Here is a 55048-nt window from a genome sequence, read left to right on the forward strand (position 1 = left end):
CTCCGGCGGTGGCGGTGTGCGACAGGTCCAAGGTGTAGTGGCGGAAGCCGGTGTCGGTCGGGTCGTAGGAGGGGCTGAAGGCGGTGACCGCCGGGCCGGGACCGCCACGGCGCTCCAACCGTTTCACCGCGCCTTCGCGCCGGCCGAACAGCGTGTCGGCCCGCATCGGGAACATGTTCTCCACGGCCACGATCACCGGGCTGTTCTCCTCCAGCTCGGCCACCTGCGCGGCGAACCCCGCCGCGTAGCGGCGCTGCCAGCGGAACGGTGGATGCACGACCACCGTGCTCGCGCCCAGCGCCTCGGCGGTGTGCACACTGCGCTCCAGCTTGGCCACCGGGTCCGACCCCCACACGCGCTGCGAGATCAACAGGCACGGCGCGTGCAACGCGAGCACTGGAACGTCGTATTTGCGCGCGTAGGCCTGCACGGTGGCGATGCTCTGGCTGGCGGGCTCGGCCCACACCATCAGCTCGACGCCGTCGTAGCCCAGCTCGGCGGCGTACCGGAACGCGGCCTCCGTATTCTGCGGGTACACCGAGGCGGTCGAGAGCCCCACCCGGATCGGACGCGGCCGGGCCGCACTCTCGTCTTCTCCCGGCGGCCCGGCGTCCGTACGCGTCCCCGCCCCGGTCTCGTTCGCTTGTCCGATATTCGCCACGACTGCTCCCTGCTCAGTTCGTGCTGAGAAGAAAGGCCAGTGGCCCCAGCGTCACGAAGATGCCCACGACGACGGCGATCACAGTGCTGAGGATGTCGTCGGTCCTGCGCAGAATCCGCACGAGGGCCACCAGGCCGAGAATCACGATCATCGCCAGCGCGAGCGCCACCCAGGGAAGCATCTCCCACATGCGCTCGAAGCCCTTGAACAGCAGCATGCCCGCGACGGCGGCGCCGGTGCTCTGGCCGCCGAGGATCATCCATTGGCGCCGGTTGTCGTCGTCCTCCGTCTTCTTGGCCGTCCGGGACCGGCGCGACGCGGCCCGGGTGGCGGCGCGGGGTTCGCCGGGGAGATCGTCCTCGTCGTCCTCGTCCAGCTCGATCGGCTCGTAGACGTCGGTGACGCCGTCCATTTCCGCGACGTCGACGGCGGCGCGCCCACCGCGCCCGCGCCGTTGCGCCGCCCCGCGCTCGGCCCGGTCGACGCCATCGCGCAGCAGGTCGCCCGCGACCGTCTGGCCGGAGAGCAGCTGCTGGTCCTGGCTGGCCAGCGACCACGCGGCGGTCGAAAGGCCGCCGGATTCCGGCGCGGGATCGGGCTGTGGCTTGTGCCGCCGGGCCGACCAGGCCGGGAGACCGTTCTCGCCGACGCCCTCGCGACGGGCCGATCTGCGATGCCCGTCCGGCTGCGGCTCGGGAGGAGCGGGTCTGCTCGGCTTCGGTCTCGGATCGGGCGGCGGCGGGAGCGGCAGCGGTTCCGACTCGGGGGCGAATCCGCCGGTGGACGGTGACCACGCCGCGGTGGACGGGCCGAGATCCTCGGCCGCTTCCGCCGCCTCCGCCGCTCTGCGCCTGGCCGCGCGACCGCCCCTGGCGCCATTGCGCTCGGGAAGGGCTGAGCGGCCGAACGCGGGCTCGTCGAGTTCGACGTGGCTGTTGCGCCCCGGTTCGCCGATACCGCGATCGGGCAGCGCTCCCCCGCCGAACGGCTCGGGCGAGACATCGTGCCAGGAGCGGACCTCGGTGGCCTGCTCGTCGGGTTCCTCCCGCCTGCGCCTGCGCCCCGAACGCGGCGGCGTCTCGGGCAGCGGGTCGGGGACGTACGGAACGGGGGCGGCCGAGAACAGCTCGGACACCGGGGTATCGGGCGACAGCGGGTCGAACGACGAGCCGTGCCGCGCGGAAGGCATCTCCCGCCCTGGCATGACCCGGCTGGATCTACCGGGCGGCGGATCGGACTGCGGCGGGTCGGGCTGCGCGTAACCGGCCAGCGGGTCGTACATCGAGATCGGGCCCGACATGGGTGAATACGACGACAGGTCGGGCTGCGGCTCGGGCGAGTAGGACACCGGCTCCGGCGCGGGCGGATCGAACGAGGGCGGCGCGTAGGCCTGCTCGTCCGCGCCGGCATCGGGCGCCGCGTGCGCGGAGTGACCGCCGCCTTCCCGGATGACCGGCAGGTCGCCGGTGAGTTCGGCGACGGAGATGCCGCGCCCACTGCGGCGGCGCCTGCCACCGCCGGACGAGGCGCCGCTCTGCTGGCCGTTGCGCGCCAGCAGTTCCGCGACCGACAACTGTTTGGAGTCCTCACTCATGACGACACCGTCCCGATCGAGCCCGGCGCCGGGGCGCCGCTGCCGGACGCCGGCCGACCGTCTCCGGTCGCCGAGCCCGCTGAGTACGTTGCTTCGGGTCCACCATTCATATCGGTATCCAGTTTGCGCAGGATGAGCCCTTCACGCAGCGCCCACGGACAAATCTCCAAGGAATCCAGCGAAAGTGCCCGCATACTCGCCTCCGCGACCAACGCACCGGCCACCAATTGCTGTGACCGATCGGAACTTACGCCTTCCAATTCTGCACGGTCCGCCGCGGTCATCCGCGAGATGAACGCAATCAGTTGGCGCAGGCCCGAGCTCGTGAGTGTACGACGCACCCGCGGGCCCGCCGCCGAGGGCGCCGCTCCGGTCAGGCGGGCCAGGGACCGGAACGTCTTCGACGTGCCGACCGCGAGATCGGGCTTACCCGGCTCGAGCAGCTTCTTCGCCGGTACCACCAGCTCGGCGTCGAGCCAGTCGCGCAGCACCGCCACCCGGCGCTTGCCGGGCGGATCCTCGCGCAGCCATTCCCTGGTCAACCGGCCGGCGCCGAGCTGTAAAGAGAGCGCGACATCGGGTTCCTCGTCGCCGCCGTTGGTCATTTCCAGCGAGCCGCCGCCGATGTCCAGGTTGAGGATGCGCCCGGCGCTCCAGCCGTACCAGCGGCGTACCGCGAGAAAGGTCAGCCGCGCCTCGTCGACGCCGGTCAGCACCCGCAGATCGACGCCGGTCTCCGCGCGCACGCGGCCGAGGACCTCGTCGGAATTGGCCGCTTCCCGCAGCGCGGAGGTGGCGAACGGCATCAGTTCGACGCATCTGGAGGTCTCGGCGATGCTGGCGAATTCGGCCACGGTGTCGATCAGCCGCCGCGCGCCCGCCTCGGTGATGCACCCGGCGTCGTCGATGTTCTCCGCCAGCCGCAAGGTGGCTTTCGTCGAGCTCATCGGCAGGGGGTGACCGCCACGGTGCGCGTCCACCACGAGCAGGTGAACGGTATTGCTTCCGACATCGAGTACCCCAAGCCGCACATGAACACGGTACTGGGTGATGCGGCACTTCAACCCAGGCGACCGAACTGTTAGCGTCCTATTTCGTGACGGTAGGCGCATCCCCGAGCAGCCCGACCCGGCCCCGACCAGCGGGGAAGATCGACCCAGCCCCCGAAGTCGACCCCGACTTTCCCCGTGAGTGGATCGAGTTCGTAGACCCGGCAAACGACGAGCACGTGATCGTCGCCGACCTGACCTGGCTGCTGTCGAGGTGGACGTGCGTCTTCGGCACCCCGGCTTGTCAGGGGATCCTGTCCGACCGGCCGGACGACGGCTGCTGCTCGCACGGCGCGTTCCTCTCCGACGAGGACGACCGGAAGAGGCTGGCTCGCGCCGTGAAGATGCTCACACCCCAGGACTGGCAACTGCGGGACGAGGCGACCAACCCGCAGGGCAAGATCACCAAGGGCGGCTATCTGGAACTCGACGAACTGGACGACGAGCCCGCCCTGCGCACCCGGCGGTTCGAGGGCGCGTGCATCTTCCTCAACCGTCCCGGCTTCGCCGGCGGGGTCGGCTGCGCCCTGCACACCATGGCGCTGCGGCGCGGCATCGAGCCGCTGGAGGTCAAGCCGGACGTGTGCTGGCAGCTGCCGATCCGCCGCACCCAGGACTGGGTGGACCGGCCCGACGGCGTGCAGATCCTGCGCACGGTGATCACGGAGTACGACCGCCGTGGTTGGGGGCCGGGCGGAGCCGATCTGGACTGGTACTGCTCGGGTTCGCCCGACGCCCATGTCGGCAGCAAGCCGGTGTGGCAGTCCTACGCTCCCGAGCTGACCGAACTGATCGGCGCGCCCGCGTACGCCGAGCTGGCCCGGCACTGCAAGCGCCGCGAGGGCTTGGGCTTGATCGCCGTCCACCCGGCGACGGTGCACGCCGATCGCATGCGCGATTCGGCGGATCCGTTCGCCTGAGCGTTTGCCGATCGAGCGCTCGGTTGGGAGCCGTGGGCGGTCCGGTTCGGCGGGTGGTTCACCCCGTCGCCATGCGAGCTTTACCCGGATCGGGTTTGATGTGCCGTTATGTCCAAGAAAGTTCTCACCGTGGCGACCATCGCCCTGGGCGCCGCCCTCTCGCTGACCGGAGTAGCCCACGCCGAGCCGAACGGCGATCCGCACAAGTTCTACGACTTCACCACGGAGTTCGTGGCGGCCACCGACCCGGCGGCGGTCAACGCCAAGGCCGCGGGCAAGCTCCTGATCGCGAGCCCGTACGGCACCTCGCACACCATCGCCTGCCGTGGCACCAACACCGCGGACCTCTACGACTGCATGCAGGAAGACGATCTGGGCTGGATCACTCTGCAGAAGACCGAGACCCCGCTGGGCACCACCTGGATCTACTTGCCGTAGCCGCCTCTCCGCGTCTTCAGGCCGTACTGGTCGGGAGCGCGAAATTTGCGTTCAGGTCCTGCGTTGGATGCCCACGCGCGTTCTGGGCGTCCCCGGCGAGTTACCCATGTGCTCACGAAATCAGTTGTTGCGTTTCGTGAGCACATGGGGCGTCGGCGTGGATCGAGGCCGGAACTGACCTCGCTTCGGGGGTCTACGCTTCGAGTTTGTAACCGAGGCCGCGCACGGTGACCAGGTGTTCCGGCTTGGCCGGATCCGCCTCGATCTTCGAGCGCAACCGCTTGACGTGCACGTCCAGGGTCTTGGTGTCACCGACGTAGTCGGCGCCCCACACGCGGTCGATCAGCTGGCCGCGGGTGAGCACCCGTCCGGAATTGCGCAGCAGGTATTCGAGCAGATCGAACTCCTTGAGCGGCAGCGTGACCGGCTTGCCGTTCACCATCACGGTGTGCCGGTCGACGTCCATCCGGACCGGACCGGCTTCCAGCACGCCGCTCTCGTTGGAGCCCTCCAGCTCGTCGCCCGCGCCGCGGCGCAGCACGGCGCGGATGCGCGCGATGAGTTCACGCGCGGAATACGGCTTGGTCACGTAGTCGTCGGCGCCCAGTTCCAGGCCGACCACCTTGTCGATCTCGCTGTCGCGCGCGGTGACCATGATCACCGGGACGCCGCTGCGGGTGCGCAACTGCTTGCACACGTCGGTGCCGCTCATGCCGGGCAGCATGAGGTCGAGTAGGACGATGTCCGCACCGGACCGGTCGAACTCGGCGAGCGCGGATGGCCCGTCACCCACCACGGTGACCTCGAAACCCTCCTTGCGCAGCAGGAACGCGAGCGGATCGGCCAGCGACTCCTCATCCTCGACGATCAGAACACTCGTCATCTGCGTGCCTCCACACCATTCGGTCGGCCCGGCCCGGTGGGACGCGGGCTTGTTTCTTTCGTGCCCACCACGGCGCCGTCGTGGTCGTCGTCGGCGCCTGCTTCGTGGTGGGCGGGTATGCGCAAGGTGAACGTCGATCCGGTGCCCAACTTGCTCCACAGGGTGATTTCCCCGTTGTGGTTGGCGGCCACGTGTTTGACGATAGCCAGGCCGAGACCGGTGCCGCCGGTGGCGCGGGAACGCGCCTTGTCGGACCGGAAGAAGCGCTCGAACACCCGCTCCTGGTCTTCCTTGGCGATGCCGATGCCGCGGTCGGTGACCGCCATCGCCACGTGATCGCCGCGCAGCGAGCGGCTCACCGAGACATGGGAGCCGGCCGGTGAGTAGGCGATCGCGTTCTCCACCAGGTTGGACAGGGCGGTGACCAGCAGTGTTTCGTCGCCGAGCACCTCGAGGCCGCTCGGGCGGTCGGTGCTGACGGTGATCCCGGCGGCTTCGGCGGCGGTGCGGGAACGATCCACGGCCTGCATCACCACGGTGTCCACGTCCACCACCTCGAGTTCGGGCAGTTTCTCCGCGCCTTGCAGGCGAGAGAGCGCTATGAGTTCGGTCACCATCTTGCCGAGGCGACGCGATTCGCCGAGCACACGCTGACCGAAGTGTCGCACGGCCTCCGGGTCTTCGGCGGATTCCAGGAGAGCTTCGGCGAGCAGGCTCATCGCGCCGACCGGGGTCTTGAGCTCGTGACTGACGTTCGCGACGAAGTCGCGACGGGTGGCCTCCATGCGGGCCTGCTCGGAATCATCGTCGGCGAACAGCACGGTGAAGGTGGTCTCCTCGCGCGACAGCTGCCGGGCGACGCCGCGCACCGCGATGCGGCCGCGGCCGGGGACCGGATTCTTCGCGGTCAGGTCGAACTCGGCGGATTCGCCGGTGGCCAGCACCTTCTCCACCGCGGCCCAGGCGCGCTCGTCGAGCAGGCGATTGCGGACCAGCCCGAGTTCCTCCGCACGCGGATTGACCAGAACCACGTCGCGGTACTCGTCGACGACGGCGATCCCGCTCTCGGAGGCGAGCACGATCAGGTCGAGGACCTGGGACATGGTGAGACCGGACTCGGCCTGCCTGCGCGCGGCCTGCCTGGCATTCACATACGGGATCAATAGCCCGCCGACTGCCAGGCCGACGACAGCCGCCAAGATGGCCAGCAGCACGGCCTGGGGAACACTCACACTTGAATCGTACGGTCGCCGACCGGTCGGCCAACGCGGGGTACACGAAGTTTCGCGCAGGTCATGGCCCCTTCCGGCCCCGTTAGCCGCATGTTTACGCACTGTTCGACGTTGCGTACCCGCAGCGTATTCACCGACCGGTCAGTCCGCTTGGTTGTCGGCTCCGGCGAGCGCCTCGTTCACCGCGCGGCCGTGTTTGTCCACCCAGTCGCCGAGGGCGTAGATCGGCACGAGCAGATCCGCGCCCGCGGCCGTCAGCTCGTACTCGACGCGCGGCGGCGCCTCGGCGTAGCGGCGGCGGCGCACCAGCGTCATCCGTTCCATCCGGCGCAGCGTCTGCGTCAGCATCTTCTGGCTGATCCCGCCGATGGCCGTGCGCAGCTCACCGGGACGCATGGGGCCATCGCGCAGCAGGTAGACGATCACCGGCAACCAGGAGTTGCCGAAGATGTCCACCCCCATCCGGGCCGGGCAGTCGGATTCGAAGTCGCCGTAGGGCGCGAATTCCACCCGTTCGGCGGTGACCGGTTCGATCGGTACTGCGCTCACGGTTCCAGCTTGCCAGCGCCGTTGCGCACCCCGGAGTGCGTATCGGGGTTCCTAGCCTCGTCGGCGGAAACCTTTCGAGTGAGGAGTTCGGATGCGAATCGGAATCATCGGCGCGGGCGCGATGGCGCGGGCGCTCGGCGGCGGCTGGCGCGCGGCGGGTCACGAGGTGCTGGTCGGCGCCCGGAACGCCGAGGCCGCGGCGGAACTGGCGGCCGCGATCGGCGCGCGGGCCGGAACGATCGGCGACGCCGCGGTTTTCGGGGATGTGGTGCTGCTCGCGTTGCCGGTGCCCGCGTTGCCGGAAGTGCTGCGCGCCGTCGGAGAGCTGCTGACCGGCCGCACGGTGATCGACTGCACGAATGCCTTCGCCCCGGACGCCGCCGCGCCCGAGGGGGCCACCGCGTTCGTCCTCGCGGAGGACGCTGTCGCCGAACGGATCACGGCGCAGGCGCCAGGGGCGAAGGTGGTGAAAGCGTTCAACCTCTGTGCCGCCGAGGTGTGGCAGGCGACCGCGCGGGTCTTCGACGAGCGTCGCTTGGCGGTGCCGCTCTGCGGCGACGACGCGGCCGCGGTGCGAGCGGTCGCGACGCTGGCCGAAGACCTCGGCACACAACCTTTTCCGGCGGGCGGGCTGCACCGGGCCCGGTACCTGGAGGCGACGTCGGTGTTCGCCGTCGGTCTCTGGTTCGCCGGGCACGACGTCCGCGCGATGTTCCCGCCCTTGGCGGCCGCGTTCGCCGTCGCGGACTGACCGCGGGCCGCTCAGGCCGGATCGGCCGCGTCGAGGCCCGCGAGCTTGCGCTCCAGCACCACCCGCTCGCGCTGGTTGCCGCACAGCCCGAGGGCGCGCTCCAGTTCGGTGCGCGCCTCCTGCGTGCGTCCCAGCCGGACGAGCAGTTCCCCGCGAACGCTCGGCAGCAGGTGTGACCGCGCGAGCGCCTCGGTGGCCGCAAGCTCGTCCACGATCGGCAGCGCCGCGGCCGGTCCCTGCGCCATAGCGACCGCCACCGCCCGGTTGAGGTCGACCACCGGCGACGGCGCGAGCCGGCCGAGCGCCTCGTAGACGAGCACGATGCGCTCCCAGTTCGTCTCCTCGACCGACGGGGCGACGGCATGGCATTCGGCGATCGCCGCCTGCAGGCCGTAGGCGCCCAGCCCCCGGCCGGCCTGCTCGGCGCGGGCCAGGGCGGCTCGGCCCCGGCCGATCGCCGCCCGGTCCCAGCGGCGGCGGTCCTGGTCTTCCAGCAGCACCGGCTCGCCGTCCGGCCCGGTACGGGCGGGGAAACGCGCCGCGGTCAGCTCGAGCAGCGCCAGCAGGCCGTGCACCTCGGGCTCGTCCGGCATCAGCCGGGCCAGCACCCGGGCCAGGCGTAGCGCCCCGCTCGCGAGGTCGAGCCGGATCAGATCCGCACCGGAGCTGGCCGAGGACCCCTCGGTGAAGATCAGGTAGACGACACTGAGCACCGAGCCGAGGCGCTCGGCCCGTTCGTCGGCCGCGGGCACGGCGAACGGCACCCGGGCCGCCGCGAGGGTCTTCTTGGCGCGCGTGATCCGCGCCTGCACGGTGGCGGCCGGAACGAGGAACGCCTTGGCGATCTCGTCGCTGGTCAGACCGCCGACCACCCGCAAGGTGAGCGCCACCCGCGCCTCCCGCGACAGCACGGGATGGCAGGAGACGAACATCAGGGCGAGCAGGTCGTCATCGATCCGGTCCGGATCCCAGAGCACATCGTGGGCGTCCCGGACGGGATCGGCCGGTGGGCCACCCGAGACGGCGCCGCCTTCGCCCAGGTCCCGGGCGAAGGCGGCGTACCTCTCGTCGAGGGCGGAGCGCCGGCGGAACGCGTCGATCGCGCGACGGCGGCCGACGGTGAGCAACCACCCGGCGGGATTGCGCGGCACCCCCTCCCTCGGCCAGGTCACCAGCGCTTCGGCCAGCGCCTCCTGCGCCAGGTCTTCGGCCAGCGCGAAGTCGCCGGTGTAGCGGGCGAGCGCGCCGACGATCCGGGCCGACTCGATCCGCCAGACGGCGGCGACGGCCGCACGGCCGGTGTGGTCACCCATCGCCCCTCGATCCGTTCAGAGCTGACCGGTGGCCTCGCGCCACGCCCGCTCCTTCTGGATCCACACGTTGTCCTGCGGGAACTCGTCGATCGTGGGAACCCGGCGGATCTCGGTCTTGAAGCCGGGGCCGGTGACCGGCATCCGCTTGGCCCACTCGATCGCCTCCTCCTTCGACGCCACGTTGAGGAGGTAGAACCCGCCGAACAACTCCTTCGTCTCGCCGTACGGGCCGTCGGTGACGACGGGGGTCTCGGCGGAGTAGTCGACGACCACACCCTCGGCGGCATCCTCCAACCCCTCCGCCGCGAGCAGCACGCCCGCCCGGATCAGCTCGTCGTTGAATTTGCCCATGGTGTCGATCATCTGGTTGAAGTCGGTGTTCACCATGCTGGCGTAGGCCTCGTCGGTGGCGCGCATGATCAGCATGAATTTCATCGTTGTCTCCCTGGCTGTCCGGGTCCCTTACTGGACCCTCTCACCCATAGGTCGAACGGAAGATCCAGACGATCGACACACGCGCGGAAATTTTTTTCCGGCCTGTTCCACAGACCCGGTCGGAGCGTGCACCCTCACCCATACCCCGCGGCGTCAACCTTGATGCGCGAGGGAGCACGCCCCGGTCTACCAGCCCGGATTCCCCCGGACCGGGATGTTGACGAAGCTCGGACGAGCGGGATCCAGTTCCAGATGCTGGGGCCGCAGGCCGGTGTCGATCAGCATCGGCAGAATCGGCAGGCCCTTGGGGAAGTTGCCCGCGTACACGTCGACGCGCAGGCGATGGCCCGGCTGCAGGAGCGCCTCGGTGGCGGGCAGCGCGATGTCCAGCGTGGTCACTTCGCCCGGGACCGTCGGCTGCCGCTGCTCGAGCGAGGTGTACGGCCGCGGGTCGGTGTAGTCGCCGTTGGCCGACTTGCTGCTGTTCGCCTCGTCGATCGCGCGCAGCGAGGCCATGAGCTGCCCCGACGACAGCACGCTGGACTGCCCGTCCGGCGCGACGTCGTTCACGGTGACCACCCAGTAGCCGTCGGCCGCGTCCTGGACGGTGTTGAGCCGCACCGCGATCCGCCCGGAGATCGAGGTCGGCTCGGCGACCGGGGCGCTGGTGAAGGTCAGCCCGTTGAGTTCCTCGACCCTGGAGTCCTTGGCGCAACCGTCGATGACCGACAGCACACCGGCGGTGCCCTGGGCCGCGTCGTTGGAGCACAAGCTGGTCAGGCCGGGTGCGACCGTCAGGCGGGCGGGCTCGCCGCTGCCCTCGGGGCTGAGCGAACCGTCGTAGACGCTGGCGGCGGTGCCGCTGGGCGCGGCAGACAGATACATCCTGCGGTGCACCGCCTGTGCCGGATCCGCCGTAGCGGTCGGCGCGGCGAACGAATCGGTGGTGATCCAGCCGCCGCCCTGCTGGCGCAAGGTGATCGGGCCGTATTGGTCGATGCCGTTGTCGACATCCTTGAGCCACTTGTCGAACCACGCGCGCTGCAGCACGTCCAGCCGCGGCGGCAGGCCCGGCTTGCCGTACTCGTTGCCCGAGTTGAGGTGGTAGGTGTTGCCCATCAGCAACTGCTTCTGGCCCGGCGGCAGCGGAATCTCGTTGTAGATCTTGGATTCCGAGTAGGTGAACAGGTCGTGCCAGCCGCCGGTGACGAAGGTCGGCGTCCGGATGCCGCCCGGATCACCGAGCCAGTCCTGCCGCGGCCCGGAGCCGTCGGTCAGCAATTCCTTGGCGCGCGGGTCGAGATCCTCCAGACGCGCGGTGGTGTAGACGTTCAGCAGGACGTCCATGAACGTCAACGGGTCGCGGGCGCGGTCGGCCAGCCACGTGGTGTCCAGTTGACCGTTGAGCACCGAGGCCAGGTCCGGGATCAGCTTGAGGCCGTTGATCGCGGTCAGCCACAGCGGAATGAAGTTGAAGCCGAAGCCGCCGCCCGGCGCCAGCACGTCGTTGACCAGGTCGCTGCCCGGCACCACGGGGAAGATCGCCTGCAAGGCGGGCGGCCGCTGCTCGGCGGCCTGCACCTGGTTGATCCCGGAGTAGGAGATGCCGTTCATGCCGACGCGCCCGTTGGACCACGGCTGCCGGGAGGCCCAGTCGATCACCTCGACCGTGTCCTGCTGTTCGCGCCCGCGCAGCATGTCCCAGACACCCTGGGAGAACCCGGTACCGCGCACGTCGACGACCACCTGGGTGTAACCGCTCTTGATCAGCTGCCGGTCGACGGTGAAGTTGCGCAATTCGCCACCGCCGAACGCCTTCGTCAGATCGGTGACGCCGGACAGCGGAGTGCCGCTCATGTCGATCTGCCGGAAGAACTCGATCAGCGCGTCGGACAGGCCGGGTATCGACTGCGCGTGATCGGCCAGGTTCGAGACCAGCTTGGTGTACGGCGTGAGGTTGACGATCGTCGGCGTGGGCGCGTCGACCGGGCGGCCGGAGGCGTCGGCGGGGCGGTAGACATTGCCCTTCAGGACGGTCCCGTCACTCATCGTGATGGGAACGTCCCACTGGATGTGGATGTTGGGGTACTGCTGAGGGCCGTCCTGGGTCGCCGCCCAGGCCGCTCCCGCGGCGCCGCCGTCCGGACCGGTAGGCGGCGCGACGGCATCGGCGCCGCCGGCGAGGAAGGGAACGAGCATCGTGACGGCAACTGCCGCCACCGTGGCCCGCAACGCGTGCTTCATCGGACGTGATCCACCTCTCGGCTGGTCGAACGACCAGAGTGTACCTATCTACTTGCCGGTAAAAACAGTGGGTAACTTAATCCGGCGCAGCCGCGTCGCAGGTCGATGTCAGCGCACCGGCGTGTCGCCCGGCAACGCTGTCGCCCGCGGGAAAAACGACAACGCGCCGCCACCCCGGCGGGGCGACGGCGCGTCGCAGGTTCGCGCTGTGCGGGCTATTTGCCGCCCTGCCCGGCGACAGCGGCGGCTCCCGCGGCGGCCGCCTCGGGATCCAGGTACTCGTGCGGGCGCACCGGGCGGAGGTTCTCGTCCAGCTCGTAGCGCAGCGGGATGCCGGTGGGGATGTTCAGGCCCGCGATGTCGTCGTCGGAGATCCGATCGAGGTGCTTGACCAGCGCGCGCAGCGAGTTGCCGTGCGCGGCGACCAGCACGGTCTTGCCGGACAGCAGGTCCTTGGAGATGGTCGACTCCCAGTAGGGCACCATCCGGTTGACCACGTCCAGCAGGCATTCGGTCTTCGGGACGTCGATGCCCGCGTAGCGCGGGTCGCCTTCCTGGCTGTACTCGTTGGCCGGGTCGATCGGCGGCGGCGGGGTGTCGTAGCTGCGGCGCCACAGCATGAACTGCTCGTCGCCGTACTTCTCCCGGATCTGCGCCTTGTTCTTGCCCTGCAGCTCGCCGTAGTGCCGCTCGTTGAGCCGCCAGTCCCGGATCACCGGGATCCAGTGCCGGTCGGCGGCGTCCAGCGCGATGTTCGCGGTGGAGATCGCGCGGCGCAGCAGCGAGGTGTAGACGACATCCGGCAGGATGCCGTGCTCGGCCAGCAGTTCCCCGGCGCGCTTGCCCTCGGCGATGCCCTTGTCGGTCAGATGCACGTCCACCCAGCCGGTGAACAGGTTCATGGCATTCCATTCGCTCTCGCCGTGGCGCAGCAGCACGAGGGTGTACGTCATGCGGTCATCCTCCCATGCGCGCTCGACCCGGTCGCATCGGTTCCCGCCACGCCGCCCCGGCCCGCGCGGGAAAGCGCGAAGTCAGACCGGTTCCTCGACGGCGAGCACCCCCGCGCCCGCCAAGGTGGCGCCGTGGGTGATCTCGGAGAGTTCCACTCGCAGCCCGCGCAGGAACTTCAGCCCGGCGTGCGCGTCCAGCGCGGCGCGCAGCGGATCCCACAGCGGCGCACCGGATTGCGCGAATCCGCCGCCGATCACCACCCGGTCGACGTCCAGCAGGGCCGCGGCCGACGCGATGGCCGTGCCGAGCGCGGTGCCCGCCCGGCGCAGCGCGGCGACGGCGAGTTCGTCGCCCGCGTGCGCGTCCGCGGCCAGTTGCGCGCCCGTCGCGCCGGACCAGCCCTGCTCGCGCGCCCAGCGCACCGACGACATGCCGCTCGCGACCGCTTCGACGCAGCCGCGGCCACCGCAGCCGCAGGGTGTGTTCCAGCCGGGCACGACGATGTGGCCCACGTGCCCGGCGTTACCGGTGCGCCCCAGCAGTACCTTCCCGTCCGCGACGATCCCGCCGCCGATCCCCGACGACACCGTCATGGCCAGCGCGTCCGGCACCCCGCGCAGCGCGCCGAGGCGATGTTCGGCCAGCGCCAGACAGGCGCCGTCGATGGCGAAACGAATCGCGGCGGCGGGGAACAGCTCCTGCACGGCGGCGACCACCGGAAAGCCCGCTTTCCACTCGGGAATGTTCAACGGACCCGTGACACCGGTCCGCACGTCCACCGGTCCGGCCGCACCGATCCCCACCGCACCGACGGGTTCCCCACCGGCCACCGCCAGGAGCAGCTCGCGGCAGGTTTCCCACACGCCGGCGTCCGGCACGTCCACCCGGCGCACGTCGCGCACCTCGGGGCCGGGGCCGACCACCCCGGCCGCGAACTTCGTCGCGCCGATGTCCAGAGCGAGAATCGCCAACGCCGTGTCCCTTCGCCGATCCGAGCCGCCTGCGATTGTCACCCGGCGGGCCGGGTCCGGCGACCGGCTACGGCTTGTCGGCGGAGTCGACCAAGTGCTCGAAAGCGCGCAGGTTCTGCAGCGACTCGCCGCGCGAGACGCGCCACTTCCATTCCCGCCGAATGGATTCCGCGAAGCCGAGTTCCAGCAGCACGTTGAAGTCGGCGTCCACGGCCTCGAGAATCTGCCCGAACACCCGGTCCAGTTCGTCGGCGGTGACGGCGTGCGCGGACATGCGGCCCACCAGATAGATGTCCCCGACCCGGTCGAGGGTGTAGGCGACGGCGTAGAGCCTGCGGTTGCGGCGCAGCAGGAATTTGTAGACGCCCTCGAAGTTCTCGTCCGGCTTGCGGCAGACGAACGCCTCGAACCGCAGGCCGTGCTTGCCCACCGTGACCATCACCGTGGTCTTCAGCTTGCGCTCGCCGGGCAGGACGACGACGAACGTCTCCTCCCCCGGGCGGGTGTACTCGATCTCTCTGTCGCGCAGCGTCTCGTCGATGAGCTGCGCGGTCACCTGTATCTCGTTCACCGGCGTACTCCCATCCGGCGCCGCCACAGCGCCCGCGATCTGGACTGGCTGGTCTCACCGAGCAGGGCGGCCGTCCGCTCACCGGCCGGGCCGGTGGCGACCCGGTCGTAAGCATCGTCCCGCACCACGCTGTGTGCGAGGACGCCGAGCCCCGTCCGCTCGTCCCGGAAACCGGCAAGAGCCGCGGCGTAGCTGGCGAGCAGCCCGTCGGCGGTGTGCGCCCAGGAGAAATTGGCCGCGTGCGTGACGGCCTGCTCGCTCATCCGATGCAGCCGATCGGGGTCGTCCAGCAGGTGGCGCAGCGCGTTCGCCCAATCCGTGGTGCGATGTCCCGGGACCAGCAGGCCGGACACTTCATGCCGCACGGCCGTGCCCAGGCCGCCCACATCGGCGGCCAGCACCGGAGTACCGCTGGCCTGCGCTTCGATCGCGACCAAACCGAAGGACTCGTTGTAACTCGGCACCGCCACCAGGTCGGCCGCGCGATAGATCTGCACCAGCCGCTGCGGCGGCTGCGGGGGCAGGAAGCTGACCCGATCGGCGATGCCCAGTTCGGCGGCCAGATCGATCAGCGCGTGGGGCCGCTCCAGTCCGCTGCCGGACGGACCGCCCACGATCAGCACGCGCAGTTTGCGATCCGGGTCGGCCCGCAGCACCTCGGCCGCGGCGCGCACCAGCACATCGGGCGCCTTCAGCGGCTGGATCCGGCCGACGAACGCGACGATCCGCTCGTCGGCGGCCAGTCCGAGTTCGGCGCGGGCGGCGGCCTTGTCACCGGGGCGATAGCGGGTCAGGTCGGCGCCGGGCGGGACGACGTCGATGCGCTCGGGATCGGCGCCGTACAGCTCGACGAGCTGACGGGCCTCTTCGGCGGTATTGGCGACCAGCCGGTCGGATTCGGCGATCACCTGTTTCTCACCGATCTCGCGGGTCGCCGGTTCGGGACAGTCGCCTTCGGCCAGCGCGGCGTTCTTCACCGCCGCCAGCGTGTGCGCGGTGTGCACCAGCGGCACCCGCCAGCGGTCCCTGGTCAGCCAACCGACCTGGCCGGACAGCCAGTAGTGCGAGTGCACCAGGTCGTAGTGACCGGGCAGGTGCCTGGCTTCCTGGCGCAGCACCTCCGCGGTGAAGGGGCACAGCTGGGTGGGTAGATCGTGCTTGTCCAGCCCCTCGAACGGGCCCGCCACCACGTTGCGCACCAGCACGCCGGGCGCGGCCTCCTGGACGGGCGGGACGTTGGAGGCCGTGGCCCGGGTGAAGATCTCCACCTCGGTGCCGCGCCGGGCCAGCTCGACGGCCGTCTGCAGAACGTAGACGTTCATGCCGCCCGCATCGCCGGTACCCGGCTGAGCGAGTGGTGAGGTGTGCACCGATAACACGGCGATACGGTTCGGCCGTAGGCCCGGGCGCTGGCTCACACTATCCATAGTGCACGTTGCGTTCCCCGGCCCAGACACGCTATCCGCGGCAAGTGAGAGCTATCACAGGGCAGACATGAGTCCGATCACAGGCTCTCGGCGAACGCACCGACCTCGGCGACGAAGCGGGGGCGGTCCTCGATGAACAGCCCGTGCTGGGCGCCTTCCCAGAACGACGCGCGCGCGTCCGGGGCGGCCTCGACGATGTAGCGGCCGTTCTCGATCGGGACCACCCGGTCGGCCGTCCCGTGCAGCACGAGCACCGGAACGTCCAGCGCGCGCAGCGTCTCGGTGTTGTCGACGGTCCGGTAGAACAGCGCTTTGCGCACCGCGGGCGGAGTGGCGAGACTGGCCCCGAACAGGCGCTGGGCGTCCGGGCCCTTGTCCGTGCCCGGTCCGGTGTTGGCGTTGCCGAACACGCCGAAGGCGCGCACGGCCCGTCCCGCGCTGTCGTCGAAGACGCCGGGGATGGCCTCGCGCATCATGTCGCCGGTCGCCGCACCCGGCACGCCGGGACCGATGTTCGCCATCGAGCCGGTGTAGACGACGCCCGCGACGGCGTCCGTGCCGTAGGCGGTCAAGTAGTCCGACAGCACGATCCCGCCGTAGGACCAACCGAGCAGCACCGCGCCGGACGCGATGCTCTCGGCCGCCAGCACCGCCGCGACGTCGGCCGCCCAGTTCTTCGGATCGTCGTAGCCCGCCGCGGGCGCGTCGGAGTAGCCGTGGCCGCGCAGGTCGACGGCGATCACCCGGAAACGCGCCGCGAGGTCGTCGGCGGCCGCGCCCCAGCAGCGCAGATTCGCCGACCAACCGTGCAGCAACACCAGCGGCCTGCTGTGCGCCGGACCGCTCACCCGGTAGACGATGTTCGTCCCGTCCGCACTCACCACGTCCCGAATAGCCATGCCCCGAGGCTAACCGCGCGCGGTGACCGGGCCGCGCCCGGCAAACCTCGCGCACCTAGGATCGCTGGCATGAGCACTCGCACCGCCGTCGTCACCGGAGCCAGCTCGGGGATCGGGGAGGCCACCGCCCGCGAGCTGGCGAAGCAGGGCTATCACGTCTACGTCGGCGCGCGCAGGCTCGATCGTCTGCGCCGCCTGGCCGACGAGATCGGCGGCACCGCAGTCGAACTCGACGTCACCTCGGACGAATCGGTGCGCGCGTTCGGCGAAGCGGTCGAGCGCGTCGACGTGCTGGTCAACAACGCGGGCGGCGCCAAGGGGCTGGCTCCGGTGGCCGAGGCCGACCTGGACGACTGGCGCTGGATGTGGGAGACCAACGTGCTCGGCACGCTGCGTGTCACCAAGGCCCTGCTGCCGAAGCTGATCGCTTCCGGCGACGGGTTGATCGTCACCGTCACGTCGGTGGCCGCGTTCACCGCCTACGACAACGGTTCCGGTTACACCTCCGCCAAGCACGCGCAGGCCGTGCTGCACCGCACGCTGCGCGGTGAGCTGCTCGGGCAGCCGGTGCGACTGACGGAGATCGCTCCCGGGGCGGTGGAAACCGAGTTCTCGCTGGTGCGTTTCGGCGGCGACGCCGACCGGGCGGCCAAGGTGTACGAGGGCATCGACCCGCTGGTCGCCCAGGACATCGCGGAAGTCATCGGGTTCGTCGCGTCGCGGCCCGCGCACGTCAACCTGGACCAGATCGTCATCAAGCCGCGGGACCAGGCGGACGCGGGCCGATTCGCCCGCCGCCCCGCGTAGCGAACGACTCGGCCGGTGCCGTCGGTCCGGCCGCGAAATGCCGGGACTTCGCTGTTCGCCCGGAGCCGTTAGCATCCGTGCAGCCGCAAGGGCAAGGACATCGGATGGGAGTGATTCGGCTCATGTTCAAGGGCTTCAAAGAGTTCCTGATGCGCGGGAACGTCATCGACCTCGCGGTCGCCGTCGTGATGGGCACGGCGTTCACCTCCGTGGTGACCTCGGTGACGAAAGGCGTCGTCAATCCGCTGCTCGCGGTCTTCGGCAGCACCAACCAACTCGGCCTCGGCGTGCAGCTGATCCCCTCCAAACCCGCCACCTTCATCGCCATCGGCCCGATCATCACCGCCACCATCGATTTCGTCATGGTCGCCGCGGTGCTGTATTTCGTGCTGATCCTGCCGATGAAGACGATCAAGAACCGCTTCGGCACCCCGAAGGCCGCCGAGCCCACCCAGATCGAGCTGTTGACCGAGATCCGCGACCTGCTCGCCGAGCGGCACGACGCGATCCACGCCGAACGCGCTGCCAACCGCGAGGTCGAAGCGGAGCACTCGGACGACCGCGAGGCCGAACCCCAGAACGTGAAGGTGCGCTAGAACCGGTCAGCGCGCTCCGGCGGGCCGCGGCGGCAAGGGCGTGGCAGAGACCACGGCCGACGGCGCGCCCTGCAACGCCGACATGGTCTTCCAGGTGCTCCAGTCGATGGTCCAGTCGTAGAGGTCGCCGTCGGCGGCCGACAGCGGGATCGATGTGCCGGTCACTTCGACCGGATCGCCGTACAGAGCCGTGGGGAAATACGCCTGGGCGTCACCGGGCGAGAGATTGATGCACCCGTTGGTGACGTTCGCCGACCCTTGCGCCGACAGTGATTCCGGGTTGGCGTGGATGAATTCGCCGTTGTTGGAGATGCGTACCGCCCAGCGTTCGCGGACATTGGTGTAGTACGGCGGATTCGACATCAGGAAATCCTCGTACTTCTCCGTGACCACGTGAACGCCGGAACGGGTCACGTTGCGCGGTTCGTTGCCCTCGCCGTAACTGACCGCGAAATCGAACACCACCTGCCCGTCGCGCACCACCTGCATGCGGTGGCTCGGCGCGCTCGCCTTGACGATCTGGCTGCGGCCGATGCGGAAATCCGTGGTCAGATCGGAATCGCCGTAATTGCCGCCGCCCAGGTCGAGTCCGTAGAGCCGGGCCGAGACGTGCACGCTCGTCCCCGGCGTCCAATAGTTCTTCGGACGCCAGTGCAGCCGGGAGCCGCCGTCGTCCGGGAACCAGGCCCACGCGCCCTCGGTTGGCGGATCGGTGGTGATGGTCAGCGCCTTCTCCACCGCCGCCTTGTTCGCGACGGAGGACTTGAACTGCAGGATGATCGGCGCGGCGATGCCGACTTCCTGGTTGTCGCCGATGTTCAGGGTCGCCGGGACGGTGCTCTTGGGGGCGAGGGTGCGGAACGAGCCGTCGATCGGGATCGCCTTGCCGTCGGTGCCGACGGCGGTGCCCGACCAGGTGTAGGTGGCGTCGTAGCCGAGCGGCTCGGTGATGGTGAAACCGCGCCGGTCCGGCGCGAGCTCGCCGCGAACCTGCTTGCCTGCGGCGTTGGTCAGCGCCACCTGGTCGATGGTGCCGTCGCTGATCGTCACCGAGACCGGCGCGGTCGGGTTGACGTTCGTGGCGTCGTCGGCTGGATTCAACGTTGCTTTCGCGATCGGACCGGTGGCGGACCCCGGCTTGCCGGAGTCGCGGTCTATCGTGCATCCGGTCGCCAGGGCGACGACCACCAGCAGGACGGCCGACACCACGGCAACCGATCGGCGGATCATCGGGCGGTGGTTCACTTCGTCGAATCTACGCTCGGCGCGTGTTCCATCCCGTTGTCGCAGCGTGTGGTGTCGGCCTCAGCGTCAGAGCGTGATGCCCACGGTAACCGGTTCCGGTTCCAAGCGGATCCCGAAACGCTCGGCGACGCCGTCGCGGACCGTCCGGGCCAGCGCCACCAGATCGGCCGCGCTGGCTGCGCCGCGATTGGTCAGCGCCAGTGTGTGTTTCGTCGACAGCCGGGCGGGCGCCCCGTCGCCGGGGAACCCCTTGGCGAACCCGGCCCGCTCGATCAGCCAGCCCGCGGAGAACTTTACGCCGTCCGGCGCCGGGTAGGTGGGCACCGGGACGTCGCCGACGTGCGCGGCGATCATGGCGCGCACCCGCGCCTCCCGTTCCGGCGCGACCACCGGGTTGGTGAAAAACGATCCCGCGCTCCAGGTGTCGTGGTCGGCGGGATCGAGCACCATGCCTTTGCCCGCGCGCAACCGCAGCACCGCGTCCCTGACCTGCGCCGCGGGCCGGGACTCGCCGTCCGCGGCGCCCAGCGCCGAAGCCAGTTCGCCGTACCGCAGCGGCACGCTGGAACCGTCGGCCCGCAAGGCGAATTCGACCGCGAGCACGACGGCGTCGTCGCGATGCTTGAGCACGCTGGTGCGGTAACCGAACCCGAGTTCGCCCGGCTCCACCCAGCGGATCTCCCCCGCGGCGCGGTCCAGCAGGCGAACCCGGCGCAGCAGGTTCGCCACCTCCGCGCCGTAGGCGCCTACGTTCTGCACGGGCGTCGCACCGGCCGAGCCGGGAATCCCGGACAGGCACTCCAGTCCGCCGAGACCCGCGGCGACCGTAGCGCGCACCACGTCGTCCCAGTTCGCGCCCGCCTCGGCGATCACGCCGCCGTCGCCGATCTCGACACCGGTGGTGGCGACCCGCACCACCACGCCGTCGAAGCCATCGTCCCCCACGAGCAGATTGGAGCCGCCCGCGAGCAGCAGTACCGGGACGCCCGCCGCGTCCAGCGCGCGTACCGTCGCGACCAGCGCCTCGGTCGTCGCGCATTCGGCGACCAGCGCGGGCCCGCCCACCCGCAGGGTGGTCAGCTCCGATAGCCGCACGTCCGCGCGCAGCCGCGCACCGGTACCGGCGAGGAGGTCCGACGGCACCACTCGTGAAGTTCGCACGGTGCTCAACGGTAGCGTGCGCCCTGATGACCGCACGCTCGCGTAGTCCGCCGCGAGCGGATCGGAGGCAGCACGCCGGAAGCTCGAATCGCCCAGTTGTAGTGCCCGCTGACAGCTACTCGCCGGCATATTTCCACCGCCGGCGGATCCGGCGGCACGACTCGTGCGGCCCGAGCGCCGCACGGTAGCGTGTGCACCCATGGCTACACCGCTGGCGTACACGGCCCGCTACTCCCATCCGTCCGCCGCGGTGCGCGCGGCGTTCGCGAACGACCAGTACTGGAAGGATCGCATCGCGGCGGTCGGTGGCCCCAACGCCCGGCTGGATTCGGTCACCGTCGGCGGTGACCAGGTGCGCGTGGAGATGGTGCAGGCAATCGCCGCCGAACAGCTGCCGCCCGCGATCACCGCGGTGCGCCCCGGCGATCTGATCATCCCGCGCGTCGAACAGTGGAGCGGGGACGAGGCCACCTTCGAGGCCCGCGTCGAGGGCGCGCCCGCCGAGGTGCGCGGCACCATCAGCCTGGCCGCCGAGGGCTCCGGCGCCGTCGCCACGGTCGAGGGCACCATCGAGGTGAAGATTCCGCTGTTCGGCGGCAAGATCGAGAAGGCGATCGCGGAGCATCTCACCGAGCTGCTGAAGAACGAAGCCGAATTCACCGGCACCTGGCTCACCGAGCATTGATTCGCCCGCGGCGCGCGGGCATTGTTCCACGTCACACCATGCGGTCCCGGCGTTCGTGGCTATTCGGCACTCCACCCGCCCGCCGAGGTCGGCGCCGTCGCACCCAGTAACGTGTGAGCCCATGGCACGCCGATTGGACTACTCCGCCCGCTATCCGCTGCACACCACGAAAGAGCTGTACGCGGCGCTGTCGAACCGCGACTACTGGGAAGCGCGGATGGAAGAGATGCGGAAGCTCACTCCCGGCAACCAGGTGGTCCGGCTGGAGGCGGGCGACGGCGGCATCGACGTCGAACTGCATCACGTCCTGCCCCGCGACATGCTGCCGGAGATCGCGCAGACCGTGATGCGCAAGGACATGGTGATCACCCGCAAGGAGTCCTACAGCCCGTACAACGCGGAGGAGACCACCGGCAAGTACTCGGCGTCCATCCCGGCGGGGCCCGGCAGCCTCGGCGGCGCCATCCGCCTGTTCCCCACCGAGACCGGCTGCACCATGCGCTTCTCCTCGGAGGCGAAGGTGTTCATTCCCATGGTCGGGCCGCGCCTGGAACAGCTGATGCTGGTCAACCTGGTCGACCTGTTCCGCGGCGAGGCAGAGTTCACGGTGCGGTGGCTGGAAGAACAGCACTCCACTCGCTGACCAAACCGGTCGGCACCATCACCCGTGGCACCACCGCCGTCAACCGTCTCCGCCGCAGCGATCGCTGGCTGATCAACGACGAACTCGTCGCCGACCGGCTGCGTGCCGCCGCCGATCCACTGGTGGTCGACCTCGGCTACGGCGCGAGCCCCTGGACCACGTTCGAGCTGGCCGCGCGGCTGCGCGTGATCCGCGCCGACGTGCGGCTGGTCGGGCTCGAGATCGATCCGCAGCGCGTGGTGCCCGGCCGCGACGGCGTCACCTTCGCACGCGGCGGCTTCGAACTGGCCGGGTTGCGGCCCGTTCTGGTGCGCGCCTTCAATGTGCTGCGGCAGTATCCGGAGTCGGCGGTCGCGGAGGCGTGGTCGACCGTGCTGGCCGGGCTGGCACCGGACGGTCTGCTGGTGGACGGCACCTGTGACGAATTGGGCAGGCGCTGCGCATGGGTCCTGCTCGATCGGGACGGGCCGCGCTCGCTCACGCTGGCCTGGGACCCGTTCACCGTCGAGCGGCCCTCCGATCTCGCCGAACGCTTGCCGAAGGCGTTGATCCACCGCAACGTCCCCGGCGAACCGATCCACGCGCTGCTCGCCGCCGCCGATCGCGCCTGGGCCCACGCGGCGCCGATGGCGCCTTTCGGTCCTCGCGTCCGCTGGCGCGCGGCGGCGCACGCGCTGCGCGCCGAGGGCTTCCCGATCCGCCACTACCGCCGTCGCCAGCGCGACAACGTGCTCTCGGTGCCGTGGCAGGCTGTCGCGCCGCTCGGTGCGGGCTGAGGGCGGTTTCGTCACGCTACGGCGAGCGCCTGATATACCCGTCGCGCGGCGCGCGGCGACAAGCGCGACCCCGCGTCGGTGATCTCCCCGCCCGCGCACCGGCGGATGGCGACCGCGTCGGCGACCACCTCGTTCAGAGCTGCTTGGCCGATATCGGCCTCGGCCAGGTCGAGCACCGTGCGCACCGGCGTGGTCACCAGGAACGGGCCCGCCGATTCCACGTCGCCGCCGACCAGCGACCGGCGCACCACCGCCAGCCGAGGCGTGACCGGCGGACGTCCGGTGCGCACCGACAGGTGCAGGAAACGCGGGCGCAGGCTGCCGAGCCCGTGCAGTTCCGCCGCACTCTGGTGAGAGACGACCGCGGCGCCGTCGAACCAGGCCGCCCACATCGCGTATTCGTCGAGTGGGCCTTCCGGCCACCCGGCCAACCGCAGCATGCCGATCCCCGCCCTGGTCACCGAACCGTCGCCGAGGGCTGCTCGCACCCGCGCCCCACACCCGGTGCGCAGCACCTGCCGAGTCGTGAAGAAACCGGCGTGCCGACCGGCCCAACGGCGCAGAACACGCCATCCTTGTTCCGCGGATCCGATCGCGCGGCTTGCCACATCGCCAGCCATGGAGATCAGGCTACGCCCGGATTTTGTGCTTCATGTCACATTCGAACCCCTCACCGCCTCCACAGAGACGGCTCAGAAAGGTCGGGAAGAATTTTGACCATGAGTACGAACGCAACCTCCACCTCGACGATCACCCGGCGAGGCCTGCTGATCGCCCTGACCGTGGTAGCGGTTCTGCTCGCCACGGTGCTGGTCGGCGGCGAGGCCTACGCCAGGCACACGGTCTCGAGCTGCATCAGCTCGCAGTTCGAGAAGGAAATGGGATCGAAGATCGACGTGAGCTTCGGGCCCAAGCCCATGCTGGTCACCTGGATCGACGGCAAGGTGCCGTCGGTGCGGGTGAACAGCGCCGACTCCAAGTTCGGCCCCGCCGTCGGGATGGGGGTGCACGCCGTCTTCCGGGACGTCGATGTCGCCGACCCCAACGGCAGCGTGATCGGCAGCTCCTCCGCCGACGTCACCTGGAGCAACGAAGGGATCAAGGAGACCCTCGGCGGCATGGTCAGCGGGGTGACCTCCTCGGCGGATTCCGGCCTGCTCACCCTGGCGGTGCTCGGCGGCATCGCCGAACTCCAGCTGAAGCCGCAGATCGTGAACGGCGCGGTGCAGGTGGAGACGATGTCGGCGGAACTGCTCGGCATCGGATTGCCCGCCGATTTCGTGCAGAGCATCGTCGACCTGTTCACCCAGAGCCTGCAGAGCTATCCGCTCGGCATGACGGCGACCGAGGTGAAGGTCACCGACTCGGGCGTCGACGTCCATCTGTCGGGTGGGCGTACCCAACTCGAGTCCGCCGGCAACAGCTCCGACATGCGCTGCTGAACGCGCCGCGCCGCAACGAACCTCGGGGTGCGCGGCGGCGAAGACGGCCGCGGAGCTGTCCGGCTCCGGTCAGGCCGGGAAGCCGTCGAGCACGTCGCGCGACCTGGACAGTCCGAGCCGGGTCGCGCCCGCCGCGATCAGCTCCGCCGCCGCCTCCGCGGTCCGGATGCCGCCGCTGGCCTTGACGCCGAGCCGGCCGCCGACCGTCTCGGCCATCAATCCCACCGCGTGGGCGCTCGCACCACCCGCGGGATGAAATCCCGTGGAGGTCTTCACGAAATCGGCTCCCGCGCGTTCGGCGACCCGGCACACCTGCACGATCGCCTCGTCCGGCAGTGCGGCCGATTCGATGATCACTTTCAGCAGCGCTCGATCGCCCACCGCCTCGCGCACCGTGACGATGTCGGCGAGCACCGCGGTGTAATCACCCGCGCGAGCCGCGCCGACATCGATGACCATGTCGACCTCGGCGGCGCCCTGGTCCACCGCGAGCCGCGCCTCCGCGCCCTTCACCAGCGAATGATGCTTGCCGGAGGGGAATCCGGCGACGGTGGCGACCACCAGCCCGGGCGCGCGCACCGGCAACATCGACGGCGACACGCAGATCGCGAGCACGCCCAACGCCCGCGCGTCTTCGACCAGCGCGTCGACCTCGTCGCGCGTCGCCTCCGGGGCGAGCAGTGTGTGATCGATCATGGCGGCCACTTCGGCCCTGGTCAGCGACGTGGAACTTGCCATGGGTCCAGAGTCTGGCACACCCGGCGCGAATTCCGTTGCGCGCCTGGTGGCACTTCCCGCACACTCGTAGCTGATGGCGCATCGGAGAGCGGGACGCCACGGTCGACTGACTAACGTGTGCGGATGGGCCTACTTCGTTCGGGAGGAGACGACCGTGCTGATCCGTCGCGAACGCGCCGACGACGCCGCTGCGATCGCGGCGGTGCATCGCAGCGCATTCGCCCCGCGCTATGCCTCTGCCGGCACTTCCGGTGACCGGGTCGACGCGGATCCACCCGAGGTGGACTTGGTCGCGCAGTTGCGCAGCGACGAGGGCTGGATTCCCACGCTCTCCCTGGTGGCGATCGAGCACGACAGCGTGGTGGGTCACCTGTGCCTGACCAGAGCCGCCGTCGGCCCGTTCCCGGTGCTGGCACTCGGCCCGATCGGCGTCCTCGCCGATCATCAAGGCGCCGGAGTCGGCTCGGCCCTCATGCACGCGGCTCTCGGCGCCGCCGACGCCCTCGACGAACCCCTGATCGGGCTGCTCGGCAGCCTGGAGTTCTACCCCCGCTTCGGTTTCGTCCCCGCCGCCCGTCTCGGCATCACCCCGGACGACCCGGCTTGGATCAGCCACTTCCAGGTCCGCTCCCTGTCCGCCTACGATTCCCAAATCGTCGGCGAATTCCGTTACGCGGACCCGTTTTACAGCCTTTGAGCGCCGCCACTGCGTTCAGACGCCCGGGCTGCGCAGACGACCTGGGCTCTGAAATATCCCGCGCGTCGACCTGGCACGAGTTCCACGCCCATCCTGAGTACCAGCGCGACGGCGCTAGGCCCACGGATCGATGACGGGCACTCCAGCAGCACGGAATGGCGCGGTATCGCGGGTGGCCACGGCCATCCGCGCGGCGCTGGCGGTAGCCGCGATATAGCCGTTGGCAGTGCCGATCGCGGCTCCACTGGCGCGGGCCGCGGCCATGAGTTCCACATACACCGCGATCGAGTGCGCGGCGCGCCTGGGAAGATGTACGCATGAGTTCCGCTTCTCCCGTTCTGGACGATCGCCGTTACGTGCTGACGCTCGGCTGCAAGGATCGTCCGGGCATCATCGCCGGGATCACGTTGTTCATCGCCGAGTTCGGCGGCTCGATCGTGGAGGCGGGGTATCACTCCGACGTGGAGACGGGCTGGTTCTTCACGCGCCAGGCGATCAAGGCCGCGACGGTGCCGTTCGGGATCGCGGAGCTGCGGGACCGGTTCGCCGGGGTGGCGGCCGGCTTGGGGCCGGAGACCGAATGGCAGCTGCTGGACTCCCGGTCGCGCCGCCGTGCGGTGCTGCTGGTCAGCAAGGACGGGCACTGCCTGCACGACCTGCTCGGGCGCGCGGCCAGCGGTGAGCTGCCCGCCACCATCGAGGCGGTGATCGGCAACCACCCCGATCTGGCGGCGATGACCGAGGCGCACGGGGTGAAGTTCCATCACGTGCCGTTCCCGAAGGACCCGGCCGAGCGCGGGCCGGCGTTCGAGGAGGTCCGCGCCCTGGTGGACGCGCACGACCCGCACGCGGTGGTGCTGGCGCGGTTCATGCAGGTGTTGCCTGCCGAGCTGTGCGAGCACTGGGCGGGCAAGGCGATCAACATCCACCACAGCTTCTTGCCCTCGTTCGTCGGCGCCCGCCCCTATCACCAGGCGTTCGCCCGCGGCGTGAAGCTGATCGGCGCGACCTGCCACTACGTGACCGCGGAACTGGACGCGGGCCCGATCATCGAACAGGACGTCATCCGCATCGATCACGCGGACGAGGTACGCGACATGGTCCGCCAAGGCCGCGACATCGAGCGGGTGGTGCTCGCGCGCGGGCTGCGCTGGCATCTGGAAGGGCGCGTCCTGGTGCACGGCCGCCGGACGGTGGTCTTCTCCTGACCGGCGCGCCCTCGGCGCGTCAGCCCGCGAGGTCGGCGCGGGCGGACTTGCCCGCCGCGGCGAGGACGCGGGCGAGTTCCTCGTTGAACCGTTCGTAGGCCTCGACGTTGCCGAGATGGCCGGTGGGCAGCACCTGGTAGCGCGCGAGGCTGCCGGTCTGCCGGAGCAGCTCGACGATGCGTTCGGAGTGGACCGGCGGCGTCATGTCGTCGAACTGCCCCGACAGCACTGTCGTGGGCACCACCAGGCTCCTGGCCGCCTCCCCGACGTCCATCGTGGCGAGCAGGAAACCGAACTTGGACCGCACCCGGGCCGGGCACGACCGCACGATGGCCATGCTGAAGTCCAGCAGGTCGCCTTTCGCCGCGGTGCTGAGGATCTGGCGCGCGAACAGCCAGCGCACCGGCGCGATGGGCGGGAAGACGAGCGGGGCGCCCAGGCCGAGCCTGCCGAAGAGGAATGGCAGCGGCACTTTCAGTTGCAGCAGCCGCAACGGGCGGTTGAGCAGCGGCACCACTGTGGTCTCCAGGATCAGCCGATCGGCCGCGGTATTGGTCAGCAGCACCGCGAGGGCTCGGCGCGCGACCTGCTCCGGGTAGCGTCCCGCCCACGCCTGCAGCGTCATGCCGCCGAGACTGTGGCCGACCAGCACGGCCCGCTGCCCGGGCGCGAGCGCGGCGTCGAGCACCGCGGCCAAGTCGTCGGCCAGCAGGCCCATGGTCAGCTCGCTCGAGCCGTATTCGCTCTCGCCGTGGCCGCGCTGATCGTAGGCGATCACGCGATAATCGCCGGCGAACGCATTGATCTGCGGGTTCCAGTACTCGAGGCAGCAGGTCCAGCCGTGCACGAGCACGACGGCCGGCTTGTCCGGCGGACCGTAGGCGTGTACCCGCAGCCGAGCTCCGTCCCCGGCGCGGACCGGGATCACCTCGCGGGGCGCGGCCGGGGGGTTGAACGCGACGGTCTGGTAGGTACGCGAACGCAGGTCGGCGCTGTGCGCGGCGCGCAAGCTCCGGAGCAGTCCCGGGAAGCTCGTCAACGCGGTCGGCAGCATGGCACGCATCGGACACTCCTTTGTGTTACTGCTAGATACAGTAACCCCGATTCGCGCCGCTTGCTAGTGCAAGCACCCTTACCTGTCGGCAGTCTTCCCTCTCACCAGCGCGGACCCCGCTGCACCTCGTCCACCTTGGGCCGTACGTCGGCCAAGTAGACACCCGTGGCGATGATCGCCGCGAAGGACAGCAGGCCCAGCCCCGCGGGTGAGAGTAGAAGCACGAGCACAGCCGCCCCGAGAATCGCCAGCCAGATCGGCTTGGTCAGTTTGTCCACCGCGGTGAACGCGTCCGGACGCTGACGCACGGCGTGGATCAGCGCGAAAATCGTCGCACCGAGCGCCGCCAGCCACAGCACCAGCAGGATCATCCCGGTCAATCCGTGCACCATATTCACCCCACCCATCATAGAAGCAACGCCCCCGCGCACCAGGGGTGCGCGAGGGCGTGGAATCGCACTCAGCGGCGGGCCGTTCAGGCCTTCTTGGGGGCGGCCTTCTTCGCCGGAGCCTTCTTGGCGGCGGGCGTGGTGGCCTTCTTGGCCGGAGCCTTCTTCGCCGCACCGTTCGTGACCGGAGCCGGGGTGGACTCGGTGGTCACCTCGACGACCTCGGCCTCCACGACCGGTTCCGGGACGATGTCCGCCTCGGTTTCCACCTCGACCTCGGTCTCGACCTTGACCGGGCGGCCGAGCAGTCCGTTGACGCGCCCGACCACATCCTCGGCGCGGCTCACAGCGTCGCCGTAGAGGGTCTCGACCTTGCCGATCCGCTCCTCGACGGCCTGGTTGGCGCGCAGCCGCTCGATGGTCTCCTCACCGCGGGCGGCGAGGTCGGCGTAGAGGTCGAGCGCCTGCCGGTAGTACTTCTCGGCCAGGGCGCGCAGCTCCTCGGCGGTGAACTTCTCGCGCAGCTCCGCGAGGTCGTCCGGCAGCTCCGACGGCAGTCCGGACAGCCGCTCGCGCAGCGTGTCGAACTGCGCCTGCACGTCGGCGGGGACGTTGGCGAAGCGCTCGCGCGCCTCCTCCACCCGGGCCTGCACCTCGGTGGCGGCCGCGCGCTCGCGCACCTGGGCGAACACGTCGTTCACGGCGGTGTAGAGGGCGTCACCCGCACCGACGGTGGCGAGCAAGGGCTTGGTGACGGTGGCGTTCTTCTCGGTCATAAGGTTTCGTTCTCCTGGCGTGGCGGAGTGTCGGTTGTCGTGCGCGGAACGTCGCTGTCCCATACGTCCCCCCCTGCCTCGTTTCCTCCGTTTTCCCGGCGAAACGATTCATAGATGTCCAGCAGCACCTGCTTCTGCCGCTCACTGATCGACGTGTCGGCGAGCAGGGCGTCCCGGACCGGACTGTGCGGCCGCTGCTCGAGATAGCCAGCCCGTACGTACAAGACCTCCGATGAGACCCGCAGCGCTTTCGCGATCTGCGTGAGCACTTCGGCGGACGGATTACGCAGTCCGCGCTCGATCTGGCTGAGGTACGGATTGCTCACCCCCGCCAGCTGGGCGAGCTGACGCAGCGAGACTTGCGCCGCTTCCCGCTGCGCCCTGATGAAGCCTCCGATGTCGTGCGCCGCGTTGACGACGCGACCCGCTCGTTCTCCGACGCCGGACGAATGCTCGTCCGATCTGTCGGTGTACTCGGCGGAAACCTCGGGCTGGTCTGCCATCACTCACCTTCTGGCGGTTGTACGGGTTCGATTCTAGGTCAGGGTGCTAGCTATTGCAAGCAGTCTGCTAGCAGTGTTTCGGCAAACGTTCCGCGTGCCGCGGATCAGCCGCCGAACATCAGATGGGAAATCGTGTAGATCGCCAGTCCGGCAAGCGAACCGACAACGGTTCCGTTGATCCGGATGAATTGCAGATCCCGGCCGACCTGCAATTCGATCTTCTTGCTCGCTTCGTCGGCATCCCACCGGGCAACCGTGTCGGTGACCAGGGTGCTGATCTCACCGGCATAGTTTTCCACCAAGTACCGCGCCCCGCGATCGATCCAGCCGTCGACGTTGGCCCGCATGTCCGGGTCGTCGCGCAACCGCTCGCCGAGCTGCTGCACGTTCTCGGCGACCTTGCGCCGCAGCGTGCTGCCCGGATCGTCGGCGGATTCCAGGATCAGCCGCTTCGCCGCGCGCCAGGTGGCCGAGGCCAGTCCGGTGATCTCCTCGCGGCCCATGATCTGGGCCTTGATGCGCTCCGCCTTCTTGATCATGGCGTCGTCGAATTGCAGGTCCTCGGCGAATTCCTCCAGGAACCGATTCGCGGCGAGGCGCACCTCGTGCTCCGGATTCGAGCGGATTTTCCAGGTGAACTCGACCAGTTCGCGATAGATCCGTTCCGAAAGCAGGATGTTGACGAATTTCGGCGCCCATTGCGGGGCGTCGCGCAGCACGATCCGGTCGATCGTCTCCTGGGAGCCGAGCGCCCACTGGTGCGCGCGCTCGGCAAGCAGATCCAGTAGCGCGAGCTGCCGGTTGTCGGCCAGCAGTTCCGCCAGCACGCGCCCGATCGGCGGACCCCACAGCGGCTCGGCGATCCGCTTGACGATGGTGTTGTCGATGACCTGTTCCACGTCCTCGTCGCGCAGCACGCCGACGACGGCCCGCAGGAGCGTCGAACTCTCCTGCGCCACTCGCGCGGCATGACCGGGATCCGCCATCCAGCGTCCGACCCGCAGGGATATCCGGGCGGAACTCAGCTTCGCCGACACCACCTCCGGCGCCAGGAAGTTCGTGCCGACGAAGGTGCCGAGACTGGCGCCGAGCTGGTCTTTCTTGCGCCGGATGATCGCCGTGTGCGGGATGGGCAGGCCGAGCGGATGGCGGAACAAGGCGGTCACCGCGAACCAGTCCGCCAGCGCGCCGACCATGCCCGCCTCCGACGCGGCGCGCAGGTAGCCGACCCAATCGCCGCCCGCTCCGCGCGATTCGATCCAGCGGCAGAACAGATAGATCGCGGTTGCCAGGGCGAGCAGGCCGGTGGCCAGCGCCTTCATCCGCCAGAGGTCACGACGCTTGGCCGCCTCGTCGAGCACGGCGGCGAAGCCGAAGGGCGCGGCGGCAGGCGCGGCGGGGGCGTCCGCCACCGCGGTGTTGCCGGGAGCTTTCTCCATGCCTCCCATTCTGCTGTGCGCGGCGAAATGGGCGAGCGGGCGAGCGGAGCGGGGACACGCCAGACGCGCCCGACACTGTGGTTCCTACCGCATCCGCGCCCAAAAGCGCATATCACCGGTATCGGGGACCTAAGCTGGTAGCCACCGGAGCACATACGAACGAGGGAGCCCACGCTGTCCACCGAAGACCTTGTCGATATCGGCGAGCGACCGTCGGCGGTGCGCGGCGGCCGGATGGACGGCCGCAAGCGCCGGTGGCGGCAACACAAGATCGATCGCCGCGAGGAACTCGTCGACGGCACCCTCGCCGCCGTGCGCGCCCGCGGCTCCAGCGCGGGCATGGACGAGATCGCCGCGGAGATCGGCGTCTCCAAGACCGTGCTCTACCGCTACTTCTCCGACAAGAACGACCTGGTCCACGCGACCATGCAGCGGTTCATCGAGACCACGCTGATGCCGCGGGTATACGGCGCGATCAGCCTGGACGCCGACGAGTACCAGCTGGTCCGCTCCGCGCTGGCCGAGTACGTCGGGACGGTCGACGAGGATCCCGAGGTCTACCGGTTCATCATGGGCAACGGCTCGGCCGACCAGTCCTCGCTCGCGGAGTTCGAGAAGCTCTTCGCCGAGGTGGTGTGCGCGGTCATCACCGAGCGCGCCAAGGACCGGGGCGTGGCGACCGAAGGCGCGGCGCTGGCGTCGTACGTGCTGGTCGGCGGCATCCAACTGGCGACGCACTGGTGGACCACCAACAAGTCGCTGTCCCGCGAAGACGTGATCGACTACCTCACCATGCTTGCCTGGAGCGCGATCGAGGGCATGGCCCGCGCCGGCGGTTCGCCCGCGGCGTTTAACGCGCAGCAGCACGTGCTGCCCGTGCCCGAGTCGCCCGTGCAAGACTGAATCCGCCATCGGCCCCGGCGCTAGCTGGACCGCTTGCAAAAGTTCACTGCCACTCTCGACTTTGTCGAAACCTTGGCTAGTCTGAACCCGAGCGGTGCGCCGAGTGCGCTGCGTCACCGCCTGCGCCGTACTCGACGGCGGTCCACGCGGGACACCCCGGTTCCGCGCGTCGCCGCCTGCGTGTCCGTCGCTACGACCGCGGCACCAACGGAGGTACCTCGATGGCGAAGCAAGTACCGACCTCTCGGCTTGCTCGTGGCACGAAACTGGGCGCGGTGGCAGCCAGTTCGGTGCTTCGCACCCAGCGCACGCGACTGACCATGCGGGGCAGATCCGAGGCCGTCCGGGCGAAAATGGCCGAGGAATCCATGATTCGCACCACCGAGCAAGTGGTCACGGTGCTGGGCACCATGAAGGGCGTGGCCATGAAGCTCGGCCAGATGATGTCGGTGCTCGACCTGGATCTGGTGCCCGAGGACCACCGGGAACGGTTCCAGAAACGCCTGGCCGTGCTGCGCGACGCGGCCCCGACGGTCTCCTTCGCGGCCATGCGCCAGGTGATCGAGGACGATTTCGGCAAGCCGCTCGACGCGGTCTTCGCCGAGTTCGACGCCGAGCCCGTCGCCGCCGCGTCGATCGGCCAGGTGTACCGGGCGCGGCTGCACGACGGTCGCCAGGTCGCGGTCAAGGTGCAGTACCCGGGCATCGACGCCGCGGTGCGCGCGGATCTGAAGAATCTCGCGATGTTCCGGCGCGTGCTGCAGTCCGCGATGCCCTGGGTGACGCCCGCGGTGCTGGACGAGCTGCGGCTGAACATGGAAGCCGAACTCGACTACCGGGCCGAGGCGGCCACCCAGCTGCAGATCGCCGAGTTGTACTCCGGGCACCCGTTCGTCATCGTGCCGCGCTCGCTGCCGGAGTTCTCCACCACAAGGGTGCTGGTCACCGAGTACGTGGAGGGCAAAGGCTTCGACGCGATCCGGCAGCTGCCGCAGGCGGAGCGCGACCGGATCGGCGAGATCATCTACCGGTTCTACGTGGGATCGTTGTTCATCTTCAACGAGTTCTGCGGCGACCCGCATCCCGGCAACGTGCTGCTCGCCGCCGACGGCCGGGTCGCCTTCCTGGATTTCGGATTGTTCAACCGCATGGACGCCGAGCACGTGCAGTTCGAACTGGTCTGTCTGCGCGCCGCCGCGGAGGATCGCGCCGAAGACCTGCGCGAGCTGATGATCCAGCGCGGCGTCATCGATTCACCGCAGGAGATCGGCGCCGAGGAGTGCCTGGAATACGTGCTGGCCGCCTCGGAATGGTGTCTGGTCGACGAGGAACTGACCATCACCCCGGAATTGGCCAGCGGCGCGTTCCTGCTCGCGGTGGACCCGAGGGCCAGCGAGTTCACCGGCATGAAGCAGCAGAATCTGCCGCCGGAACACCTCTTCTCGCGCCGCGCCGACTTCCTGACCTTCGGCATGCTCGGTCAGCTCGGCTGCACCGGGAACTGGCATCGCGTCGCCCGGGAATGGCTCTACGACGAACCGCCGGTCACCGATCTCGGCCGCGCCCATCACGCCTGGCTCGCCGACCGCCCGCCTGCCGCGCCGCAACGGCCGCGCAAGAAGACCACGAAGTAGCCGCCGACCGGCGACTCGACCCCAGAACGGAAGACCATGGCAGACACACGGGAATTCGACCTAGTCCTCTTCGGGGCGACGGGTTTCGTCGGCAAGCTCACCGCGGAGTACCTCCTCGGAGCCGCGCCGGAATCCGCCCGGATCGCCCTGGCGGGGCGGTCGCTGGACAAGCTGACGTCGGTCCGTGACGGTCTCGGCCCGAAAGCGGCGGACTGGGGCCTGGTGGTGGCCGACTCGACCGACCAGGCCGCGCTGGACGCGCTGGCGGCGCGCACCGAAGTCGTGGTCACCACGGTCGGCCCGTACCTGCGCTACGGGATGCCGCTGGTGGCGGCGTGCGCCAAGGCCGGCACCCACTACGCCGACCTCACCGGTGAGCCGCTGTTCATCCGCGACGCCATCGACGCCTATCACGAACAGGCCGTCGCCACGGGCGCGAAGATCGTGAACTCCTGCGGCTACGACTCGATTCCGTCGGATCTGAGCGTGTACCAGCTCTACCGCCGCACGGTCGAGGACAACGCCGGTGAACTCGTCGACACCACGCTGGTGGCCTCGCTCAAGGGCGGGGTCAGCGGCGGCACCATCGATTCCGGCCGCGCCATGATGGAGGCGATCGCCGCCGACCCGGCCAAGGGCAAGGTGCTGTCGCACCCGTACTCGCTGAGCCCGGACAAGGCGATGGATCCCGACGTCGGCCGCCAGTCCGATCAGGCGCTGTCGCGCGCCAGTGCCATCGACCCGAGCCTGGACGGGTGGGTGAGCACGTTCGTGATGGCCGCGCACAACACCAAGGTCGTGCGCCGCACCAACGGACTGCTCGGCTGGGTCTACGGCAAGAACTTCCGCTACCGCGAAGTGATGAGCGCGGGGAAGTCGCGGGTGGCGCCGCTGGTGGCGGCGGGCATGGCGGGCGGCATCGTGGCGGGCCTGACCGCGGGCGCGCTGCTGTCGCGGGCGGCCGCGGGCCGCAAGCTGCTGGACCGTGTGCTGCCCAAGCCGGGCACCGGACCGGACGAGAAGGCGCGTAAGAGCGGCTGGTTCACCATGAAGACGTTCGCGCACACCACCTCCGGCGCGAAGTACGTGGCCACCTTCTCCGGCACCGGCGACCCGGGTTACCAGGCCACCGCGGTGCTGCTCGGCGAGAGCGGCCTGTGCCTGGCGTTCGACACCGACAAGCAACCCGAGCTCGCGGGCATCCTCACGCCCGCCGCCGCGATGGGCGACGCGCTGACCGAGCGGTTGCGCGCGGCGGGCATGATCATCACCGTGGACCGGGCCTGAGGGACGTGCCCCGGTGAACCTCGCACGCAAGACGATGAACGCCCCCGCGCTCGCCGCGGTGTACGAGCGAGCCTGGCGGCCGACGCTGTTCTATCTCGCCAGCGGGCGGACGACCGCGTCGGACCGGCGCGACGCGGTGACGACCCTGCGGCTCGGCGGCGCGCAGAAGGTGCTCGACATCGCTTGCGGGCCGGGCAATTTCACCAGATACCTGAGCGACGCACTGTCCGGCGACGGCTACACGATCGGCTTGGACTACTCCGAGCCGATGCTGGCGCGCGCTGTCGCCGACAACGCCGGACCGCGCGTCGGGTATCTCCGCGGCGACGCGCGCTCGCTCCCGTTCGCGGACGGAACGTTCGACGCCGTCTGCTGTTTCGGCGCGCTCTATCTCATCCCCGACCCGCTCGTCGCCGCGCGCGAGATGATCCGCGTCCTGGCTCCCGGCGGCCGGATCGCGATCACCACCAGTTACCGGGCCGCCAACCCCATCGGCGAGGTGAGCCGCGTGGTCGGCGGTTTGAGCGGTCTGCGGGTGTTCGGCACACGGACTTTTCCGACCCTCTTCGCCGAGCAGGGCTTGGTGGAGATCGATCAGCGGGTCCATCGTCTGCTCCAGTACGTCAGCGCGACCAAACCCGCCTGATCGCGGGGCTTCCCGGCCGCACGGACGGTGCTCGGTCGCCGGTCACGGCCCGGATCGGCGACTCGCGCTCGTCCACGGTGCGGGCAGGCGGATGCTGGGCTCGGACCGGCACATCGCCGCCGCGAGGATCATCGAGGTCGGGCACGGGGTTGCCCTGCGCGGACGGCCGTGCGCGTCAGGACGGCCGCGGGCCGGAGCCGAGATCGACCATGCGGTGCAGGATGGCGGGAGCCAGGGCCAATTCGAATTCGGTTCCGCTGCTTTCGAAGACGAACGCGAGGTAGTCGCCGCGAGGTACCGGGGCCAGGCGGACCGAGCACTGCTCCCCCACGATCACCCAGCCGCCGACGGTCAATTGATCGGACATCGCCCCTCCCACCCTTCGACACTTCCGCCAAGTGGACTATGCCAGTTGCGGCGAACGGGTGTCAACGGCGGAAATCGGCCGCTGAGCTGGTGAAATACTCCCGATACAGGGTGGACTGGCCGGGTGGGTGGACGCTTTCGCGGTACTCCAGCGCGACACCGTCGGTGTCTCGGCCGATGCGGTGCACGACCAGCACCGGCGCCGGGGGCGCGAGCGCGAGATGGCGGCATTCGTCCTCGGTGGCCAGCCGGGCGCCGACACTCTCGCGCACGATCGCGGCAACGCGCCCGAGCACGGCTTCCAGATACCGAGAGACGTCCCCGGGCACCGGCTCTGGTTCGGCCGACAGTGTGGCGGCCGAGGCGAATTCGCCGGGATACCAGCAGGTGATCAGTCGCGCGGCTCCGGAATGGTCGTCGGTCACCAGCTTCCGGACGATCACCGCGCTGGAGGCGGGGAGGCCGAGCGCGTCGGTGACCTCCCGCGGTCCTTCCACCACCTCCGCACGCAGCACGCGCACCGAGTAATCCCCGGGCGAAGACGACTCGTATCGGGGCGTGCTCTCCCGCACCAGCGCGGATCGTTCGGCCACATAGGTGCCCGACCCACGGCGAGACCTGACGATTCCTTGCTGGCGCAGCGAATTCAGCGCCTTGGCGGCGGTGGGCCGCGCCACCTTCCAGCGCGCGGCGAGTTCGCGCTCGGACGGCACCTCGGCGCCCGCGGCCAGCTCGCCGCGCTCGATCAGCTCCCGCAGATGCCCCGCGATCTGCAGGTATTTCGGGACCACGCCCTCGATTCCGGTCACCGGTCGCCTTCCCCTGCGGACACCGCCCCTCGGACCGCTGGTCAGTGTAACAACGACGGAGCCGGGCGCCGGGGGACGCGCACAAGCCCGGACCCGACGGGGTCCGCGGCGCTGTACCGGCCGGTAAAGTGCGAGTCCAGTACAGCGCGGTACGAACAGGACCGAGCCGAAGGGGGTTCCACATGGCGGTGCCCGATACCGGACAGGGGACGGCGCGAGAGCTGTACGCGGCGGCCATCGGCGCGAGCGGGGGCGAGCGGTTCGAGCTGGACACCGCGGTCGCGGAGAACCTCGCCGCCGCGTGCGATCAACTGGTCGACGATCTACGCCGCGCGATGGCCGACGAACACCTGGTCACCGACGTGACCGGTTTCCCCGACCTGCCCACCGGACACGGCCTCACCCGCGGGTTCGCCGCGAAAGGACGCCAGTACCTGGACACCCTGACCGCGTTCCAGGAAACGGCGCTGCTGTTCAAGGCCGCCTATCTCGCCGCGGCCAACCGGCTCGCCGACGCGGAGGCGGCGAACCAGGCCGCGCTGCGGCTGATCGCCGACTACTTGGAGCCCCGGTGAGCCCGCGGGCCGGAACCGACTGAGGGGGACGACCGATGGCAGACTCCGCGGCACGCGCCGCCGCCGACGGCATCCGGCAGGAGCTGGCCGGATTCACCAGCGGCGCAGCTGATCCCGCCTATGCGCCGGACCGCGAGCTGTTCGGCGCCTACACCCATCAGCAGATCTGGGACCTGGTGCACGAAGCGCTCGACCCGGCGGCGCTCGGCCGGGTCGCCGCGGCGTGGCAGGCGAACGCCACCGCGGTGGCCGAAGCGTTCCAGGCGTTCTCCGACGCCACCAACCGGGAGTTCGCGCGCTGGTCCGGCCGGACGGCCGACGCGGCCGTGGGCGCGACCAGGCAGTTCGTCCGCGCGGGCGAGGAGGCGCACGACGTGTGCCGGGCGGTCGCCCGGCTGATGGAGTTGAATAGCGATGCCGCGCAAACGGTCCGGGGCGCGATCGTGCCACCGCAGCGGTATCGCCCGCTGGCCGACCCGGCCGCCGAAGCGGTTTACGGTGGAAAACGTAGGATGGAACACGACAGTGCGGCGGCAGACATCGAGGCGGATGTCCGGGACACGATGACGTACGTCTACACCCCGACGATGCCCGCCACCGGCGATCACGTTCCCCAATTCCCCCGGCCCCGTGCGGGTTCGGTGACCGAGGACGCACCCGGCGATCCGGATTCCGTCCGCGGAGGCGGCGCACGGTGAAATGGGTGCTGACCCCGGACGAATTCACGCATGTCTGGACGAACGAAACGAGCCTGGACCGCAGGCCCTACCCGGTCAACATGGTCCCCTCGGCCACGGCGCGGACCGAGTCGGAACACCTGGCCCTCCGCCTGCCGCAGCGCTTCGCCCGCCAAGCCGACCCAGACCTGGCCGCCGCGTTGATGCTCTGCGCGCGCAACGACGCGACCACCATCACCGTCTCCGGCGAACGCACGCCGCTCGCCCGCAACGGAACCGGCGCGGCGGCCGAACAGATCCTCGCCTTCGCCGCGGTCGTGCACAACCACGCGGGCATCCTGGTCGCCACGCCCGACCGGGTGACCGTGCAGATGTGCCATGCCCGCGCCGTGGGCGAACGCCTGGTACAGGTCATCGGGTCGGCGCGGCCGGGCAAGCTGGCCCCGATGCGGGAGCCGCAAGACGCCGTGCTCAGTCCGGACCGCACCGAGCCGTTCGTCACCAATGGTCATCGCGGGGCGGCGAAATTCCGCCAAACGTTGCGCAAGCCCGTGGACGGGCGCGGCTTCATCACCGTCACGGTGCAGCCCGAGAACCCGATGTCCCCGCCCACCCGGCACCGCACCTGGCTGGACTTCACCGGCGACGGCCGCTATCTGCTCACCACCGCGCACGATCTCATCCTCACCCCGGTCTCGGACGAGGAGTTCGCCGCCCAGCTGCTGCGGCTCGCGCAAGTCTGACCGGGCGCCAGGGCCGCGTGGGTAGTTTGGGACCATGCCCGAACAGTGGACGACGTGCGCTACCGAAGCCATGAAAGCCGATGGCCTGCGAGTAGCGGAACTGGACACCTCCGGGACACCCGGGTTCTCCGGCGGCAAGAAAGCCGGACTCGAGCTGCTGGCCGACCGCAGCCAAGTGCTGTCGGATCTGCAGGAGAAGCTGTACGCCAACGGCAGGTCGGGCGGCGACAAGCGCAACGTGCTGCTGATCCTGCAGGGCATGGACACCGCGGGCAAGGGCGGCATCGTCCGGCACGTCATCGGTTCCGTCGACCCGCAGGGTGTCGACCATGCCGCCTTCGGTGTGCCGACGCAGGAAGAGCGGCGCCATCACTATCTGTGGCGCATCCGCAAGGCGCTGCCGCGCGCGGGTCAGCTCGGAGTGTTCGATCGCTCGCACTACGAGGATGTGCTCGTGGTGCGCGTGCACAACCTGGTGCCGCCCACGGTGTGGGAGCCGCGCTACGACGAGATCAACGCGTTCGAGCGCGAATTGGTGGACGAGGGCACCACGCTGGTGAAGGTGGCCATGTTCGTCTCGCTCGACGAACAGAAGAAACGGCTCGCCGAGCGACTGGAACGCAGGGACAAGTTCTGGAAGTTCAACCCGGCCGACATCGATGAGCGCGCGTACTGGCCCGCCTATCAGGAGGCGTACCAGGCGATGCTGGACCGCACGTCCACCGCGCACGCGCCCTGGTACGTCGTGCCCGCCGACCGCAAGTGGTTCTCCCGGCTCGCGGTCACCGAACTGCTGATCGCGGCCCTCGAGGGGCTGGATCTCGACTGGCCAGGGCCGACGTTCGACGTCGAGGCGCAGAAACGGCGCCTGGCCCGAGCCTAGGGCGTCGCGTCTGCGCGCGGTCGGCCTCAGGGGACCAGGGGCCGGACTTCCTCGGCGACGAACCGGAGGAAAGCGGCGGCGTCCGGATCGTCGGCGGTGGTCTGGAGCACGACGGTGTCGGCGCCCGCTTCGGCCAGCGCGGTCACGGCTTCGGCGATCGCGTGCGCGTCACCCGCCACGCCCGCGTTCGGCGCGTGCGCGGGGGTGCGTTCGGCGGCCAGGCGCGCTTCGGCGTCCGGGCCGGTGACCGCCAGCAGGTTCGCCACCACCTGGTGGCGGTCGGTGCGGCCGGCCGCGGCACGTCCCTCATCGATCAGCGTGCGCGCCGCACGGACGCCGTCGGCGTCGGTGATCGAATCCAGCAAGGTGCCGTCGGCCTGTTCTCCCGACAGCCGGATCGAGCGCGGTCCGCGCGCGCCCGCGTATACCTTCGGCGGCGTGGCGGGCGGCCAGTCCAGCGCGACGGCGTCGAGCCGCACGTAGCGGCCCGAGACGGTGACCCGCTCGCCGGCCAGGAGCGCGCGCAACGCGGCCACATGCTCGCTCAGCAACGTCACCGGCGACGCGACGCGTGCGCCGACTTGCGCCATCCAGCTCTGCACGCCGTGGCCCACACCGAGGAGGAACCGGTCCGGGAACAGCCGGTGCAGCGTCGCCGCCTCCATCGCGGTGAGCGCGACGTTGCGCAGCGGCACCGGCAGCAACCCGACTCCGACGCGCACCCGTTCGGTCCAGGCGAGCGCGGCCGCCGCGCTGGCGATCCCGCTCTCCAGGAAACAGTCCTCCCACAGCCACAGCTCCTCCAGCCCCGTCTCCTCGGCCACGCGAGCCGCCTCGCGCAGCAGTTCGGGCGGATTTTGCGGACGGAACACAGCACCGAGAACAGTCATCCCACTATTCCTACCGGCTGCGGACCGCTCGAGTGCGGATGTCCGGCAAGCGCGGCGGCATGTGCGGTCGGTCGGTTGGCGACGTAGATTGCGAACGATTCGGTGACCTCATCTGAGGTGCGGAAGCGATGCCGACCCGACCGGTGTGATCCGCATGGCGTTGCCGGGTCAACTGAAGCGCATACCTGCTCAGGGCAGTTGCCGCGCGAGACGCGAGCCCGGCCGGTGTGGTGTCCAGCCGGTGTCGGCGATCCGTCCGGTGTGTACGAATTCGCCCCAGTGACTACGGGTTCGGCGGCCGAGCGCGTCGATCTCGCCCGCCGTGAGGGGCGCGAGCATCGGAGCGGCTTGCCAGGTCTCGCCGTCGGCGAACAGCAGCGGTAGATCGATGCAGTGGCAGGCGCCGTACGGATTCGCCGGATGGAGCTGTCCCACCCGGTAGCAGTACACGCGCGCCCCGGCGTCGGCCAATTCGTCGGCGAAGCGGAACAGACCGTTTTCAAACGCCTTTCGGCCGATCAGCCGCTGGATCGCCACGTCGAGCCGGGCGCCCGTCACCGGCAGTCGACGTAGCCTGCCGAAGACCGGATGCGGGCCGCCGTAGAACGCCCGCGCCTCCTCGGCCGCGCAACCGAGCAGCACCGGCAGTCCGGTGGCCGTGTCCCGCAACGCTTGCCGCCAAGCGGGCTCGGCGGGCAGTGCGCCGGCATCGTCCACGGGCGAGAAGGGCGGTGCGGGGTTCAGCGCGGCGGGCCCAGCGATCCGGCGTGCCGTACGCGCCTGCGCGGCAAGCAGTTCGGCCACCGGTACGGTGCGCGGATCGGCGCCGAGTTCGGCGAGGAACATCGCCCCCACCCGCTCGGCCTGCCGGTGACTTCGGAACCCGACGCCGAAAGGCGCGCTCTGCACGATCGCCTGGGCGAACAGGCTCCTGGCCGCCGCGATGCCGAGCAGCGCGACGACCGACTGCGCGCCGGCGGACTGTCCGGCAAGGGTGACGCGCTCCGGATCGCCGCCGAACTCGGCGATGTGCTCTCGCACCCAGCGCAGCGCCGCGATCTGGTCGTCCACGCCGCGATTTCCGGCCGAGACGCCCGGTGCGCGAAGGTACCCCAGCACACCGAGCCGGTAGCTCACCGACACCACCACGATGCCGGTCTCGCGCACGAGCCGGTCCGCGTCGTACAGGTTCCATTGGCCGCTGCCCGCGAGATAGGCGCCCCCGTGCAGCCAGATCAGCACCGGACAACTCCCCGGTTCGGCGCTTGCGGGGGCCGTGACGGTGACCGCCAGGCAGTCCTCCGACTGCGGCAGCGCCTCCGCCCGGCCCATCACACCCTCGAGTCGTCCTGGCAACTGCGGTGCGATGGCGTACCGGCGCGTCGCGTCGTACACCCCGTCCGGCGGCTCGACCGGCTCCGGTGCGCCGAACCGCTCGGCCCGGGCGTACGGGATGCCGCGGAACACCGCGACCCCGGCGCGGGACTCGCCGCGCCAGCGCCCGGAGGCCGCCATGACGCGCTCCATGCCACTCTCGCTTTCTATCGCAAGTCGACTTGCGATATCTCCACGCTAAGGTCAGGCCCGGCAGAAACGCAAGAGAACTTGCGATAATCGCCGCATGGCTGATTCCCCCGGACAGATCCGCGGCGCACGCCTACGGAAAGCCGTCCTCGACGCGACCCTGGCCCGCATCGAGTCGGCCGGCATCGGCGCCGTGCGGATCGCCGACATCGCCGCGGCCGCGGGCGTCCACGAGACCTCGATCTATCGCCGGTGGAAGACGCTGCCCCGCTTGCTTCTGGAGGCCCTGCTGTCCCGGGTGGCCGAAGAGATCCCGCTTCCGGACACCGGATCGCTGCGCGGCGATCTGGAGCGGTTCATGACCGATCTCATCCGTTTCGCGCGGACGCCTTCGGGCCGGGCGTTGATCCGCGGCAGCGTGATCGCCGAGGCCGATCCGGAAGTGGAGGCGATCCGGCGCGAATTCTGGGTGCGGCGGCTGTCGGCGTCGGAAGAGATCGTCCGGCGGGCCATCGCCCGCGGCGACGTCGCGGCGACGGTGGATCCCCGGCTGACCGTGCTGACGCTGGGCGGCCTGGTCCATCTGCACGTCACGCAACTGGGCGGCGAGCTGCCGCCCGGGCTGGCCCGCGACGCCGTCGATCTGATCCTCACCGGCATCACCCGTGCCGAACCCGCCGGGCGAGACTCGGCCGGTGTCACCGGCAGCGGGACGGATGTTTCGGAATCTCTCAGGTAGGCCGACCATGATGGCCGCTGTGGGCCGATCGCCGGGCAAGGTGGCCGGCGGATCTACGATCGAGGCGGCAGGAACCGTCCGGCGAGCGAAAGGCGTGGTGAGCGCACGGTGAGCAAAAACCAGGGTGGGAAGTCGAACCCGCTGCTGGCGGCGGAACGCGCCGACCGCAACCGCAAGATCTTGATCCAGGTGGCCGTCGCCGCCGTGCTCGTCGCGCTGATCGCGGCGATCGGCATCGGCATCGCGGTGAAGAAGGCCCGCAACGACGATCCCGGCCCCACCCCGGCCATCACGGCGACCGGCACCGCGAACGCGGGCGGCGTGCCCGGTTCGCTCACCGACAACGGCGCGGTCCGGATCGGCAAGCCGGACGCGAAGGTCACCGTGCGCGTCGTCGCCGACCTGCAGTGCCCCGCCTGCAAAGCCTTCGAGGCGGCCAACGGTCAGGTGCTCGAGGACGCGGTGACCAACGGCACCGCGGTCGTCGAATACAACATCATCGCCTTCCTGGACAAGGCCTCCACCACGCGGTACTCCACGCGCGCGGCCAACGCCGCCTACTGCGTCGCCGAGGCCGACCCGTCGAAGTACCAGGCGTGGCTGAAGACGATGTTCGCGCAGCAGCCCCCAGAGGGCGGCGCGGGTCTGCCCGACGACCAGCTGGTGCAGATCGCCAAGAGCGCCGGATACACCGACGACGCGGTCGCCCAGTGCATCACCGACCACAAGTTCGACAAGTACATCCAGGCCCGCACCAAGGACGTGCTGGAAAGCGGTATCCAGTCGACGCCCTCGGTGTTCGTGAACGGCAAGAAGGTCGCGTCCAGCCAGGAGATCTTCGGCACCGGCGGCCTCGCACCCGCGATCAACGCCGCCGCGGGCCGATGATCACCGCGGGACCCCGGGCCGCCTGGGTCCTGTTGATCGGCGGGCTGGCCGGTTGGCTGGCCGCGGTGGCGCTGACCGTGGAACGGTTCAAGCTGTTCACCGATCCGGGCTACACGCCGTCGTGCAGCATCAACCCGATCCTGTCCTGCGGGTCGGTGATGGTGACCGACCAGGCCGCGGTCTTCGGCTTTCCGAACCCGCTGATGGGCGTCGTCGGGTTCTCGGTCGTCGTGACGCTCGGCGTGCTGTCGGTGGCGGCGGTCGGTTTCCCGCGCTGGGTCTGGGGCGGACTGTGGCTGGGCACGCTGCTCGGGGTCGGCTTCATCGGCTGGCTGATCTTCCAGAGCCTGTACCGGATCAACGCGCTGTGCCCGTACTGCATGGTGGTCTGGGCGATCATCACACCGCTGCTCGCGGTGAGCACCGATCAGCTGTGGGGCGGCTCGCGTGGCCCGATGGGCGTGCTCGCCGAGTGGCGGTGGACGATCGTCGCGCTGTTCTTCGCGGTCGTGCTGCTGCTGGTGTTCCTGCGCTTCCAGGACTACTGGCTGTCGCTGGTGTGATCCGGCTCAGTTCGGCGGGCCCGCGACCAGCGCCACCGGCACCGTGCGCGCGCCGCCCGCGCCGGTGACGCCCAATCGGACGGTGTCGTTGGGTTTGCGCCTGTTCAGTGCGGCGCGCAGGGCCTGGGCGCTGGTGACCGTGCGGTCGTCGACGGAGGTGATGACGTCCCCCGCGGCCAGACCGGCGGTATAGGCGGGCATGCCGTAGATCGCCACGTCCACCCGGGCCCCCGTCCCGGTCGGCAGCGCGTTGGAGATGAGCACGCCGAGGGTGGCCGTGGGGCCGATGTGCACGGTGTCGGTGGGCGTGCCCGAGCGGATCTGCTCGACCACCCGCATCGCGGCGTCGATGGGCACCGCGTAGCCGTTCGCGGGATGGTCGGCCGGGCGCGCCCCGTCGCCCGAGGCCGCCGCGATGACACCGACCACGGAGGCGTTCCGATCGACGAGGGCTCCGCCGGACTGTCCCGGCGTGACCGCCGCCGCGACTTCCAACATCCCGCTGAGCGCTTTGCGAGACAGATCGGCGGCGTTGACCGCCACGATCGCGCTGTCCAAGTCGGTGAGGGGGCCGTGCACCGCGGTCGGCGTTCCGCCGGTCCCCCCCGCGTTGCCGATCGCCACGACCTCCTCCCGCAGCCGCAACCCGGCCGAACTGCCGATATGCGCGACCGGCAGCCCGGTGGCGGCCAAGTCGAGCAGCGCGATGTCGGCCTCGGCGTCGTAGCCGAGTACCACCGCGTCGTAGACCTTGCCGTCGCCCACGTCGGTGACCGTCACGGTGTCCGCGCCCTTGACCACGTGATGGCTGGTGAGCACCTCCCCGTCGGCGGTCAGGACGATGCCCGATCCCGCGGCACCTGGTCCGGACCGCTCGGCCGAGGCGTTGATGTTGACCAGCGCGGGCCGCACCGCCGCGGTGACCATTGCGGGGTCCAGCGGCGCGGGCGGAGCGAACGCGACCGAGGCCGCGGTCCCGGCGGGGTCGTGCGGGGCGGGGTCCGGCAAATCGGCGCGATATCCGAGAAAAGCCGCGACCGCGAGCACGAGGGTGAGGACCGACACGAACACCCTGCCACCGCGCGGCGTGCGCCGCGCCCCGGTCCATTGCTGCCGTTGTTCGTCCATGGCTCTCCCGCCTCGGCCGAAACCGCTCACCGATTCCATTGTCGCCGGAGACGCCGCCGAAGATCATCGAACGCCGGACCGCGCCGGAAAAAGGCCCTCGACCGCGCCCTTCTCGTGTCACAGTTGGCAACCGCACCCATGCGACGGTAGGCATGTCCTCATGAGCACTGCCGCCGCCTACGCCCTGTCCACCTCCGACGGCTCGTTCGAGAAGGTCACGATCCAACGCAGGGACCTGGGTCCGCACGACGTGCTGATCGACATCAAGTTCGCGGGCATCTGTCACTCCGACATCCACACCGCCCGCGACGAGTGGGGCCGGACCCGCTACCCCTGCGTGCCGGGGCACGAGATCGCGGGCGTGGTCGCCGCGGTCGGATCCGCGGTCACCAGGCATCGGGTCGGCGACCGCGTCGGCGTCGGCTGCATGGTCGATTCCTGCGGGGTCTGCGCGCCGTGCCTGGCCGACGAGGAGCAGTACTGCGCCGCGGGCGCGACCATGACCTACAACACCGCGGTCGACCCGGCGGTGCAGCCCGGCGGGCACACCCTCGGCGGGTACTCCACGCAGATCGTGGTGACCGAGAACTTCGTGGTCGCCATCCCGGAGGGAATCGGCTTGGACGTGGCCGCGCCGCTGCTGTGCGCGGGCGTCACGGTGTACTCGCCGCTGCGGCACTGGGGCGCCGGACCGGGCAAGAAGGTCGCGATCATCGGCATGGGTGGGCTCGGCCACGTCGGGGTGAAGCTCGCGGCCGCCATGGGCGCCGAGGTCACCGTGCTGAGCCACTCGCTGAGCAAGCAGGACGACGGCAAACTCTTCGGCGCCAGCGGTTACTACGCGACCAGCGACAAGCAGACCTTCCGCGAGCTGCGCGGGCGGTTCGATCTGATTCTCAACACCGTCTCGGCGGACCTGCCCGTGGACGACTACGTGCGCCTGCTGAACCTGGACGGCACCCTGGTGATCCTGGGTCTTCCCGAGAACCCGGTGAGCGTCAAGCCGTTCAATCTCGCGGGGTACCGCCGTTCGCTGGCGGGCTCGATGATCGGCGGCATCGCCCAGACCCAGGAGATGCTGAACTTCTGCGCCGAGCACGGCATCGGCGCCGAGATCGAGCTGATCGCCGCCGACGAGATCGACGGCGCCTACGACCGGGTGGTGGCCAGCGACGTGCGCTACCGGTTCGTCATCGACGTCTCCACCATGTGAGCCTGCTCGCCGCACCGGCGCGGCCCGCGTCGTCCGGCCGCGAACCGGTCACGGCGTGGGTACCTTGGCGGTGTGCCTGTGCAGGACGACGACGAGACGCCACCCGCCAACGGCGCCCGGGACATGCCGCCGTGGCTGCCGCGCGCGTTCCTGCTGGCCGCGGCGACGATCACCGGGTTGCTGGCGGCGTTCTGGGTGCTGGAGCGGCTGCAGGGCCTGCTGACGGTGCTGCTGGTCTCGCTGTTCCTCGCCTTCGCGATCGAGCCCGCCGTGAACTGGCTGGCGCGGCGCGGTATGCGGCGCGGTCCCGCGACCGGATTGGTGTTCCTCGGCTTGACGGCCCTCGTGGTCGCTTTTCTCTGGACGCTGGGCGCGCTGCTGGTCGAGCAGGTCACCACCTTGGTGAAGCACGCCCCCGAATACGCCGATCGGGGCGTTGAGTGGATCAACCACACCTTTCACCAGGATCTGTCGAGCACGGACATCCAGAAGTACGCCACCGACTGGAGTTCGACCCTGGAGGGCTACCTCACCGGGTTGGCGGGCAACGTCTGGGGCATCGGCACCGCCGCGATCGGGGCGCTCTTCCAGGGGCTGGGCATCCTGCTGTTCACCTACTACTTCGCCGCCGACGGCCCCCGGATCCGCACCGCCGTCTGCTCGCTGCTGCCGCCGCGTCGCCAGCGGCATGTGTTGCGCGCCTGGGACATCGCGGTGGAGAAGACCGGCGGCTACATTTTCTCGCGGGGCCTGCTCGCGCTGATCTCGACGCTGGCGCACTACGTGACATTGCGGATACTGGACGTGCCGTCCGCGTTCGCCCTCGCGCTGTGGGTCGGCGTGGTCTCCCAGTTCATCCCCACGGTCGGCACCTATCTCGCCGGTGCGCTGCCGGTGATCGTCGGGCTGGTGCACGGGCCGAGCACCGCGCTGTGGATTCTCGGATTCATCGTGCTCTACCAGCAATTCGAGAACTACGTGCTGCAACCGCGCATCACCGCGACCACCTTGGACATGCACGCGGCCGTCGCTTTCGGCGCGGTGCTGGCGGGCGCGGCGCTGCTCGGCGCGACCGGCGCACTGCTCGCCATCCCGGTCACCGCGACGGTGCAGGCGTTCGCCGGCGCCTACATCCGCCGCTACGACGTGGAGGCCGACGTGGAGGCCGACATCGATCGCGGGGCTGCGCCCAAACGCCGCCGGAAGTTCGCCAGGCAGTTGACGCTTCGACTGGCCGGGCGGCGCCGCCCGCCCGCGGAGTGAGCCCGGGCGCGTAGTCAGGCGGCGCGAACCGCGGCCAACGTCCGCGTCAGCGCCTGGCCCACCTCCCCCATCTGGGCCCGGCTGTGGCGCGCGGTGTCGTACTCCACCTGAATGGTCATCCGGTCGCCGACAGTGAACACGGTCAGCTTCGGCGGCATGCCCGCCGCCATGGCGAAGACGTCGTTGCGGATGATCCGCAAACCTGGCGGGGTCGAAAGTGCTGGCAGGCGACCGATATTCGAGATGGCGAAGGTATTCGGCGACGAGAACAGCGCGGCCGTCGCCGGATCGGGGACCCGCTGGGCGGCGAGCATGATCAGCAGCGCCTCTCGGCGCTCGATCGAGGCGCGCATGCCCGAAGCCACCGCGTGCGCCAGCGCGATCGGGTCGGCTTCCGATTCGACCAGCGCGAACGTGCCGACTCCCGAGACGCAGTTGAGGACGGTGCTCGCGGGGAGCGGCGGCACGAGGTCCGCGCGGACGTCGACCGCGTGACCGCAGATCATCGGCAGCGCTCCGGCCGACGACTCCAGTCGCGCGCGGAAGGCGGCGAGCGCCGCCCCGGTGATCAGGCTGTTCACCGAGACACCGTGGACGCGCGCGGCGGCGACCACCGCGGCGGTTTCGGTGTCGTCCAGTTCGACACGGTCCAGGGTCAACCGGTTCCGCTGCGCGCCGTCGCCGTGTTCGGGTAGGTGCCGCGGCGCGAGATCGGGGCTCATCATGGCCGCGCCCGCGCGCATCAGGTCGAGTAGCCCCGCGACCTCCGCGTCGGAGACGATGCGCGCCAGCCTGGTGTCCATCGCCTCGGGCAGCCGCTGATCCGGATCGGCCGCCGGTGCGGGCGCGCCCGTCACCTGTGCGGTGTAGCGCTCCCACAGCTCGGTGAGCAGCGCGAAAGCGGATCTGCCATCGGCGATGCCATGGTGGATGGCCAGCACGATCCGATCGCGGTCGCCGTCGCGCAGGAGATGCGCGTGGAACAACCCGTCGGTCCAGTCCTGCGGAGTGTTCACCAATTCCAGGTATTCGGGCTCGCCGCCCTCGGCGATCGTCAAGCGCGGCCGATAGGAATCGTCGCGCCGGAAGCGTTTCACACCCTCGGCGTCGACCACCTGGTTGCTGCGCAGAAGTGGATGTGCGGCCGCGAGTTCGGCGAGTACGCGGCGCACCGCGGACACGTCGAGGCCGCCTCGCACCGTCGAACCGACGAACAGCGGCATGCCACCCACCGGCACGCTGCCGATTCTGGTGCCGGAGCCGAAGTAGCTGTTTTCGAATGGGGACAGGGGGCGCTGAGCGGTCATCATCTCGTTCCTTCTCGTACCGGCGACGAATCCAACATACGCACGTTTCAAACGCTTGTCACATACGTCTGTTTGAAACGTACGTAAGAAACAGGCGTATGGCCACTTGCTAAGGTGCTCGAGTGGGAACCCGCGAAGACCTTCTCGCCGCGGCCAAGCAGTGCTTGGCCGAGCTCGGCTACGCACGCACGACCGTGCGCGAGATAGTCGCCGCCTCCGGCAGCAACCTGGCCGCGATCAACTACCACTTCGGCACCCGGGACAAACTGCTCAACCAGGCGATGATCGAATCGAGCGCGGAGGCGGTGCAGCGGATCGCCGCCGCCTTGCCCCAGGACGGCCTCGATACGCCCGCGACACGCCTGGAAGTCTTCTGGCGCGAGCTAATCGCGTCGTTCACCGAAGACCGGCCGCTCTGGTCGGCGAATATCGAAGGCATCGCGCAGGCGCTGCACTCCCCCGAGGTACGCGCGGAGCTGGCGACCGCACAGGAACGCGCGCGCGAGCAGATCTGGCAGCTGTTCGGCCCGACCCGCGGTGCGGACGCCGACCGCGCCGTAGGCGCGGTGCTGCACGCGCTGATCGGCGGACTCATGGCTCAGTGGTTGGTCGATCCCGAACACGCGCCGTCGCCCGACGACCTGATCGCCGGATTGCGCACGCTCGCAAACGAGATCAGCGCGGACTGAACCGTCCCGCGCCCGGCGTATCCCACGCCATGGGTAGCCAGGGATCGCGCGCCGATGTAGAACTTCTCGGAAAGGATTCGCACCGACTCGGTGCCGAAGGCTGGATGGGAACAATGCTGAAGCGGCCGCCGGACCTGGCCTTCGATCTCGGCAAGATGCACCGCAGGCGCAACGATGTGGCGGCCGCGCGCGAGGCGTTCCAGATCGCCATCGCCTCCGGCCATCCGAACTGGGCGCCGCTGGCCGCCGCGGAGCTGGGCGGACTGCTCAGCGCGGCGGGCGACAAGCCCGCCGCGGAAGGCGCGTACCACGTCGCGGTCGATTCCGGGCACGAAGACGCGGCGCCGCGCGCGGCCTACAACCTCGGCCTGCTGCTGGCCGAACGCGGCGATACCGCGGCGGCCGAAGCGATGTACGAACGCGCCGCCGAATCCGGCCATCCCGACGCCGCGCCGCGGGCCTGGATCAATCTCGGTTACTCACGCGCCAAGCGCGGGGACGCGGACGCGGCGCGCACGGCCTACCGGCACGCGATCGAGGCGGGTCCCGGCGACATCGCCCGGCTCGCGCTGTCCAACCTGGCGTACCTCCTGCGCACCGAGGACGACCTGGACGGCGTGAAAGCCGCCTACCGCACGGTCATCGACGGCTGGCCCGCCGATCAGTCGCTCATCGTCGCGGGTGACCTGGTCCAGCATCTGAGCGAGGCGGGCGATCTCGCGGGGGCCAGGGAGATCAGCCGGTCGCTGGCCGAATCGGACGATCCCGCGGTCGCCGCACGCGCCAGCTTCGACGTCGGAGTGTTCAGCGAGCGGCTCGGTGAGCCGGACGTGGCGCTGGCGGCCTTCCAGCGTGCGCTCGACTCGACGGACGCCGAAGCGCGAGTTCGCGCGGCGGCCGCGCTCGCGCCGATCTATCACGAACGCGCCGCGACCGTGCTGCGCGAGACGGACTGGGCGGCGCTGGCGCACGCCGACGGACCGGCGGTCGATGCTCCGGCCATGCTCGCCGACCTGATCGGGACGGCCGTCGAGGACCAGGTGCGCGGCATCGTCTTCCTCTTCTCCGCCGTCCTGCACCAGGGATCGATCTACTCCGTCACCGCGCCCGCCGCCGAGGTCGTGCTCGGCGCCCTGCTGCACGAGCGCACCGACGTGGCCTATGCCCGCGCCTGGGTGCGCGAGCCGCAACCGCTGCGCTTGGAGCTGCTCAACTGGCTGCACGAGGTGATGGCCACCGCGGCATGGCAATCCGCCGCCGAAGACGACGCCGAGCTCACCACGGCCGACCGCGCCGCCGCCGCGGCCTGCTTGGCGCTGCTGCCGCGTGTGCGTGCCGCGACATCGGCCGCACTGGCCATGGCCGAGGCCGAGGCGGTGGCCAACGCCGCCACCGAAGTGCTCGCGACGCTCAGCGCGCTGCCCGCCGTCAGCGGGTGATCGCGCTGAGCACCGCCGCGACCGACTGCTCGGCGAGTTCGTCGGTCAGCGGCAGGTGCCCGAACAACGCTCGGTAGTAGATCGGCGCGGCGACCGCGTCCAGCACGAAGTCCAGATCGATGCCGGGGTCCACTTCGCCGCGCGCGACGGCCGCTCGCAGCGCTGTCGCCGTGGTCCGCCGCCGCGGTTCGAAGACGGTGCTCAGGAAGTGGGCACGCAACCGCTCGTCCCCCGCCAAGTCGGCGACCAGCGCGGGCAGTACCCGGTGCAGCGAGGTGTCGCGCAGTGCGGCGACGAGATCGCGCATCGCGCGGGTCAGGTCGGCGCGCAGGTCGCCGGTGTCCTGGGTGGGGTGCAGGCCCAGCAGTCCGGCGACCACGTCGACCACCAGATGCCGCTTCGAAGGCCACCTGCGGTAGATCGCGGGACGGTGCAGACCCGCCTTGGCCGCGACCTGGCCGATGGACAGATCCGCGTATCCGACCTCGTCGAGCAGTTCCCGCGCGGCAGCGAGCACCGCGGCGTCGATGCGGTCGTCGCGGGTTCGTCCCGCCATCAGAAGACCGGCCGCGGCATCAGCACGACGCGCCAGCCATCCGGATCGGGAAAGGTCAAGCCGCCGTTGGCCGCCCAGAACGGATTCTCGGCTGGCACCGGTTCGACGCCGAACTCGCCGAGCCGCTGCGCCACGTCGTACATGTCCGTCTCGCCCGCGAAGTAGAGCACCAGCAGGTTCTCCGCGCTGGGCGCGTCGCCGGGGCTGCCGTGCACGTGGGTGGTGAATTCCAAGTGGTAGGCGGCTCCGGGCAAGCCGAGCATCACCCCGTCGTAGCCGGCGTGGTCACGGAATCGGTAGAGCTCGCGCAGGCCGAGCCCGTCGACATAGAACCGCACCACCTCGTCGAGCCGGTCGGTCGGGCGGGCGATCCGGACCTGCGCGACGCGCAGCGATTCCGGCCAGCTGTTGTCGGTGTCCACACCCGAAACAATACAGTACGTACTGTACTGAAATGAGGTCGGAATATGGCGAGGGCCGCCTCGTCCGGTCGAACGTAGACGGCCCTCGGTGCGTGTCTGTCCCTACTCGGCGGACTCCACCCGCCTGCGGATGCGGCGCGCCGCGGCGACCATGTTCCGCAGCGACGGTTCGAGCTGCCAGTAGTGCCGGGTCTTCAGACCGCCGTCGGGATTGGCCCACAACCGCTGCGGCGTCACGGCCGCGGCCGCCGCGGTGAGCAATTCGTCCAGCTCGTCGATGTCCGGGATGCGCGCCGACCGGCTCTCGTACACGCCGGGGCCGACGCCGTGGCTCAGGCCGTGCCCGGAGGCGCAGTCCTCCTTCAGCGCCCGCAGCACCCACTCGATCGAGCGGGTCGCCACGATGGCGGTGACGTCGGCGTCGAGCTGCTCGATCGCCTCGACCACCTCGGCGCGGCCGGAATAGCCGATGTGCGTGTGGATCTGGGTCTCCGCCTGCACCCCGGAGGTGGCCAGCCGGAACGCGCCGATCGCCCAGCGCAGGTACTCGGCGCGGCCCTCCGGCCGCAGCGGCAGCATTTCCCGGATCGCGGGCTCGTCGACCTGGATGATCGCGATGCCCGCCTTCTCCAGGTCCACCACCTCGTCCCGGATGGCCAGCGCCACCTGGTCGGCGGTCTCGTGCAGCGGCTGGTCCTGCCGGACGAAGGAACGGGCGATCATCGTGACCGGACCGGTGACCATGCCCTTGACCGGCTTGTCGGTGAGCGACTGCGCGTAGGTGATCCACTCCACCGACATCGGCGCGGGGCGCGAGACGTCGCCGTAGATGATCGGCGGCCGCACACACCGCGACCCGTACACCTGCACCCAGCCGAAGTGGGTGGTCGCGAAGCCGTCGAGCAGCTCGGCGAAGTACTGGATCATGTCGTTGCGCTCGTGCTCGCCGTGCACCAGCACATCCAGGCCGATGTCCTCCTGCAAGCGGATCGTCGCCTCGATCTCGGCTTCGATCCGCTTGCGGTACTCCTCGTAGGACAACCGGCCCTGACCGAGTTCGTAGCGCGCCTGACGGATCCGGGCGGTCTGCGGGAACGAACCGAGCGTGGTCGCGGGCACCGGCGGCAGGTTCAGCTTGCGCTGCTGGGCTTCCCGGCGCACCTCGTAGGGCTCCCGCGAGCGCATGTCCGGCGTGACCGCGTAGACCCGCTGCCGCACCGCGTGCTTCTGCTTGAAGTGCACCTCGGTGGGCCGCTTGCGCCACTTGTCCGACGGGCCTTCGGTGAGCGCCTTGGCGAGCGAGACCACCTCGCCCACCTTCTGTTTCGCGAACGCAAGCCGGTCGGCGACGTGGCCCTCGATGTCGTATTCGATCAGCAGGTCGTAGGGCACGTGCAGCAGCGTGGTCCCGGTCGAGACGACCAGGTCCGGGCACACCTGGGCCAGCTCGTTGAGGTATTCCAGCGTGACGTAGCGGTCCGCGCGCCACACGTTGCGTCCGCTGATCACCCCCGCGTACAGGCGCTTGCGACGGATGCCGGGCACCTCGGCGAGATCCTCGGGACGAATCCGGTGGCTGGCCAGGTCCAAGCCGATCGCCTCGACGTTGGTGCCTGCGAGAATGGTCAGCGCCTCACCGAAATCGCCGTACTGGCCGGTGACCAGGATGCGCGGGCGCAGCGGAGCCCTGCCCAGCCGGTGATAGGCCGCCTCGAACGCCGCCAGCTCGGCGGGCGTGCGCTCGCTGGTGAACGCGGGCTCGTCCAGCTGCACGCAGGTGGCGCCGCGCTTGGCGAGGATCTCGAACAGTTCCTCGTAGACCGGCAGCAGCTTGTCCAGCAGGCTCAGCGTGTCGAATCCGCCCGACTCGCCGGGGATGTGGCCCGCCTTGGACAACAGCAGCAACGACACCGGGCCGATCACGACCGGCCGCAGTTCGATGTCGACCGCCTTCGCGCGATCGAATTCGTCGAGCAGGGCCTCGGGATGCAGCGAGAACTCGGTGTCGGCGTCCACTTCCGGCTGGCGGTAGTGGTAATTCGTGCCGAAGAACCGAACCAGTTCCAGCGGCGGCAGGTCCGGGCGGCCGCGCGCCATGAGGAAGTAGAAGTCCAGCGGATGCAGGCCCTCGCGGTACGGCTCGAACCGCCTCGGCACCGCGCCGAACAGCAGCGCGTTGTCCAGCACGTGGTCGTAGAACGAGAAGGTGTTGCCCGGCACCTGGGTCAGGCCCGTGGCGGCCAGCTCGTTGAACTGGGTCTCCTGGATCTCGCGGCCCACCGCCAGCAATTCCTCGCGATCGAGCGAACCGTGCCAGTAGGCCTCCAGCGCCCGCTTGAGCTCGCGGTGCGGCCCGATTCTGGGATAGCCGAGGATGCTCGACCCGTAGCCGTCGGTCACGTTCACCATGAGCGGGATACCTTCTTTCGATCACCTGCGCGGCCCTTGCCGAGATCGACGGATCGATCCGGCGCTGCGCTCCGGATACCCAGCCGAACCGTTGCCATGGCCCGGCTGTTGTGCAGCTTATGCCGATTGCCGTCACCGGCTCGACGACACCGACTTCTGGCCGGCTCCGCATCGAGGTCGGGCGGTGCCGTCGGGTGCGAGTCTTACGAGCACCGTTCGCGGCCCGTCTCGCGTGCGAGCGTCCGTCGCGCATGCGCCGCAGGCGTGAACGGCGGACACTCGGACGCGAGACTCCCGGGGGCCGCGAACACGCAGCGCCGCAGGCGCCGCAAAATCAGGCCCGGTACTGGTAGAAACCCGCGCCGGTCTTCTTGCCGAGCAGTCCCGCCTCCACCATGCGCATGAGCAGCGGCGGCGCCGAGTACAGCGGCTCCTTGAACTCGCC

Annotated in this window: 59 protein-coding genes (2 of these 59 cut by a window edge); 26 read left to right on the plus strand and 33 right to left on the minus strand. The window is 69.9% G+C overall.

The annotated features are described in order from the left end of the window. The 3 genes from QMG86_RS28505 to QMG86_RS28515 all read right to left on the minus strand — a co-directional run. On the minus strand, window positions 1-559 hold the 5' portion of the coding sequence (locus QMG86_RS28505) for a sugar phosphate isomerase/epimerase family protein (protein ID WP_350356419.1). It extends 320 nt beyond the left edge of the window; only the first 559 of its 879 coding nucleotides appear in the window; its start codon is at window positions 557-559; its stop codon lies off the left edge, out of view. Between the two features lie 115 nt (window positions 560-674). Further along, entirely contained in the window at window positions 675-2255 is a 1581-nt protein-coding gene (locus QMG86_RS28510; protein WP_281875808.1) for an Rv0497 family membrane protein, read from the minus strand. Continuing rightward, the gene (locus QMG86_RS28515; protein WP_281875810.1) at window positions 2252-3286 is read right to left on the minus strand and encodes a Ppx/GppA family phosphatase; all 1035 of its coding nucleotides are present in this window, start codon (window positions 3284-3286) and stop codon (window positions 2252-2254) included. Before QMG86_RS28515 ends, QMG86_RS28510 begins: the two co-directional genes overlap by 4 nt. A 65-nt stretch (window positions 3287-3351) precedes the next feature. Between QMG86_RS28515 and QMG86_RS28520 the strand changes: the two genes are divergently transcribed. Both QMG86_RS28520 and QMG86_RS28525 read left to right on the plus strand, forming a co-directional pair. Next, entirely contained in the window at window positions 3352-4224 is an 873-nt protein-coding gene (locus QMG86_RS28520) for a DUF3109 family protein (RefSeq protein WP_281875812.1), read from the plus strand. Window positions 4225-4332: 108 nt separating this feature from the next. After that, on the plus strand, window positions 4333-4662 hold the full coding sequence (locus QMG86_RS28525) for a hypothetical protein (RefSeq protein WP_281875814.1): 330 nt from the start codon (window positions 4333-4335) through the stop codon (window positions 4660-4662). Between the two features lie 193 nt (window positions 4663-4855). On the opposite strand, the gene QMG86_RS28530 is transcribed toward QMG86_RS28525, so the two are convergent. The 3 genes from QMG86_RS28530 to QMG86_RS28540 all read right to left on the minus strand — a co-directional run bounded on the left by QMG86_RS28530 (window position 4856) and on the right by QMG86_RS28540 (window position 7326). Next, complete coding sequence (locus tag QMG86_RS28530; protein WP_039802162.1) at window positions 4856-5545, minus strand: response regulator transcription factor; 690 nt, start codon at window positions 5543-5545, stop codon at window positions 4856-4858. Further along, window positions 5542-6777: a sensor histidine kinase gene (locus QMG86_RS28535; RefSeq protein WP_281875816.1), complete on the minus strand. Its 1236-nt coding sequence runs from the start codon at window positions 6775-6777 to the stop codon at window positions 5542-5544. The genes QMG86_RS28530 and QMG86_RS28535 overlap by 4 nt, the downstream gene beginning before the upstream one ends. Window positions 6778-6918: 141 nt before the next feature. After that, window positions 6919-7326, minus strand: a complete 408-nt coding sequence (locus QMG86_RS28540; RefSeq protein WP_281875817.1) for a winged helix-turn-helix transcriptional regulator — start codon at window positions 7324-7326, stop codon at window positions 6919-6921. A gap of 91 nt (window positions 7327-7417) precedes the next feature. Here QMG86_RS28540 and QMG86_RS28545 point away from each other — a divergent pair, with 91 nt between their 5' ends. Next, window positions 7418-8077, plus strand: a complete 660-nt coding sequence (locus QMG86_RS28545) for an NADPH-dependent F420 reductase (protein ID WP_281875818.1) — start codon at window positions 7418-7420, stop codon at window positions 8075-8077. A gap of 11 nt (window positions 8078-8088) precedes the next feature. Here the strand turns inward: QMG86_RS28545 and QMG86_RS28550 are convergent, their stop codons facing one another. The 8 genes from QMG86_RS28550 to QMG86_RS28585 all read right to left on the minus strand — a co-directional run bounded on the left by QMG86_RS28550 (window position 8089) and on the right by QMG86_RS28585 (window position 16891). After that, a complete protein-coding gene (locus QMG86_RS28550) occupies window positions 8089-9390 on the minus strand; it encodes an RNA polymerase sigma factor (RefSeq protein ID WP_281875819.1) in 1302 nt (433 codons plus the stop codon). A 15-nt stretch (window positions 9391-9405) separates the two neighbouring features. After that, entirely contained in the window at window positions 9406-9825 is a 420-nt protein-coding gene (locus QMG86_RS28555; protein ID WP_281875820.1) for a YciI family protein, read from the minus strand. Window positions 9826-10011: 186 nt separating this feature from the next. Beyond that, window positions 10012-12069, minus strand: a complete 2058-nt coding sequence (locus tag QMG86_RS28560; protein WP_281875821.1) for a CocE/NonD family hydrolase — start codon at window positions 12067-12069, stop codon at window positions 10012-10014. Between the two features lie 215 nt (window positions 12070-12284). Continuing rightward, window positions 12285-13022: a phosphoglyceromutase gene (locus QMG86_RS28565; RefSeq protein WP_281875822.1), complete on the minus strand. Its 738-nt coding sequence runs from the start codon at window positions 13020-13022 to the stop codon at window positions 12285-12287. An 81-nt stretch (window positions 13023-13103) separates the two neighbouring features. Further along, window positions 13104-13994, minus strand: a complete 891-nt coding sequence (locus QMG86_RS28570) for an ROK family protein (protein ID WP_281875823.1) — start codon at window positions 13992-13994, stop codon at window positions 13104-13106. A gap of 67 nt (window positions 13995-14061) precedes the next feature. After that, on the minus strand, window positions 14062-14556 hold the full coding sequence (locus QMG86_RS28575) for a type III secretion system chaperone family protein (RefSeq protein ID WP_281881173.1): 495 nt from the start codon (window positions 14554-14556) through the stop codon (window positions 14062-14064). A gap of 5 nt (window positions 14557-14561) precedes the next feature. Next, on the minus strand, window positions 14562-15992 hold the full coding sequence (gene mshA, locus QMG86_RS28580; RefSeq protein WP_281875825.1) for a D-inositol-3-phosphate glycosyltransferase: 1431 nt from the start codon (window positions 15990-15992) through the stop codon (window positions 14562-14564). Window positions 15993-16069: 77 nt separating this feature from the next. After that, entirely contained in the window at window positions 16070-16891 is an 822-nt protein-coding gene (locus QMG86_RS28585; RefSeq protein ID WP_281875826.1) for an alpha/beta fold hydrolase, read from the minus strand. A gap of 69 nt (window positions 16892-16960) precedes the next feature. Between QMG86_RS28585 and QMG86_RS28590 the strand changes: the two genes are divergently transcribed. Further along, window positions 16961-17698, plus strand: coding sequence for an SDR family NAD(P)-dependent oxidoreductase (locus tag QMG86_RS28590; RefSeq protein ID WP_281875827.1), 738 nt, complete (start codon window positions 16961-16963; stop codon window positions 17696-17698). Window positions 17699-17820: 122 nt separating this feature from the next. Then, entirely contained in the window at window positions 17821-18294 is a 474-nt protein-coding gene (gene mscL / locus QMG86_RS28595) for a large conductance mechanosensitive channel protein MscL (RefSeq protein ID WP_281881174.1), read from the plus strand. Between the two features lie 6 nt (window positions 18295-18300). Here the strand turns inward: mscL and QMG86_RS28600 are convergent, their stop codons facing one another. Further along, a complete protein-coding gene (locus QMG86_RS28600; protein ID WP_281881175.1) occupies window positions 18301-19524 on the minus strand; it encodes a L,D-transpeptidase in 1224 nt (407 codons plus the stop codon). An 81-nt stretch (window positions 19525-19605) separates the two neighbouring features. Next, complete coding sequence (locus tag QMG86_RS28605; protein ID WP_281881177.1) at window positions 19606-20646, minus strand: UDP-N-acetylmuramate dehydrogenase; 1041 nt, start codon at window positions 20644-20646, stop codon at window positions 19606-19608. A 253-nt stretch (window positions 20647-20899) separates the two neighbouring features. Between QMG86_RS28605 and QMG86_RS28610 the strand changes: the two genes are divergently transcribed. The 3 genes from QMG86_RS28610 to QMG86_RS28620 all read left to right on the plus strand — a co-directional run bounded on the left by QMG86_RS28610 (window position 20900) and on the right by QMG86_RS28620 (window position 22804). After that, entirely contained in the window at window positions 20900-21385 is a 486-nt protein-coding gene (locus QMG86_RS28610; protein ID WP_281875828.1) for a DUF2505 domain-containing protein, read from the plus strand. 121 nt (window positions 21386-21506) lie between these two features. Beyond that, window positions 21507-22028 (plus strand): DUF2505 domain-containing protein, encoded by a 522-nt coding sequence (locus tag QMG86_RS28615; protein WP_281875829.1) that lies wholly within the window; start codon window positions 21507-21509, stop codon window positions 22026-22028. Continuing rightward, complete coding sequence (locus tag QMG86_RS28620; RefSeq protein WP_281875831.1) at window positions 21998-22804, plus strand: class I SAM-dependent methyltransferase; 807 nt, start codon at window positions 21998-22000, stop codon at window positions 22802-22804. Before QMG86_RS28615 ends, QMG86_RS28620 begins: the two co-directional genes overlap by 31 nt. A gap of 11 nt (window positions 22805-22815) precedes the next feature. Here QMG86_RS28620 and QMG86_RS28625 read toward each other — a convergent pair whose 3' ends face one another. After that, window positions 22816-23424 (minus strand): type IV toxin-antitoxin system AbiEi family antitoxin domain-containing protein, encoded by a 609-nt coding sequence (locus QMG86_RS28625; protein WP_281875832.1) that lies wholly within the window; start codon window positions 23422-23424, stop codon window positions 22816-22818. 99 nt (window positions 23425-23523) lie between these two features. Here QMG86_RS28625 and QMG86_RS28630 point away from each other — a divergent pair, with 99 nt between their 5' ends. After that, entirely contained in the window at window positions 23524-24246 is a 723-nt protein-coding gene (locus QMG86_RS28630; RefSeq protein ID WP_281875833.1) for an LmeA family phospholipid-binding protein, read from the plus strand. 69 nt (window positions 24247-24315) lie between these two features. Here the strand turns inward: QMG86_RS28630 and deoC are convergent, their stop codons facing one another. Then, window positions 24316-24984, minus strand: coding sequence for a deoxyribose-phosphate aldolase (gene deoC / locus QMG86_RS28635; protein WP_281875834.1), 669 nt, complete (start codon window positions 24982-24984; stop codon window positions 24316-24318). Window positions 24985-25138: 154 nt separating this feature from the next. Here deoC and QMG86_RS28640 point away from each other — a divergent pair, with 154 nt between their 5' ends. Both QMG86_RS28640 and purU read left to right on the plus strand, forming a co-directional pair. Next, the gene (locus QMG86_RS28640; protein WP_281875836.1) at window positions 25139-25681 is read left to right on the plus strand and encodes a GNAT family N-acetyltransferase; all 543 of its coding nucleotides are present in this window, start codon (window positions 25139-25141) and stop codon (window positions 25679-25681) included. A 317-nt stretch (window positions 25682-25998) separates the two neighbouring features. Next, a complete protein-coding gene (purU, locus tag QMG86_RS28645) occupies window positions 25999-26889 on the plus strand; it encodes a formyltetrahydrofolate deformylase (RefSeq protein WP_281875837.1) in 891 nt (296 codons plus the stop codon). Window positions 26890-26908: 19 nt separating this feature from the next. Here purU and QMG86_RS28650 read toward each other — a convergent pair whose 3' ends face one another. The 5 genes from QMG86_RS28650 to QMG86_RS28670 all read right to left on the minus strand — a co-directional run bounded on the left by QMG86_RS28650 (window position 26909) and on the right by QMG86_RS28670 (window position 31050). After that, window positions 26909-27952, minus strand: a complete 1044-nt coding sequence (locus QMG86_RS28650) for an alpha/beta fold hydrolase (protein WP_281875838.1) — start codon at window positions 27950-27952, stop codon at window positions 26909-26911. A 92-nt stretch (window positions 27953-28044) separates the two neighbouring features. Further along, on the minus strand, window positions 28045-28335 hold the full coding sequence (locus QMG86_RS28655; protein WP_040870424.1) for a DUF2516 family protein: 291 nt from the start codon (window positions 28333-28335) through the stop codon (window positions 28045-28047). Window positions 28336-28418: 83 nt separating this feature from the next. After that, entirely contained in the window at window positions 28419-29108 is a 690-nt protein-coding gene (locus tag QMG86_RS28660; protein ID WP_281875839.1) for a heparin-binding hemagglutinin, read from the minus strand. Further along, window positions 29105-29611 (minus strand): helix-turn-helix domain-containing protein, encoded by a 507-nt coding sequence (locus QMG86_RS28665; protein WP_159841552.1) that lies wholly within the window; start codon window positions 29609-29611, stop codon window positions 29105-29107. The genes QMG86_RS28660 and QMG86_RS28665 overlap by 4 nt, the downstream gene beginning before the upstream one ends. Before the next feature lie 104 nt (window positions 29612-29715). Continuing rightward, window positions 29716-31050, minus strand: coding sequence for a DUF445 domain-containing protein (locus tag QMG86_RS28670; RefSeq protein ID WP_434085484.1), 1335 nt, complete (start codon window positions 31048-31050; stop codon window positions 29716-29718). Window positions 31051-31269: 219 nt separating this feature from the next. On the opposite strand from QMG86_RS28670, the gene QMG86_RS28675 reads away from it, so the two are divergent. The 4 genes from QMG86_RS28675 to QMG86_RS28690 all read left to right on the plus strand — a co-directional run bounded on the left by QMG86_RS28675 (window position 31270) and on the right by QMG86_RS28690 (window position 35520). Beyond that, window positions 31270-31953: a TetR/AcrR family transcriptional regulator gene (locus QMG86_RS28675; protein WP_434085483.1), complete on the plus strand. Its 684-nt coding sequence runs from the start codon at window positions 31270-31272 to the stop codon at window positions 31951-31953. 221 nt (window positions 31954-32174) lie between these two features. Further along, window positions 32175-33587: an ABC1 kinase family protein gene (locus QMG86_RS28680; protein ID WP_281875842.1), complete on the plus strand. Its 1413-nt coding sequence runs from the start codon at window positions 32175-32177 to the stop codon at window positions 33585-33587. A gap of 36 nt (window positions 33588-33623) precedes the next feature. Continuing rightward, window positions 33624-34874 (plus strand): saccharopine dehydrogenase family protein, encoded by a 1251-nt coding sequence (locus QMG86_RS28685; RefSeq protein WP_281875843.1) that lies wholly within the window; start codon window positions 33624-33626, stop codon window positions 34872-34874. Window positions 34875-34887: 13 nt separating this feature from the next. After that, complete coding sequence (locus tag QMG86_RS28690; protein ID WP_281875844.1) at window positions 34888-35520, plus strand: class I SAM-dependent methyltransferase; 633 nt, start codon at window positions 34888-34890, stop codon at window positions 35518-35520. A gap of 175 nt (window positions 35521-35695) precedes the next feature. Here the strand turns inward: QMG86_RS28690 and QMG86_RS28695 are convergent, their stop codons facing one another. Further along, window positions 35696-35887, minus strand: coding sequence for a hypothetical protein (locus QMG86_RS28695; protein ID WP_281875845.1), 192 nt, complete (start codon window positions 35885-35887; stop codon window positions 35696-35698). 61 nt (window positions 35888-35948) lie between these two features. After that, complete coding sequence (locus QMG86_RS28700; protein WP_281875847.1) at window positions 35949-36695, minus strand: GntR family transcriptional regulator; 747 nt, start codon at window positions 36693-36695, stop codon at window positions 35949-35951. 182 nt (window positions 36696-36877) lie between these two features. On the opposite strand from QMG86_RS28700, the gene QMG86_RS28705 reads away from it, so the two are divergent. Genes QMG86_RS28705 through QMG86_RS28720 form a run of 4 tightly spaced genes read left to right on the plus strand, consistent with a single transcriptional unit; the run spans window position 36878 to window position 39573 of the window. After that, complete coding sequence (locus QMG86_RS28705) at window positions 36878-37270, plus strand: hypothetical protein (protein ID WP_281875849.1); 393 nt, start codon at window positions 36878-36880, stop codon at window positions 37268-37270. 35 nt (window positions 37271-37305) lie between these two features. After that, window positions 37306-37968 (plus strand): hypothetical protein, encoded by a 663-nt coding sequence (locus QMG86_RS28710; RefSeq protein ID WP_281875850.1) that lies wholly within the window; start codon window positions 37306-37308, stop codon window positions 37966-37968. Then, on the plus strand, window positions 37965-38690 hold the full coding sequence (locus QMG86_RS28715) for an ESX secretion-associated protein EspG (RefSeq protein WP_281875851.1): 726 nt from the start codon (window positions 37965-37967) through the stop codon (window positions 38688-38690). The genes QMG86_RS28710 and QMG86_RS28715 overlap by 4 nt, the downstream gene beginning before the upstream one ends. Before the next feature lie 34 nt (window positions 38691-38724). After that, window positions 38725-39573, plus strand: a complete 849-nt coding sequence (locus QMG86_RS28720) for a polyphosphate kinase 2 family protein (RefSeq protein WP_281875854.1) — start codon at window positions 38725-38727, stop codon at window positions 39571-39573. A 26-nt stretch (window positions 39574-39599) separates the two neighbouring features. On the opposite strand, the gene QMG86_RS28725 is transcribed toward QMG86_RS28720, so the two are convergent. Further along, window positions 39600-40463, minus strand: coding sequence for an LLM class flavin-dependent oxidoreductase (locus QMG86_RS28725; RefSeq protein ID WP_281875855.1), 864 nt, complete (start codon window positions 40461-40463; stop codon window positions 39600-39602). A 189-nt stretch (window positions 40464-40652) separates the two neighbouring features. Continuing rightward, window positions 40653-41978, minus strand: coding sequence for a carboxylesterase family protein (locus QMG86_RS28730; RefSeq protein WP_281875858.1), 1326 nt, complete (start codon window positions 41976-41978; stop codon window positions 40653-40655). 106 nt (window positions 41979-42084) lie between these two features. Between QMG86_RS28730 and QMG86_RS28735 the strand changes: the two genes are divergently transcribed. The 3 genes from QMG86_RS28735 to QMG86_RS28745 all read left to right on the plus strand — a co-directional run bounded on the left by QMG86_RS28735 (window position 42085) and on the right by QMG86_RS28745 (window position 44177). Then, window positions 42085-42726 (plus strand): TetR/AcrR family transcriptional regulator, encoded by a 642-nt coding sequence (locus QMG86_RS28735; RefSeq protein WP_281875860.1) that lies wholly within the window; start codon window positions 42085-42087, stop codon window positions 42724-42726. A gap of 108 nt (window positions 42727-42834) precedes the next feature. After that, window positions 42835-43614 carry a DsbA family protein gene (locus tag QMG86_RS28740; protein ID WP_281875862.1) on the plus strand — a complete coding sequence of 260 codons (780 nt, stop codon included), beginning with the start codon at window positions 42835-42837 and terminating at the stop codon, window positions 43612-43614. Continuing rightward, a complete protein-coding gene (locus QMG86_RS28745; protein WP_281875864.1) occupies window positions 43611-44177 on the plus strand; it encodes a vitamin K epoxide reductase family protein in 567 nt (188 codons plus the stop codon). Before QMG86_RS28740 ends, QMG86_RS28745 begins: the two co-directional genes overlap by 4 nt. 6 nt (window positions 44178-44183) lie before the next feature. Here the strand turns inward: QMG86_RS28745 and QMG86_RS28750 are convergent, their stop codons facing one another. Beyond that, window positions 44184-45305: a S1C family serine protease gene (locus QMG86_RS28750; RefSeq protein ID WP_281875865.1), complete on the minus strand. Its 1122-nt coding sequence runs from the start codon at window positions 45303-45305 to the stop codon at window positions 44184-44186. Window positions 45306-45465: 160 nt separating this feature from the next. On the opposite strand from QMG86_RS28750, the gene QMG86_RS28755 reads away from it, so the two are divergent. Continuing rightward, complete coding sequence (locus QMG86_RS28755) at window positions 45466-46518, plus strand: NAD(P)-dependent alcohol dehydrogenase (RefSeq protein WP_281875866.1); 1053 nt, start codon at window positions 45466-45468, stop codon at window positions 46516-46518. A gap of 72 nt (window positions 46519-46590) precedes the next feature. Beyond that, complete coding sequence (locus QMG86_RS28760; protein ID WP_281875867.1) at window positions 46591-47781, plus strand: AI-2E family transporter; 1191 nt, start codon at window positions 46591-46593, stop codon at window positions 47779-47781. 14 nt (window positions 47782-47795) lie between these two features. On the opposite strand, the gene QMG86_RS28765 is transcribed toward QMG86_RS28760, so the two are convergent. Next, complete coding sequence (locus tag QMG86_RS28765; RefSeq protein WP_281875868.1) at window positions 47796-49088, minus strand: phthiocerol/phthiodiolone dimycocerosyl transferase family protein; 1293 nt, start codon at window positions 49086-49088, stop codon at window positions 47796-47798. A gap of 122 nt (window positions 49089-49210) precedes the next feature. Here QMG86_RS28765 and QMG86_RS28770 point away from each other — a divergent pair, with 122 nt between their 5' ends. Together QMG86_RS28770 and QMG86_RS28775 are read left to right on the plus strand one after the other, a co-directional pair. Further along, a complete protein-coding gene (locus QMG86_RS28770; RefSeq protein ID WP_281875869.1) occupies window positions 49211-49777 on the plus strand; it encodes a TetR/AcrR family transcriptional regulator in 567 nt (188 codons plus the stop codon). A 113-nt stretch (window positions 49778-49890) separates the two neighbouring features. Beyond that, entirely contained in the window at window positions 49891-51216 is a 1326-nt protein-coding gene (locus tag QMG86_RS28775) for a tetratricopeptide repeat protein (protein WP_281875871.1), read from the plus strand. Here the strand turns inward: QMG86_RS28775 and QMG86_RS28780 are convergent. The 4 genes from QMG86_RS28780 to QMG86_RS28795 all read right to left on the minus strand — a co-directional run. After that, complete coding sequence (locus tag QMG86_RS28780) at window positions 51206-51772, minus strand: TetR/AcrR family transcriptional regulator (protein WP_281875872.1); 567 nt, start codon at window positions 51770-51772, stop codon at window positions 51206-51208. The genes QMG86_RS28775 and QMG86_RS28780 overlap by 11 nt on opposite strands. Continuing rightward, window positions 51772-52194 carry a VOC family protein gene (locus QMG86_RS28785; protein WP_281875874.1) on the minus strand — a complete coding sequence of 141 codons (423 nt, stop codon included), beginning with the start codon at window positions 52192-52194 and terminating at the stop codon, window positions 51772-51774. The genes QMG86_RS28780 and QMG86_RS28785 overlap by 1 nt, the downstream gene beginning before the upstream one ends. Window positions 52195-52296: 102 nt before the next feature. Next, complete coding sequence (gene metE / locus QMG86_RS28790; RefSeq protein WP_281875876.1) at window positions 52297-54603, minus strand: 5-methyltetrahydropteroyltriglutamate--homocysteine S-methyltransferase; 2307 nt, start codon at window positions 54601-54603, stop codon at window positions 52297-52299. 334 nt (window positions 54604-54937) lie between these two features. Beyond that, a protein-coding gene (locus QMG86_RS28795; protein WP_195084172.1) for a 3-hydroxybutyryl-CoA dehydrogenase crosses the window boundary here: on the minus strand, window positions 54938-55048 show its final stretch. Its footprint extends 759 nt past the window's final position; only the last 111 of its 870 coding nucleotides appear in the window; its start codon lies off the right edge, out of view; it ends in the stop codon at window positions 54938-54940.

Origin of the sequence: Nocardia sputorum, assembly GCF_027924405.1 — a bacterium.
In the GTDB taxonomy this organism is placed as follows: domain Bacteria; phylum Actinomycetota; class Actinomycetes; order Mycobacteriales; family Mycobacteriaceae; genus Nocardia; species Nocardia sputorum.

What these genes read in the sequence shown, in the direction of transcription:
- QMG86_RS28585 (WP_281875826.1), bottom strand. Translation starts at nt 16,891, where the DNA reads ATGGCTATTCGGGACGTGGTGAGTGCGGACGGGACGAACATCGTCTAC.
- QMG86_RS28560 (WP_281875821.1), bottom strand. Translation starts at nt 12,069, where the DNA reads ATGAAGCACGCGTTGCGGGCCACGGTGGCGGCAGTTGCCGTCACGATG.
- mscL (WP_281881174.1), top strand. Translation starts at nt 17,821, where the DNA reads ATGTTCAAGGGCTTCAAAGAGTTCCTGATGCGCGGGAACGTCATCGAC.
- QMG86_RS28720 (WP_281875854.1), top strand. Translation starts at nt 38,725, where the DNA reads ATGCCCGAACAGTGGACGACGTGCGCTACCGAAGCCATGAAAGCCGAT.
- QMG86_RS28710 (WP_281875850.1), top strand. Translation starts at nt 37,306, where the DNA reads ATGGCAGACTCCGCGGCACGCGCCGCCGCCGACGGCATCCGGCAGGAG.
- purU (WP_281875837.1), top strand. Translation starts at nt 25,999, where the DNA reads ATGAGTTCCGCTTCTCCCGTTCTGGACGATCGCCGTTACGTGCTGACG.
- QMG86_RS28685 (WP_281875843.1), top strand. Translation starts at nt 33,624, where the DNA reads ATGGCAGACACACGGGAATTCGACCTAGTCCTCTTCGGGGCGACGGGT.
- deoC (WP_281875834.1), bottom strand. Translation starts at nt 24,984, where the DNA reads ATGGCAAGTTCCACGTCGCTGACCAGGGCCGAAGTGGCCGCCATGATC.
- QMG86_RS28590 (WP_281875827.1), top strand. Translation starts at nt 16,961, where the DNA reads ATGAGCACTCGCACCGCCGTCGTCACCGGAGCCAGCTCGGGGATCGGG.
- QMG86_RS28655 (WP_040870424.1), bottom strand. Translation starts at nt 28,335, where the DNA reads ATGGTGCACGGATTGACCGGGATGATCCTGCTGGTGCTGTGGCTGGCG.
- QMG86_RS28735 (WP_281875860.1), top strand. Translation starts at nt 42,085, where the DNA reads ATGGCTGATTCCCCCGGACAGATCCGCGGCGCACGCCTACGGAAAGCC.
- QMG86_RS28660 (WP_281875839.1), bottom strand. Translation starts at nt 29,108, where the DNA reads ATGACCGAGAAGAACGCCACCGTCACCAAGCCCTTGCTCGCCACCGTC.
- QMG86_RS28730 (WP_281875858.1), bottom strand. Translation starts at nt 41,978, where the DNA reads ATGGCGGCCTCCGGGCGCTGGCGCGGCGAGTCCCGCGCCGGGGTCGCG.
- QMG86_RS28755 (WP_281875866.1), top strand. Translation starts at nt 45,466, where the DNA reads ATGAGCACTGCCGCCGCCTACGCCCTGTCCACCTCCGACGGCTCGTTC.
- QMG86_RS28725 (WP_281875855.1), bottom strand. Translation starts at nt 40,463, where the DNA reads ATGACTGTTCTCGGTGCTGTGTTCCGTCCGCAAAATCCGCCCGAACTG.
- QMG86_RS28600 (WP_281881175.1), bottom strand. Translation starts at nt 19,524, where the DNA reads ATGATCCGCCGATCGGTTGCCGTGGTGTCGGCCGTCCTGCTGGTGGTC.
- QMG86_RS28525 (WP_281875814.1), top strand. Translation starts at nt 4,333, where the DNA reads ATGTCCAAGAAAGTTCTCACCGTGGCGACCATCGCCCTGGGCGCCGCC.
- QMG86_RS28670 (WP_434085484.1), bottom strand. Translation starts at nt 31,050, where the DNA reads ATGGAGAAAGCTCCCGGCAACACCGCGGTGGCGGACGCCCCCGCCGCG.
- QMG86_RS28545 (WP_281875818.1), top strand. Translation starts at nt 7,418, where the DNA reads ATGCGAATCGGAATCATCGGCGCGGGCGCGATGGCGCGGGCGCTCGGC.
- QMG86_RS28680 (WP_281875842.1), top strand. Translation starts at nt 32,175, where the DNA reads ATGGCGAAGCAAGTACCGACCTCTCGGCTTGCTCGTGGCACGAAACTG.
- QMG86_RS28615 (WP_281875829.1), top strand. Translation starts at nt 21,507, where the DNA reads ATGGCACGCCGATTGGACTACTCCGCCCGCTATCCGCTGCACACCACG.
- mshA (WP_281875825.1), bottom strand. Translation starts at nt 15,992, where the DNA reads ATGGATAGTGTGAGCCAGCGCCCGGGCCTACGGCCGAACCGTATCGCC.
- QMG86_RS28780 (WP_281875872.1), bottom strand. Translation starts at nt 51,772, where the DNA reads ATGGCGGGACGAACCCGCGACGACCGCATCGACGCCGCGGTGCTCGCT.
- QMG86_RS28510 (WP_281875808.1), bottom strand. Translation starts at nt 2,255, where the DNA reads ATGAGTGAGGACTCCAAACAGTTGTCGGTCGCGGAACTGCTGGCGCGC.
- QMG86_RS28625 (WP_281875832.1), bottom strand. Translation starts at nt 23,424, where the DNA reads ATGGCTGGCGATGTGGCAAGCCGCGCGATCGGATCCGCGGAACAAGGA.
- QMG86_RS28565 (WP_281875822.1), bottom strand. Translation starts at nt 13,022, where the DNA reads ATGACGTACACCCTCGTGCTGCTGCGCCACGGCGAGAGCGAATGGAAT.
- QMG86_RS28775 (WP_281875871.1), top strand. Translation starts at nt 49,891, where the DNA reads ATGCTGAAGCGGCCGCCGGACCTGGCCTTCGATCTCGGCAAGATGCAC.
- QMG86_RS28750 (WP_281875865.1), bottom strand. Translation starts at nt 45,305, where the DNA reads ATGGACGAACAACGGCAGCAATGGACCGGGGCGCGGCGCACGCCGCGC.
- QMG86_RS28705 (WP_281875849.1), top strand. Translation starts at nt 36,878, where the DNA reads ATGGCGGTGCCCGATACCGGACAGGGGACGGCGCGAGAGCTGTACGCG.
- metE (WP_281875876.1), bottom strand. Translation starts at nt 54,603, where the DNA reads ATGGTGAACGTGACCGACGGCTACGGGTCGAGCATCCTCGGCTATCCC.
- QMG86_RS28555 (WP_281875820.1), bottom strand. Translation starts at nt 9,825, where the DNA reads ATGAAATTCATGCTGATCATGCGCGCCACCGACGAGGCCTACGCCAGC.
- QMG86_RS28530 (WP_039802162.1), bottom strand. Translation starts at nt 5,545, where the DNA reads ATGACGAGTGTTCTGATCGTCGAGGATGAGGAGTCGCTGGCCGATCCG.
- QMG86_RS28650 (WP_281875838.1), bottom strand. Translation starts at nt 27,952, where the DNA reads ATGCGTGCCATGCTGCCGACCGCGTTGACGAGCTTCCCGGGACTGCTC.
- QMG86_RS28695 (WP_281875845.1), bottom strand. Translation starts at nt 35,887, where the DNA reads ATGTCCGATCAATTGACCGTCGGCGGCTGGGTGATCGTGGGGGAGCAG.
- QMG86_RS28550 (WP_281875819.1), bottom strand. Translation starts at nt 9,390, where the DNA reads ATGGGTGACCACACCGGCCGTGCGGCCGTCGCCGCCGTCTGGCGGATC.
- QMG86_RS28765 (WP_281875868.1), bottom strand. Translation starts at nt 49,088, where the DNA reads ATGACCGCTCAGCGCCCCCTGTCCCCATTCGAAAACAGCTACTTCGGC.
- QMG86_RS28665 (WP_159841552.1), bottom strand. Translation starts at nt 29,611, where the DNA reads ATGGCAGACCAGCCCGAGGTTTCCGCCGAGTACACCGACAGATCGGAC.
- QMG86_RS28610 (WP_281875828.1), top strand. Translation starts at nt 20,900, where the DNA reads ATGGCTACACCGCTGGCGTACACGGCCCGCTACTCCCATCCGTCCGCC.
- QMG86_RS28745 (WP_281875864.1), top strand. Translation starts at nt 43,611, where the DNA reads ATGATCACCGCGGGACCCCGGGCCGCCTGGGTCCTGTTGATCGGCGGG.
- QMG86_RS28630 (WP_281875833.1), top strand. Translation starts at nt 23,524, where the DNA reads ATGAGTACGAACGCAACCTCCACCTCGACGATCACCCGGCGAGGCCTG.